Source organism: Luoshenia tenuis, from assembly GCF_014384745.1.
Lineage (GTDB): Bacteria > Bacillota > Clostridia > Christensenellales.
This window is the reverse complement of sequence record NZ_JACRSO010000001.1, coordinates 573,988-631,658: the sequence shown is the minus strand read 5'-3', so window position 1 is coordinate 631,658 and position 57,671 is coordinate 573,988. Positions and strand designations below refer to the sequence as shown.

Below are 57,671 nucleotides of genomic sequence, written 5' to 3'. Positions count from 1 at the left end.
TTGTAATGCCGGTCATGGACGGCTATACGTTTTTATCCATCGTCAAGGCAGATTCGGCCTATGCGTCGATACCGGTGATCGTCACCACTCAAAACGATGGTGAGTCTGATGAGGTTGCCGCGCTATCCCACGGCGCGGCGGATTTTGTGGCAAAGCCTTACCGGCCGCAGATCATTTTGCACCGGGTGGCGGGTATCATTAACCTGCGGGAAACGGCGGCGATGATCAACCTCATCCAGTACGACCGGCTGACCGGCCTTTACAGCAAGGAGTTTTTCTATCAGCGCGTCAAAGAGATTTTGATGCAGCACCCGGAGAAACAATACGATATCGTCTGCTCGGATATCGAGAACTTTAAACTGGTCAACGATATTTTCGGCGTGCCCACGGGCGACCGGCTGCTGCGCGGCGTGGCGGGGATGTACGCGGAGATGGCGGGCGAAAAAGGAATCTGCGGACGGTTTAATGCGGACCAGTTCGGCTGCCTGCTGGAGCATCGCCCAGAGTACCGCAACGAATGGTTTATCCGGGCGGGCAAACAGGTCAATACCCTGTCAAACGCCAAAAACGTGGTGATGAAATGGGGCATTTACGCCGTTGAGAATCGGGAACTGTCCGTTGAGCAGATGTGCGACCGGGCGCTTTTGGCGGCGTGCAGCATCAAGGGCCAGTACGGCAAGTATTTTGCGGCGTATGACGATAAACTGCGCAGCCAGCTGCTGCGCGAGCAGGCCATCACCAACGGCATGGAGGCTGCCCTGGCGCAAGGCGAATTTGAAATCTACCTGCAACCCAAATATAAGATTCCAGAGGGAAGCCTGGCCGGTGCGGAGGCGCTGGTGCGCTGGCGACACCCCGAGTGGGGGCTGCAATCGCCCGCGGAATTCATCCCGCTATTTGAAAAGAACGGCTTTATTACTAAGCTGGATCAATTCGTATGGGACAGGGCCTGCGCCGCGCTGCGGGAATGGGATGATAAGGGTTATCCGCCCATCTCTATCTCAGTAAACGTATCCCGGGCAGACATTTATAACGCGGATATCGCCGATATCCTGACCCGTACGCTAAAGCGCTACCAGCTTCCCCTTTCCCGGCTGCATTTGGAAATCACCGAGAGCGCCTATACAGAGGACCCGCGCCAGATCATAAGCACGGTAGGGCAGCTGCGGGAGATGGGCTTTATCATCGAGATGGATGATTTCGGCAGCGGATATTCCTCGCTGAACATGCTCAACCAGATGCCGCTGGATATCCTCAAACTGGATATGAAATTTATCAGAAGTGAAACGGCAAAGCCGCTGGACCGGGAGATACTGCACTTTATCATGGATCTGGCCCGGTGGATGGACCTGCGCGTGGTGGCCGAGGGCGTAGAGACCCGGGATCAGCTGGTGCGGCTAGAAGAGATCGGCTGCGATTACGTGCAGGGCTACTACTTTGCCAAACCCATGCCTTGTACGGAGTTTGAAACGCTGTTAAAAGCATGAACCATAAGCATACGGAAAAGGCCGCCCACGGGATGGGGCTTGGCGGCTGACGCGCGGCATCGGCCTGCGGCCGCGCGGGCGAGATTTGGAGAGGACGAAGTTTGATGAACGACCAGCATTTGATCGATACGGCCTGGGCATTTTGCCAGGCCTGGTTTGAGCGGCGGGATGCGCAGACCACACTGGACTACCTGACGGAGGATATCCGCTTTATAGGCACCGGCGAGCAGGAGAGGGCGCTGGGCAAAAAGGAGATGGCCCAATACATTGGGCAGGACATCCGGGAGATCCCGGAGCCTTTTTCTTTATCGCTCTCGCCGATCCATCTTCAACCGGTCACAGGGGAAGTTTACAACCTTTCCGTAGAGCTGACGCTTAAAAATTCCCTGTACACCTGGTTTTTGCGGGGCTTCTTTACACTTGTATTTGGGGGCGGCAGGTGGCTGATCTGCAGCCTGCACTTTGCAGAACCCAGCGTCAGCCAGCGCGCCCAGGAGCATTATCCCCTTACCCTGGTGATGGAGAATATCAACCGCCAGCGCCAGGAGATTTTGAACGATTCGCTGGCGGGGGGAATGATGGGCGGCTATATTGAGGAGGGCTTCCCCTTTTACTTTATCAACCGCCAGATGTTAGATTATCTTGGCTATGACGACGAGGCGCAGTTTATTGCGGATATCGGCGGCATGGTCTCAAATTGTATGCACCCGGAGGACCGGGAGATGGTGGACCGGGCCGTGGCCTGCCAGCTGGAGCAAAAGGGCGAATATGTGGTGGAGTACCGCATGCGCAAAAAGGACGGCAGCTATATATGGGTGCACGACCTGGGGCGAAGGGTGCTTTCAGAGGACGGGCGGGATGCCATTGCCTCGGTCTGCATCGATATTACCGCGCAGAAAAAGGCACAGGACGAAGTGCTGCATTTATACAACAATATACCGGGCGCGGTCTTCCGCTGCCGGTTTGACGCCGATTTCTCCGTGATCGACGCCAACGACGGCCTGTTCGAATTTTTGGGCTATACCCGTGAGGAATTCGCCCAGATGGGCAACAGAATGTCGGCCGTGATCTATCCGGAAGACTTGGCTGTGATGGCAGATAAGCTAAACGCGCAGCTGCGCTATGGCCATACGATTAAAAACGAAAACCGCCTGATCTGCAAGGATGGGGCTGTCAAGTGGATTTCTATTAAGGCGCAGCTGATGACTGAGGCGGATGGAGAGCGGTATTTTTACTGCGTGTTTGTGGATATTACCGAGGAAAAGCAGCTGCAAGAGCGAGTCAAGGAGTTGTACGAGCAGGAACTGGCCTACTTTACTGAGGCATCCGCAACGGGCGAGAGCATCCAGGGACGTATGGATATTACAAAGAATGTGATCGAGAGTTATATGTCCACCTCGGATGTAGCGGTATCCCGCGTAGGGGACAGTTATGAGCACACCATAGAAAATTTTGCGGCTTCGGCCGTGGAGCCGGCACAGGGGAAGGCGATCCGCAGCGCGCTGGAGCGGGGCAAGGTGCTGGCCGATTATGCCTCGGGCCGGGTGGACTATCACTTCGAGTTTTTACGCCGGCGCAACGACGGCGGGGCGTTTTGGAGCGACACCAGTTTGCGTACCTGCTTGAACCCGGAAACCGGCGACGTCATGATGTTCTTCTACACCCAGGATGTGACCGAGCAAAAGCTGCAGCAGCAGCTGCTTGGGCAGATCGTGGAGATGGATTACGATATCATTACCCATATCGACATCCTGCGGGGTACCCACTGGCTGATCTCAAGCGATAAGATGCAGGGGGATACGATTTCGCGTCAGGGTATTTTTCAAGATGAGATCCGCATCGTGGCGCAGCGCTTTATGGATGAGGCGAACCGCAACGAGTACCTGTCTAAACTGGATTTTGCTTACATGCAAGAGCAGCTCGCCCGGAAAAACGGCTATTCCTTTATGATCGAGATGAAGACTCCGTCTGGCGAGGTGCGGGTCAAGCGCCTGCAGGTGTTCTATATCAACCGGGAGCTGGACCGGGTGTGCATGGTCCGCAGCGATGTAACCGACGTAGTCCGCCAGGAGCAGCGGCAAAAAGAGGAACTGGCCTCCGCACTGGTGGCTGCAGAGCAGGCCAATGCCGCCAAGTCGGATTTTCTGTCCCGCATGAGCCATGAGATCCGCACGCCCATGAACGCCATCATCGGCATGAGCACCATCGCCGCGCGGGCAATCGGCAACGACGAGCAGGTGTCCGATTGCCTCTCGAAGATCGGCATTTCCTCTCGCTTTTTGCTCTCGCTGATCAACGACATCTTGGACATGAGCCGTATTGAAAGCGGAAAAATGTTGCTTAAAAACGAAAAGATCCCTACGGAAGAGTTTATTTGCGGTATTAACGCCATCTGCTTTGATCAGGCCCAGGCCAAGGATGTGGAGTATGAGTGTATCGTCGACCCGGTGCTGGATGATTTCTACATGGGCGATGCGATGAAACTCCAACAGGTGCTGATTAATATTCTAAGCAATGCCATTAAGTTTACGGCGGAAGGCGGCAAAGTGACCTTTTCGGCCTCTCAGCGCAAGAGAACGAAAAACGATGCCACGCTGCGCTTTATCATCAACGATACCGGCGTAGGGATGAGCGAGGAGTTTTTGCCCCATATCTTTGAACCCTTTTCTCAGGAATATACCGGGACTACCGCGCTGTACGGCGGCACGGGATTGGGATTGGCCATCTCCAAAAACATCGTGGATATGATGGATGGCAAGATCGCCGTGCGCTCGATCAAGGGCATTGGAACGGAATTTACCGTGGATGTTAAGCTGGGGATCACGGAGGAGGAGAAACTGCGCAAACGTAAAAAACAGGAGATGCACTTTTCACACCTTAAGACGCTGGTGGTGGATGACGATGTGGCTGTTTGCGAAAGCGCGGTGGTCACCCTCAAGGAGATGGGCGTAACGGCCGAGTGGGTAGACAGCGGGCGCAAGGCGGTAGAGCAGGTCAAAAACCTGTGGAGCAGCGGCAAGCATTACGATATGATCCTGATCGACTGGAAGATGCCGGATATGGACGGCATCGAAACGGCCAGGCGTATCCGCGAGATCGTAGGGGCGGAGGTCACCATCATTATTATGACGGCGTACGACTGGGTCTCCATCGAGCACGAGGCCAAGCTTGCGGGCGTAAACCTGCTCATGAGTAAGCCGATGTTCAAGTCCTCCCTGGTATCCGCCTTTACCAAAGCCCTTGGGGAAAAAGAGGAGCAGGAGCGGCCGGTAGAGTGTGTGGATTACGATTTTACCGGAAAGCGGATCTTGCTGGCAGAGGATAACGCCATTAACACAGAGGTCGCGGTGATGCTGCTGGAGAGCAAGGGCTTTGCCGTGGATGCCGCGGAAAACGGCCTGCGGGCCATGGAGCTGTACAGCAAATCCGCCGCCGGGTATTACGACGCGATCCTGATGGATATCCGGATGCCGCTGATGGACGGGCTGGCGGCGGCCAATAACATCCGCCACTTGAGCAATGCGGATGCCAAACGCATCCCCATCATCGCAATGACGGCTAACGCCTTTGACGACGATATCGAAAAGAGCAAGGCCGCAGGTATGGACGCGCACCTGGCCAAGCCCATTGAGCCGGAGCGGCTTTACCAGATCTTATTTGACTTGATTTCCGGAAGGGAGGCCTGAAAGATGAGTGGATTTAAGGCGATTTTTGAGGCGTACGGCGCGGATTATCACGCGACCATGGAGCGCTTTATGGGCAACGAGGGGATGTACCTGCGGCTGCTGGATATGCTCTTTAAGGATGATAACCTGGAAAAGCTGGGGGCCGCGCTGCAGACGGGAGACCTTACGGCTGCCTTTGAGGCGGCGCATACCTTGAAAGGCGTTGTGGGCAACATGGGCCTGACCCCGCTGTATGAGGCGGTTTGCGCCATGGTAGAGCCGCTGCGGGCGCGCCAGGCGCGGGAGGACTATCCTGCGATGTACGCGCAGGTGCAGGCACAGTTTGCTGCGGCGGATGAGTTGCGCAGGCAGTTAAAAGGAGGACAATAGACGATGAACTGGGAAAATTCCCTTTCGATTGAACAGATGGCGGCGGTGCTGGACCATGCGCCGATGGCCATCTATGTCAGCGCGGCCGATACCTGGGAATTGCTCTATGCCAATCAAAAGGCCAGGGAGCTGTTTTTAGGGCGGCCGGATGAAAGGGGATTGACCTGCTTTCAGGCGGCGGGATATGATGCGCCCTGTCCCTTTTGCCGTATGCAGACCCTCTCTTGCCAGGAACTGGTGGAGCGGGAGTTTTATCAGAAACAGACCGGGCGAACCTACCGGCTCAGCGGCAAGCTGAGCCAATGGGCGGGGCGCAAGGCGCATATCGAGTATATTACCGAGATCACCGCACAGAAAAGCGCGCAGGCGCGCAGCCAGGCGCTGCAAAAGCAGCTGGAAAAGACCTTTAGCAATGTGCCCTGCGGGCTGTGCGTATACCGTTATGATGGGCAACGAATCTCACCAGTATCGCACAACCCGGCCTTTTACGAGATCATGGGGTACAGCCGCGAACATATCCGCCAGATCGAAACGGAGACGGATTTTCTGGGCGTTCATCCTGAGGATCTGCCCGAGCTGCGGGATAAGATCTACCTGGCCCTGCGCGGGGGCGGGATGATACGCCACAACTATCGCATTTGGAATGACGCGAGGGGCGAATACCGCTGGATCCGTCTGGAGGGCTCCATCAAGACCCAGGAGGATGGGGACAAGCTGCTCTATGGCGTATATAACGACGTAAGCGAGCAGGTGCGCCTGGAAAAAGAATTGGCCGCGGCCAACGATAAGATGGAGGACATCATCAACGCCATCCCGGGCGGTGTGGCGATCTACAAGGTATCGGATATTTTTGAGACCGTCTATTTTTCAGACGGTGTGCCGGGACTGACGGGTTATACGGCAAAAGAGTACCGGGAGCTGACCAAAAGGGACGCGGCGGAGATGACCTTTTGGGAGGATACGCCCATGGTGGTAGCCCACGCAAAAGAGGTGATCCGCACCCATGAGGCGGCGGAGTTTGAATTCCGCAAGCAGCATAGAGACGGGCAGATCGTCTGGGTGCGGGCGCAGGTCACCTACTTAGGGGAGGAGGATGGAAACGCGCTGCTCCAGTGCGTATTTCACAACATCTCCGATTTAAAGGAAGCCCAGCTGGAGATGAGGCATCTGATCAATTCCATTCCGGGCGGCATCGCCAGTTATCGGGTCGAGGGGGGTAAATTTATCCCCACCTTTTATTCCGATGGGGTGATGGCGCTTTCCGGCCATACCCGGGAGGAATTTGGGGCGCTGGTGGGGGACGACGCGCTCAACACCGTATATGAGCAGGACCGGCCCCGGGTGCGGGCGGCTGCAAATGCCGCGCTGGCGAGCGGAAAGGCGCTGGATGTTTCCTACCGCATGTGGCATAAGCAAGGGTATCTGATCTGGATCCACCTAAGCGGCAGGCGCATGGGCCCGTTGACCGAGCATACCTGGTTTTACGCGGTGTTTACCGGGATGTCCGCAGAGGCGAGGCTGTTTCAAAACATCGCCAACGAAACGGCGGACGGCATCTACGTGATTGACCGGAATAACTACGAGCTGCTCTACGCCAACGAATCCCAAAACCTGTTTACCAAGGGGCAGGCCTGCCTGGGGCAAAAGTGCTATGCGGCGCTGCATGGCAGGGACGAACCCTGCGCGTTTTGCACGCTTAAGACCCATCCGGCCGATGGCGCCGAGCATGAGATGGCTATCGGCGCTGAGGATCAGTTCTATACCACGCGCTTTCGCGAGACCGATTGGAACGGCATCCCCGCCTATGTTAAATACGTGCGGGATGTGACGGAGGAGGTACATGCCCGCCGGGAAAAAGAGCGCCTGGAGTTGTATTTCCAGACCATGGTGGAGAACCTGCCCGGCGGCGTATCGGTGATGCGCTATGACCCGGACGGCAGCCTGACGCCGGAATACCTCTCCGAAGGGTTTGCGGCGATGACGCATATGACGGTGGAACAGGCTAAAACGCTGTTTGCCAGGGATATTTACGCCAACCTACACCCGGAGGATGCGCCGGGCATCCGCGCGAGGCTGCGCCAGGCCCTGGAAAACGGCGAAGAACACTTTGAGCTGACCGGCCGGTTCCAGCGCGGGGACGGTGCGTATATCTGGCTGAAAAATACCTTGTCCGTACTGCATACTGGCGATGGCGCGCGGCGCATCTACTCGGCCTATGCGGATGTGAGCAAGGCCGTGGCGGAGCAAGAGGAGATACGCCGCCAGTATAACGATCTGATCATGCAGCACTACCGCACGACGGACCCCAACGCGCTGATCATCGGGCACTGCAATATCTCTAAAAACCGGATATTGGAGATCATCGACCATACGGGTGCCAATATCCTTGAAAAGTTCGGGACGGTGCGGGAGGAATTCTTTACAGGGGTCTCTACCCTGATCGTAGCGGAAGAGGAGCGCAAGCGGTTTTTGCGTACGTATCTTAACGCGCCGACCCTGGCCGCCTTTGCCCGTAACGATACGGAACAGATCCTGTCCTGCTTTATCCGCCTGCCCCACGAGGCGCAGGGCCGATATGTGCAGTTTAAGGTGAACCTGGTGGAGTCGCCCGATGGCGGAGAGGTGACCGGCATCCTAACGGTGACGGATATTACCGAGCAGACCATCGCCGACCGGATCTTGCGGCAGCTGTCGGTATCCAATTATGATTTTGTGATCGACCTGGACTTGAACGCAGACCGCTATACCGTGTTGACCCGCAACGAAAAGGCTGGTTTTATGCCGGCTGGGCAGGGTAGCCATTCCGAGCGAATCCAGACCATGTTGTTGAAAACGATCGTCCCCAAGGATCGTGAACGGTATGCCCGGTATTTAGAGCGCGAGGAGATGCTGCGCCGCCTTAAAGCGCAGGGGACTTACACCTTCTCATTTTCCGTTTCGGATCAAAAAGGGGATATTCGCACCAAAAATCTAACGGTATCGGCCATCGATATGCGCTTGGGCAGGGTCTGTTTGCTGCGCACGGATATTACCGAATCCATCCGCGAGCAGCAGGGTCTGCTCAACATGGTCGCCTATACCTTCGAACTGGCGGGTTTTTTGAACCTGAATACCCAGCAGCTCACCCTTTACTCGCGCCGTACGGTGCTGGAGAATCTGCCGCCCCATCTGCTGGACCGGTATGATGAGCGCATCGGCTCTTTTGCCAAGCGCTATGGGGTGCTGGGTGAGGAGGATGCCGTCGAAAAACAGTTTACGACTAAAACGCTGCTCCGCCAGCTGGAGGCCAAGCCGGAAGGGTATGATTTCGTATTCCCCTACCGCAGCGGGGAAGGCGTGCGCTATAAGCAGGTGATCGTGCTCTGGGGCGATCAAAACCACCGCACCATCTGTATGGTGCGCGCGGATGTAACGGATATGCTGGCTACCGAGCGGCAGGGCAAAAAGGCGCTGGAGGAGGCGCTGGCCCTGGCAGAGGAGGCCAATAGGGCCAAGAGCGATTTCCTCTCGGCGATGAGCCACGATATCCGCACGCCCATGAACGCGATCATGGGGATGACGGCGCTGGCGGTAGCTCATCTGGACGACCGGGGGCGGGTAGAGGATTGTCTGCGCAAGATCTCCATTTCCTCCCAGCATCTGCTCAGCCTGGTCAACGATATTCTGGATATGAGCAAGATCGAGCGGGGTAAGATCACCCTCAACCATATGAAAATCACCCTGTCCGAGCTGGTAGAGCAGGTCTGCGCCATCATGGGCCCGCAGGCGCGGGCCGCAGGGCTGCGGTTTGACGTCGAAATGGGGCGGGTGGATCAGGCCTGCTTCTATGGCGATTCGCTGCGCATCAATCAAATTTTGATCAACCTGCTGAGCAACGCGGTAAAATTTACCCCGGCCGGCGGGCGGGTGCTCTTTCGGGCTGAAGAGGTGGAAGCACCCGAAAGTGCGGCAAAAGCGCGCTACCGCTTTACCATACAGGATACCGGCATGGGGATGACGGCGGACTTTTTGCAGCACGTCTTTGAACCGTTTACCCGCAGCCGGGACGCCGCCTATATCGAAGGGACGGGGCTGGGGTTGAGCGTGACCAAAGGGTTGGTGGACCTGATGGGCGGCGCCGTGACGGTGGAGAGCCAGCCCGGCGGCGGGACCACCTTTTGGGTGGAACTGGAGGGCGAGCGGGCGCATGCGGACGGCAAGCGTCACGCAGAGAAGCAATATGAGATAAATTTGCAGCTGGAGGATCAGAAAGCCTTCCAGGGCAGAAATTTCCTGATCGCCGAAGATAATGCGATCAACGCCGAGATATTGTGCGAGCTGCTGGCGATGCGCGGGGCAAAAGCAGATGTACAGACCGACGGCGTAAAAGTGGTGCGGGCCTTCAGCCAAGCGCAGCCCGGCGTTTATGATGCGATCTTGATGGATATCCAGATGCCGGAGATGAATGGATACGCGGCCACCCGGGCCATCCGCGAGCTAGACCGGCCGGATGCGGCCGCTATCCCGATCATCGCCATGACAGCCAACGCCTTTGCAGAGGATGTACAGGCTTCCCTGGCCGCGGGGATGACCGCGCACGTGGCCAAACCCATCGACATGGGCGTATTGCGGGATACGCTGGTCAGGGTGCTGAATTAACTTTTCTGATTATGCAAAAGCGCATCGTTAGATGCGCTTTTATTTTTGCGTGGGGCCGGCTCTAGATGAGGCACATTACCTGCTTTAGCGATAAGTATTAGCCAGGAATAACTTTTATCCAATTTGCAAATTTTTCATTTTACCGTTGTTTCAAACCTGATCTATAGTAAAATAAGGATAAATAGCGTATGATGGTTAGGGAATGCGACCACAAGAGGAAAGGATAAAAAGATGGATTTTTTAGAAATCTTAAAAGCGGTCTTTTTAGGCATTGTAGAGGGGATCACGGAATGGCTGCCGATCTCCAGCACCGGGCATATGATCCTGGTAGATGAGTTTATCAAGCTCAACGTCAGCCAGGAGTTTATGGATATGTTCCTGGTCGTCATCCAGCTGGGAGCGATTTTGGCTGTGGTCTGTCTGTATTTTCATAAGCTCAACCCCTTTTCGCCCCGCAAATCGGCCAAGCAGAAGCGGGATACCTTCTCCCTTTGGGGCAAGGTGCTGATCGCGACCATTCCGGCGGGAATCATCGGCGTTTTGTTTGACGACCAGCTGCACGAGCTTTTTTATAATTACATTACGGTGGCGATCACGCTGATCATCTACGGCGTGGCGTTTATCCTGGTCGAAAACCGCAACCGCAACCGGCGTCCGCTGATCCGCAACTTCCAGCAAATGACCTGGCAGGCGGCGCTGGTCATCGGCATTTTCCAGATACTGGCGCTGATCCCGGGCACTTCCCGCTCCGGCGCTACTATCGTAGGGGCGATGCTGATCGGCACATCCCGCTATGTGGCGGCGGAATTCACTTTCTTCCTGGCGATTCCGGTGATGTTCGGCGCCAGCTTCATCAAGCTGCTGAAATTCGGCTTCAGCTATACGGGGATGGAGATCGGCATCCTGCTGACCGGTATGGTGGTAGCCTTCCTGGTTTCGGTATTGGCCATCAAGTTCCTGATGGGCTACATCAAAAAGCACGATTTCAAGGCCTTTGGCTGGTACCGCATCGTGCTGGGCGTGATCGTGATCGCCTACTTCCTGTTGGCCAAATAGCGGCTGTGAATATAAGCGCCAGGCGCCCCTTAATGGGGCGCTTTTTTTATTCCGATAAATGCAAGCGGTTATATAAGGCGGCAGAAAGTGTGTTATGATTTTTATGGTGGACTTGACCTATGGCGCAATACGGACTGTGGGAGAGATAAGATGAAAAAGAAAAAGCCGGGCGGGGGGATCTACGCGCAGTTTCAATCTCTGGTTTTAGCAGCCGCGTTATTATTGGCATTTTTATATGCGGGCACGCGGTGGGGGGTGGAAGATGAGATCGGGCCAAAGCTGATGCTTTTGGTAGTGGTTTCATCACTCCTCTTTGGTACGATCCTCTTGGAAAGCATCATTCACGAGACCGGGCATTTTATTTTTGGTAAATTGACAGGGTATCGGTTTTGTTCATTTCGCGTGCAGAATTTTATGTGGGTCAAACAAGGCGGAAAGCTCCGCCTAAAACGGTTATCGTTAATGGGTACGGGCGGCCAGTGCCTGATGGCGCCGCCGGAAATGCTGGATGGGCGGATGCCCTACAAGCTTTACTATCTGGGCGGCGTGATAGCGGACCTGGTTTGGGCACTGGCTTTCTTGGCGCTGTTTTTCGTACTGGAGCTGCCGGCCATTGCCGCTGTTATCCTGTTGGTGCTATCCTTAGCGGGATGGGTCAGCGCGCTGCTCAATGGCATTCCCTATATGTCCGCACAGCTTCCAAACGACGGGTATGAATACCGCGAGCTGAGCCGGGATAAAAGCGCGCTGCAGTATTTATGGGTGCAGTTGAAGGTAAATCAATTGCAGACCGAGGGCGTACGTCTCAAGGATATGCCGCCTGAATGGTTTGTTGTCCAGCTTGCTAAAGGAAAGGCGAACACACTGGCGTCTACAATTGAGGCATTTGCCTGCAACCGATTGATGGATAGTCATGCCTTTGGGGAGGCCAGCGAACGGATCGACCGCCTCCTGCAGGAGAATACGGGTCTGGTGAATCTGCATCGCAACCAATTGCTGTACGACCGGATCTATTGCGAGCTGATCGGCCCTAACCGCGTGGAGACGCTTGAAAAACGAGTGGGACAGCGGGATGAAAAATACGACAAGGCTATGAAACACCATCTTTTCGTCTTGAGAACGGATTATGCCTACGCGCTGCTGGCAAAAGGGGATGAGACGGCAGCCCAGGGGTTTCTGGCGGAGTTTGATAAAAGCGCTCGGTCGCATCCATATGCCGGCGATGTGGAGAGTGAACGCGAGCTGCTCGCTCTCGCGCAGCAAAAGTATAGGCGAGCGCGGACCGCTGACGGGGGTGGAACAGAGGAACCGCGCAAGGCAGATGATTAGCGGTTACTATCGCTTGCCTGCGGTATTTGCCTGCAGCAGCTGAAACTGATTTTTATGGTAAGCGATCAATCCCTCGCTCCGAAGTTTGGAGAGCTCCGCCGACATGGCGCTGCGGTCGACAAAGAGATAATCGGCCAGTTCCTGACGGTTAAAAGGGATGGTAAAACGGGCGCCCCCCTGGCGCAGGGCGCATGCGGAAAGAAAGCTGAGCAGCTTTTCGCGGGTAGAACGCCGGGATAGATGCTCCAGCTTTTGGGTGAGGCCGACGTTCTTTTGGGCGAGTATCTCTACCAGATTGCGGATCAGCCGGGTGTGAAAACCGCAGGCGCTGGGGCAGGGCGACAGCAGGTTTTGCAGGTTAAAAAAGAGGACATCGCTGCTCTCCGTGGCTACCGCGCTGACCTCGAGCAGGGGCGCGGCGGCACAGGCAAAGGCCTCGCCAAATAGTTCGCCCGGTTGTACATCGGCCAATATCGCCCGATTTCCCCAAAAATCCTCCTTCATGATATGCGCGCTGCCCGACAGGATCAGTCCGACCTGAATGGGCGGCTCGCCCGCGCGCAGGATATAACCGCCGCGCGGGAAATGCTTGGTATGCGCCTCCAGGCAGGCGAGCAGCTTTTCGTACGCCTCGGGAGCGATCCCTTTTAAAAGGGGTGAATGGGAAAAAACTTCTACATAAGACTGCATAAAATCCTCTTGAATGTTGTAAAAACAACAGAATGTTTGGTCTGTCCTTAGTATAATCAAATCGAACCAGGAGGTAAAGGGAATTAAAAACTTTTGTGGGGAGGATTTTAAAATGATCCGTAAAATTATCGAGATCGATCAGGATAAATGCAACGGCTGCGGCGCGTGCGCGGCGGCCTGCCACGAGGGCGCCATCGCCATGGTGGATGGAAAGGCGCAGTTGATGCGGGACGATTACTGCGACGGGCTGGGGGATTGCCTGCCCGCCTGTCCGACCGGAGCGATCACCTTTGTAGAACGGGAGGCTGCCGCCTATGATGCGGCGGCGGTACAGGCGGCCCAGGCCGGGCGCCAGGCAGAGCCGCTGCCCTGCGGCTGCCCGGGTACGCAAAGCCGCGCCCTTAAGCCCGATGCCGCGATTCAGACAGAGCCAGCCGCCCGCGCGCACGCGGCCAGCCGCCTTGGCCAGTGGCCGGTGCAGATCAAACTGGCTCCGGTAAATGCGCCCTATTTTAAGGATGCGAAGCTGTTGATCGCGGCCGATTGTACGGCGTATGCTTACGGCAACTTCCACGAGGATTTCATCGCCGGGCGGGTGACGCTGATCGGCTGCCCTAAGCTGGACAGCGTGGACTATGCCGAAAAGCTGACCGAGATTTTGCGGCACAACGATATTAAAAGCGTAACGGTGGTGCGCATGGAGGTGCCCTGCTGCGGCGGGATCGAGCTGGCGGCCAAGCGCGCGCTGCAGGAAAGCGGCAAGCTCATCCCCTGGCAGGTGGTGACCATCAGCTGTGACGGGCGCATTGTAGAGCGCAGCTGATCCATGCGCTTGAAAGCCGGCAAAGAAGGCCTGTAACGGGCTGCCTTTGCCGGCTTTTTGCGCCGTATACTATCCTTGGTGTAAATATGTTTGAAAAATAACCGCAAGCAGCGTATAATAGGGCTATAAATCCGATTAGTGATTGTAGAAGTACGAAGGAGGATTTCCCTATGCCATTAGTTACCACGACCGAGATGTTCAAAAAAGCCTATGAGGGCGGTTATGCCATCGGCGCTTTTAACGTGAACAATATGGAGATTATCCAGGGCATCGTCGAGGCGGCCCAGCAGGAGAAGGCTCCGGTCATCCTGCAGGTATCTGCGGGCGCGCGCAAGTATGCCAAGCACGTGTACCTGACCAAGCTGGTGGAGGCGGCGATCATCGACGCGCCCGAGGTTCCCATCGCGCTGCATCTGGACCACGGCGCCGATTTTGAGATCTGCAAGGCCTGCATCGACGGCGGTTTCTCCTCCGTGATGATCGACGGGTCTCACCACAGCTTTGAGGACAATATCGCCGTGACCAAGAAGGTCGTGGATTATGCCCATGAGCGGGGCGTGACGGTTGAAGGCGAGCTGGGCCGTCTGGCCGGCGTGGAAGACGATGTAAAGGTCGCCGCGGACGATGCGCTGTATACCGACCCGGCCGAGGTGGAAGAGTTCGTCTCCCGCACGGGCGTGGATTCGCTGGCGATCGCCATCGGCACCAGCCACGGCGCGTTCAAATTCAAAGGCGAGCCGCACCTGCGCTTTGATATCCTTGAAGAGGTCTCCAAGCGCCTGCCCGGTTTCCCCATCGTGCTGCACGGGGCTTCCTCGGTCATCCCCGAGTATGTGGAGATGATCAACCAGTACGGCGGCAAGATCGACGGCGCCCAGGGCGTACCCGAGGCGCTGCTGCGCAAGGCTGCCACGATGGCGGTGTGCAAGATCAATATCGACAGCGATATCCGTCTGGGCGTGACGGCGGCGCTGCGCAAGTACATGGTGGAGCATCCGGATCACTTTGATCCCCGCCAGTACCTGACCCCGGCCCGCGATGCGGTGCGCGAGAGCGTGCGCCATAAGATCGTAGAGGTGCTGGGCTGCAACAACAAGATCTAACAGCCTAAAGCCGGCCCTGCAGCAAGGATGGCTGCGGCCCGCGCCTTGGTTGTGCTTGAACGTTTTAAAAGGCGCTGCTCCGCGTTTTCGTGGGGACAGCGCCTTTTTAACCTTTGGGCGGGGTAAGCCCAAAGCGAAAGGATCGAGGGGGAGGTAGAATATGGCACATTTAAGCGATATGGAGATCGCCCGCCAGGCGCAGATGCGCCCTGTGGGGCAGATCGCGGAAAAGCTGGGCCTTAAGGAGGCGGACTGGGAACCCTATGGCCGCTATAAGGCCAAGGTGAACCTGAAGCTGATCGATAAAATGCAAGAACAGCCCGATGGCAAGCTGGTATTGGTGACGGCCATCAACCCCACGCCCGCAGGTGAGGGGAAGACCACCGTCAGCGTGGGGCTGGGCGATGCGCTAAGCCGGTTAGGCAAGCGCACGGCCATCGCCCTGCGGGAGCCCTCGCTGGGGCCGGTATTCGGCGTCAAAGGGGGGGCCGCGGGGGGCGGCTACGCCCAGGTGGTGCCCATGGATGAGCTGAACCTGCACTTTACCGGGGATTTACACGCCATTACGGCGGCCAATAACCTGCTGGCTGCGCTGCTGGATAACCACATCCAACAGGGAAACGCGCTGGGGATCGACCCGCGGCGGGTCACCTGGAAGCGCGCCCTGGATATGAACGACAGGCAGCTGCGCCAGATCGTCTCCGGTCTTGGCGGGCGGATGCAGGGCATGCCCCGGGAGGATGGGTTCCAGATCACGGTAGCCAGCGAGGTAATGGCGATCTTCTGTCTGGCGAAGGATCTTAAAGATCTGAAAAAGCGGCTGGCAGCCATCGTCGTAGGTTATACCTACGCGGGCAAGGCCGTTACCGCGGGGGATTTAAAGGCGGAGGGCGCTATGTGCGCGCTGCTCAAAGACGCGCTTAACCCCAACCTGGTGCAGACGCTGGAGCACACGCCGGTGCTGATTCACGGCGGGCCCTTTGCCAATATTGCCCACGGCTGCAACAGCGTGATCGCCACCCGCATGGCGCTGAAATTGGCGGACTATGTGGTGACCGAGGCCGGCTTTGGCGCCGACCTGGGCGCGGAGAAGTTTTTAGATATCAAGTGCCGCCTGTCCGGGCTGCGGCCGCACTGCGCGGTGATCGTGGCTACGGTGCGGGCGCTTAAATCCCACGGCGGGGTAGCCAAGGACGCTTTGAATGAGGAGAATATCCCGGCGCTCAAGGCGGGCCTGCCCAACCTGCTGCGGCACGTGCGCAATATCACGCAGGTGTATCATCTGCCGGTGGTAGTGGCGCTCAACCGCTTCCCCACCGATACCCAGGCGGAGGTGGATAGCGTGCTGGAGGCGGTCAACGCCCTGGGCGTAAAGGCTGTATTGTGCGATGTATGGGCCAAGGGAGGCGAAGGCGGCAAGGCGCTGGCCCAAGAAGTGCTGGCCCTTTGCGAAAAGCCCCGCCAGGCGCTTCACTTTGCCTATGAGGATACCCTCTCCCTGGAGGAAAAGGTGGAGGCGGTGGTGCAGAAGGTGTATGGCGGCGAGGGCGTGGACTTTACCGCCGCGGCCAAGCGCGAGCTTAAAAAATTGGAGCAGGATGGCTTTGGCGCCTGTCCGGTCTGCGTGGCCAAGACCCAGTATTCCTTTAGCGACGACCCCAAAAAGCTGGGGGCGCCCGAGGGCTTCCGCGTAACGGTGCGCAGCGCGAAGGTCAGCGCAGGGGCGGGGTTTGTGGTGGTGCTCACCGGAGACATCATGACCATGCCGGGCCTGCCGAAAGTACCGGCGGCTGAGCAGATCGATGTGGACGAGCAGGGCGAGATCACCGGCCTGTTTTAAGGCCTTGCGCGCTGTGGAAAGGAAAAGAGATGACCTTTGACCCGGAGATCAAGGTATACGAGCAGGTAAGCTTTGAAGGGGAGGATTTAAGCGACCTCACTTTAGACGGCTACCGCTTTACCGCCTGCAGCTTTAAAGGGGCCATGCTGTCGGCAATGCAGACCCATGCCTGCACCTTTATGGATTGTAACTTTGAATACGCGCATCTGAACGGCTCCCTGCACCGTGCCAGCGCCTTTATCTCCTGCCGCTTTGGCGGGGCCAGCCTGTTCGCCGCAGAAATGATGGACTGTAAGGGCACGGCGTCCAGCTTTATCAAGGCCAACACGGCGGGCTGGGTGATCCGCGGGGGCAATTTCAGCTATGCGCTGTTATCCGGGGCGAAGTTTAAAAAGGACGACTTAAGCGATATGAACTTTTCCCACGCGGATATGCAGGACTGCGACCTGAGCTTTGCCAACCTTTCCGGCTGCGACTTAAGCTATGCGATGCTACAGGGCGCTTCCCTGATCGGGGCGGACCTGCGGGGAGCGGACATCACCGGGACAGACCTTGGACAGTGCCGGATGAAGGGCACCAAGATCGACCTCCAGCAGGCGGTGCTGCTGGCCCAGCGCATGGGCGCCAGCGTAGAATAAAAACAAAAGGGCCGGCAAGCTGCCGGCCCTTTTTATGCCTATATTTGTACCTAAATCCCCATCGCGTGCGCGTAGCCCACCAGCTGATGCTGGATGCAGCGCTGCCCTTCCAGGTTGGGATGGATGCCGTCCTCGCACAACAGGGCGCGGTAATCGCCTGCGTCAAAAAAACCCTTGCGTACATCCACCAGATAGCAGCCGTTTTCAAGTGCGATCTGCTCCACCACTTGGGAGTAGGCGGCCTGATGACGATGGATATGCTCTACATCCCCCAGCCACTTGAGGATGTTTTGCGCGCTTAAGCCATTACGGGTAACAAACTGCAGATAACGCCTGGAATCGATGGGCGGAAGGTTCATGACCGCGGGCGTGATCCCACGCTCTTTAAAGGCGGCGATCATAGCCTGATAGATTTTTTTAAACTGCTCCAGCGGCGTAAAGGGCAGATATTCGCCATCCGGATTGGCAGAGATCTGGCTCCAGTCATAATCGCAATCGTTACCGCCATATTCCAGCAGCGCAAGGTCGTAATTTATGCCCTGGGATAAGGACTTTTGCAACCGCTCCCATCCCTTTGAAATGGTCGCGCCAAAGCGCGAAAAGTTCTGCAGGCCCAGCCCCAGGCACTCCGCCGCGGCCTGGATACCGCCCTTGGGGAGGATGATGTGGCGCTTGCGCTCCGAATCGTACAAAATACCTTTAGAAATAGAATCGCCCCATACGGCTACATTGGTCATGTAATTCACCTACCATGTTTTTGAAATTATTTAATATGGTTTACAAAACCATATTACACGATTCTTGTGTTCCTGTCAAGCCGTTCCGCCCTTGCGCATCGGTACGAAATATGGTATGATATTTCGGAAAAGGGGGAAACGGGACTTGGATTTTGATACCCTTGCGCAATGGGCCCAGCAGCTGAAAGAGCATAAAACCGTAGCCTGGTCTCAGCTGCCGGATATCGACCTGTATATGGACCAGGTCATCACTTATCTGGAACGGCAAACAGCGCTGTTGCGCGCGCAGGATCAGGATAAGATGATGACGCCCTCGATGATCAACAATTATGCCAAAAACGGAATATTGCCGCGCCCCCAGGGCAAAAAGTACAGCCGGGAGCATTTGGCGCTGCTCATGGCGATCTCGATGATCAAGCCCATCATCTCCATGGAGGAGATCGAACGGCTGCTCCGTTTTTACCGCACCAAAGAAAATGTGGACGGCATGTTTTCCCAGTTCTGCAAGACGCAGGACGAGGTGCTGCTGGAACAGACGGACCGGTTTGAACGCTCGCTTCAGGCCTGCACAGAGGCGGAGGACTGCGAAGCGCTCATCCACCTGGCTTTGCAGCTGGTGTTAGAAGCCAATGCCCGGCGCATCATAGCCGAGAAGATACTATCCCTTCTGCCCAAAGAGGGCAAGGAAACCTCCAAAGCGGATAAAAAAGCCGATAAGTGAGAGAGTGAAATAGATGCCAAGTGCCGCAATCAATAGGATTGCGGCACTTGGCTATTTTTATGCCTTTTGCTCTTAAAAATTTTATTTCTAGCTTAAAGCTGGATCGTGACGGCCGTGCCGGCGGCCAGACTCTGATGCACATCGATTATGCGCTGGTTGCGCGAACCGCAAAAGGTCAGCTCCAGGCTGCGCTGCTCCTGGATGAACGGCCCATCCACCAACACGTCCAGCTCCCTTAGCAGCGCGATTTGGTGAGGATCGCCCTTTTCCAGCAGCTCTTCAAAGAGATAGCCGGTATAGCACCAAAGGTTTAGCCCCAAGGCGCGTACCCCTCGGGCCAGATGGCAAAGCGCCTGCGCCTGGCAAAAGGGCTCGCCGCCGGAAAAGGTGACGCCGTCCAGCAGCGGGTTGGCGGCGATTTTTTGCAGCAGGGCCTGCGTATCCATGAGGGTGCCCCCGTCAAAAGCGTGCGTTTGCGGATTATGGCAGCCAGGGCAGCGGTGCGGGCAGCCCTGCAAAAATACGGTGGCCCGCAGCCCTGGACCGTCGACGATGGAATCCTGGGTGAAGCCGCTTAAACGTAATTGCAAGGTCAGACCCCCATCCCGTGCTTGACGCGATCCCGCTCCTCAGCGCGCTTAGCGTTGTTGAACCGGTCCAGCGTACCGACCAGGTAACCGGTAATGCGGCGGATGCGCTCAAAAGGTATATCGCCCTCCTCGCGCCCGCAGCTGGGGCAGGTATCGCCGATGATGCCGTTATACCCGCAAACCGGGTCACGGTCTACCGGATGGTTGATCGAGCCGTAGCCAACGCCCGCATCGTGCATGGCGCGCACCACCTTCTGGAAGGCCGCCAGGTTCTGGGTGGGGTCGCCGTCCAGCTCCACGTAGGTGATGTGGCCGGCGTTGGTCAGCTCGTGGTAGGGCGCTTCCAGACGGATCTTGTCAAAGGCGCTGATAGGGTAGTAGACCGGTATATGGAAGCTGTTGGTATAGTACTCCCGGTCGGTCACCCCTTCGATCACACCATACGCTTCCCGGTCCATCCGCACAAAACGGCCGCTTAGACCCTCGGCAGGGGTGGCTAAAAGGGTGTAATTCATCTTTGTACGCGCGCTTTCCTCATCCAAACGGGCGCGCATGTGCCCGACGATCTCCAGCCCCAGGTTCTGGGCGGTGGCGCTTTGGCCGTGATGCTGGCCGGTCAGGCATTTCAGGGTCTCGGCCAGGCCGATAAAGCCGACAGAGAGGGTGCCGTGCCGGAGCACCTCGCGCACCTCATCCTCCCAATCCAGCTTGTCGCTGTCCAGCCATACGCCCTGCCCCATGAGGAAGGGATAGTTGTAGACTTTTTTGCGGGCCTGGATCTCAAAGCGCTCGTTGAGCTGGGCGATCACTAAATCAATCTTGCGGTCCAGATCCTCAAAGAACAGGGCGATGTTGCCGTTGGCCTTGATGGCCAGCCGGGGCAGGTTGATGGAGGTAAAGCTCAAGTTCCCCCGGCTGTTGGAAATCTCCCGCTCCGGGTCGGCTACGTTGCCGATCACCCGGGTGCGGCAGCCCATGTAGGCGATCTCGGTTTCGGGATGCCCCTCTTTATAGTATTTAAGGTTATAGGGCGCGTCCTGAAAAGAGAAGTTGGGGAACAACCGCTTGGCGCTGACCCGGCAGGCCAGCTCGAACAGGTCGTAATTCGGGTCGCCGGGATTGTAGGAGATCCCCTCTTTAACGCGGAAGATCTGGATGGGGAAGATGGGCGTTTCCCCGTTGCCCAGGCCGGCTTCCGTAGCCAGCAATACGTTGCGCATGACCATGCGGCCCTCGGGCGAGGTATCCATCCCGTAGTTGATGGAGCTAAAGGGGGTCTGCGCACCGGCACGGGAATGCATGGTATTTAAATTGTGGATAAAGGCTTCCATAGCCTGATAGGTGGCCTTATCGGTCTCCTGATAGGCGCGCTTCTGGGCAAAGGCCTGCGCGCGGGCAATCAGCTGAGGTTCGAACCCCTTTTGCCTTAACGCTTCGGCTTCCGCCTGATGGTATTGGGCATCCTCCGCCAGGGTGGGGCGTAAGCCCTGGGCCGCCAGCGCCGCTATCAGCTCGCTTGCCAGCGCGGGCGCATCCTCCTGCCCGGCCAGCAGCTCCAGCGCTTTGGCCAGGTTATCCCGGTAGCGCTTGACGTAGGTCTTGCCCACGCCCTGCCCCAGGGCGTATTCAAAGTTTACCACAGACTGGCCGCCGTGCTGGTCGTTCTGGTTGGACTGGATGGCGATGCAGGCCAGCGCGGAGTAGCTGGCGATATCGTTGGGCTCGCGCAGCACGCCGTGCCCGGTGGAAAAGCCGCCCTTGAACAGCGCGATCAGGTCGATCTGGCAGCAGGTGGTGGTCAGGGTGTAAAAATCCATGTCGTGGATATGGATATCGCCGTTTTGGTGGGCCTGCACGTGCTGGGGATTGAGCACGAACATATTGTTGAACTGCTTGGCGCCCTCAGAGCCGTACTTCAGCATGGTGCCCATGGCGGTGTCCCCGTCGATATTGGCGTTTTCCCGCTTGATATCCGAATCCCGGGCGGGCTTAAAGGTGATATCCTCGTAAATCTGCATCAGGCGGGTATTCATCTCCCGGGCGCGGCTGCGCTCGGCCCGGTAAAGGATGTAGGCCTTGGCGGTGCGCACAAAGCCGCCCGAGATCAGCACCTGCTCGACCACATCCTGAATCTGTTCGACGCTGGGGGAGGCGCCAATGCTCTCATCCTGCTCCAAAAGCGTAGCGACCTGACGGGCCAACTCCGTGGCCGTTTCCATTCCCTTTGCGCTGCCGGATGCCTGAAAGGCTTTGCAGATCGCCTGGGCGATCTTATCCAGGTCAAAGGGAACCTGCCGTCCGTCGCGCTTGATGATGCTGGTGATCATGATGAGCTGCCTCCTCCTGCATAAAAGTTCATAATATACAATATATTGTGCTTTAAAAATTAATATTGCATATATATTGTATATCGCGCTTGGCGCAACGTCAAGGGGAAAAGGGTATCCATTTTAACGGCATGCCGCTATAATAAGAGTATCAGCCGGGCTTTAGGGTTGGATGGATTTAAGAATCAGGAGGGTGGCAAAAGTGGAAAAAGGCGCTTTTACCTGGTTTGGCTATGTGCTGCCCCTGGCGCAGCAGCTGGAAGCCATTGCCAAAGCCGGGTTTGACGCGGTCATGCTCTGGTGGGGAGATTCGCTGGCGGACTACTACGGTACCCCCGAACAGCGGGCGCGGATGGTAGAGCGCAGCGGCCTGGCTGTGGACAGCGTGCACCTGCCCTATGAGCAGGTAAACGCACTTTGGCAAAAGGACAATGGCGCGCTGGTGGCGGCTTATCTGGGTTGGATCGGGGAGTGCGCGCGCTTTGGCTACCCGCGGGTAGTCCTACATGCCACAAGCGGCGATACCCCGCCCCCCCAAAGCCGGGAAGGGCTGGAAGCCTTTGCCTGCATCGCCGCCGAGGGGCGACGCCTGGGCGTGGAGGTAGCGGTGGAAAACACCCGTTTTCCCCAGTTGTTGCTGGACGTGATGCACGCGCCAAGCTGTGAGAGCCTGAAATTTTGCCTGGATACCTCCCACGGCCATTTGCGGGGAGATACCGGGCTGCTGTTGGAGGCGCTGGGGGCCAGGTTGAGCTGTTTGCACCTCTCGGACAACGACGGGCGGGAGGACCGGCACTGGCTGCCGGGCAACGGCCAGATCGACTGGCGCCAGACCGCCCGCCTGCTGGCCGGGGCAGGATATGAAGGATGCCTGTCGCTGGAGGTCGTCCCACGGGAAGATGAAAAGAGCATGGGGCCGGAGGCGTTCATGCAAAAGGCGTACAGGAGATTATCTGCCTTTGAAGAGCGGGTGTTGGCGGCTAGGGCGGATTAACGCATATTTCCCCCTCATGCCCCATATCCTTGAATACCATGGGATAATGGGGAAAGGCGGAGATTTTGGGTATGCTCAAAGTGATCTCGCTCAAAAAACTATTGCTGTGCATGGGCTGCCTGCTGGGCGCAGCGCTGCTATTATGGGGGGCGCTTTATGGGCTGCAAAACATGCACCACGCCTTTTTTGCGCGGGATTTTGCGCCTGAGCAGGCGGAGATGTCCAGCGCGGAAGGGCCCAAGGTGGATTGGCACCTGAAGGTGGACCTGGATGCGCATACCCTGGAGGTATGGCATGGGGGCGAATGCATCAAGACCTACCCGGTATCCGGCGGGGCGCGGGAGAGTCCCTCGCCCATCGGCACCTTTAAGGTGGTGGATAAGGGCAACTGGGGCGAGGGGTTTGGCGGCGCCTGGCTGGGCATCAACGTGCCCTGGGGTAAATACGGCATCCACGGCACGGTAGAGCCCTGGTTCGTGGGCAAGAGCAATGCCTCTCACGGCTGCATCCGCATGAAAAATCAGGATGTGCGCGAGCTTTATAAAATTGTCCCCTACGGCGCGTGGGTGACGATTAAGCACGATAACCCGCCCTTTCGCCTGATGCGCAATGGCGATGTGGGCAGCGACGTACAAAAGGTACAGCTGATGCTGGAGGACCTGGGCTATCAGCCCGGCGGGACGGACGGGCGGTTTGGCAGCTATCTGGAAAGGACCGTGCGCCAGTTCCAGAAGGATCAGCAGATCTATGCCTCCGGCAAGGTAGACGAAGAAACTTATGCGCGGCTGAAAAGCTGCGTGGATGCCATCGGCCGGGAAGCGCCCGAATAAGGGCCAGGAGCGAAACGCGGACGCCAGCCTTCAAGAGGCCGGCGCTTTTCCTGTACACAGGTTGTTGTGCGCTGGTGCCGGTTTAAGCTGCATGGTGCTTGATAGGCGATGCGAACTGCTATCCGGTTTGGGTAGCATTTTGCATCCTGTTTATGCCTTTACAACCCGCGAAAATCTACGAAGCATAAAGATAGATGGTTCCCGCTTGGGTGCAAACGCGGTATAATAAGTAGGAAATGAGCCGGGCGAGCAATTTAAAGCAGATAAGGAGAGGCTTAAGCATGAGAAAAGAGAACCGAGAGGCGGTAAATGACCGCTTTTTACAGGAGCTGGACAAGCATAAGATCATCGCGATCCTGCGCGGCGTGGAATCTAAATACCTGTTACCCACTGTGGAGGCGCTGTGTGAAGGCGGACTGCGGATGGTAGAAGTGGCCCTGCCGGATGCGCAGTACCATCCCGAGCGCTATGAGGATACCTTAAAAGGCATCCGCGCGCTGAAGGAGGGCTTTGGCGAGCAGGTGTATCTGGGCGCGGGCACGGTGGTGACCACCCAGCAGGCCAGGGAGGCTGCGCAAAGCGGCGCTGGGTACCTCATCGCCCCGAATTTTGACCCGGAGGTGGTGGACTGCGCTATCGAACTGGGATGCGTGCCCCTGCCGGGGGTATTTACGCCCAGCGAGATCGTGGCGGCCGTCAAGGCGGGGGCGCCGGCGGTCAAACTCTTCCCCGTGGGCAACATGGGGCCGGATTACCTCAAGGCCATCCGCGCGCCGCTGCCGGATCTGAAGATCATCGCCGTGGGCGGCATCAAGCCCGAGAATATGGACAGCTATATGAAGGCGGGCGCAGCCGGCATCGGAATGGGCGGCGCGCTGTGCGACAGGGGCGCTATCCGCGCGGGGGACTGGGGCAAACTGCGGCGCAGCGCGCAGGAGCTGGTGCGGATCCTGAAAGAAAACAACTGAAAATAAAATATGGGGGGATATAGATGAAGATCCGGAGCATGGAGCTGTTCCAGGTGCCGCCACGCTGGCTGTTTTTAAAGGTCACCACCGACGAGGGGCTGACCGGATGGGGCGAGCCGGTGGTAGAGGGACGGGCCGATACCGTTAAAACCGCGGTGGAGGAGATGAGCGACTATCTCCTGGGAAAGGAGATCCGCATTGAGGATATGTTTCAGACCCTGTACCGGGGCGGCTTTTACCGGGGCGGGCCGATCCTGACCAGCGCCATTTCCGGCATTGAACAGGCGCTGTGGGATATTAAGGGCAAGGCGCTGGGCGTGCCGGTGTACGAGTTGATGGGCGGCCCTGTGCGCGAGCGCATGCCGGTATACGTCTGGATCGGCGGGGATAGGGCCTCCACTGCCGCGCAGGACGCCAGAGAAAAGGTAGAGGCGGGCTATAAAGCGGTCAAGATGAACGGCACCGAGGAGATGGCCTTTATCGACAGCTACCGCAAGGTGGATGAGGCCGTGGCCCGCATGGCTGCCATCCGCGAGGCGGTGGGGTACGAGATCGGCGTGGGGGTGGATTTCCATGGCCGGGTGCATAAGACCATGGCCAACATCCTCATCAAAGAGCTGGAGCCCTTCCGGCCCATGTTTATAGAGGAACCCGTGCTGCCCGAGAATAACGAGGCGTTGGCGGAGATCAAGCGCGTCAGCCGGATCCCCATCGCCACGGGAGAGCGGATGTATACCCGCTGGGGCTTTAAGCAGCTGCTGGCCAGCGGAAATGTGGATATTATCCAGCCGGACCTTTGCCATGCCGGCGGCATTTGGGAGGTGCGCAAGATCGCGGCCATGGCCGAGACCTACGATATCGCCGTGGCGCCCCACTGTCCATTGGGGCCCATCGCACTGGCGGCCTCGTTGCAGTTGGACTTTTGCACGCCCAACGCCTTTATTCAGGAGCAGAGCCTGGGCATCCACTATAACCAGGGGACGGATATGCTGGATTATCTGGCGGACCCGGGTGTTTTCGGCTATTCAGATGGCGCCGTAGCCCTGCCCAGCGCGCCGGGGCTGGGGATCGAGATGAATGAGGAGAAGATCCGCGCCGCCGCAAAACAGGGCCACCGCTGGCGCAACCCCGTGTGGCGCACGAAGGATGGCGTAGTGGCTGAATGGTGAGGATAACCTGGCGTAAGAAGAAAAGCCTTTGCCCATAACGGGCAAAGGCTTTTTTCTATATACAGCTTTGCGCGGCCAAACGTTTGAAAAAGAGGAAGGATATGACCCCTTCCTCTTTTTTATTTGGTCTCCGCTTACCCCTGCGTCCCCTCCGGAAAGCCTGGACAGGACTGGCGGATGATCAGCGGCGCATCCAGCATGATGCTGCGGGGCGTCGGATCCTTACTCTCGATAAGCTCCAGCAGCAGCTCCATGCATTTGCCAGTGATCTCTTCCACCGGCATGCGGGTGGTGGAGAGGGTGGGTTTGGTAAAGCTGTCCACCTCGTTATCTCCATGGCAGAGGATGTCCATCTGCTGGGGGACCCGGATGCCCGCCTCGTCCAGTACCGGCAGAGCGCCAGCGGCCATCAGGTCTGAGATAAAGAATACCGCATCCGGCATCTGCCCGGTGTGCAGCAGCGCCTCCATGGCGCGGTGGCCGCCCGCCATGGTCATCTCATCGTTTACGATATGCTCGGGCGCTACAGACAGATTCAGCCGTTTGGCCTCATCCAGGAAGTATTGCAGGCGGGTAGTACTGCCAAAGGCTTCGGGCTGGGGCAACACCACGGCCGCATGCCTGCGCCCATGGGCGGCAAACAGCTGGGCGGATACCCGGCCTACCGCCTCGTTATCGCTGAGTACCGTACTGAAACGCTTTGACTGGCGCTGGAACAGTACGATGGGCACCTGAGGGTCGCGCTGCTCCATCTGTTCCAGATCCTGCACAGAGGCGTTGGCGATGATGGCCCCGTCAAAGGCGCTGGCCACATCCCAACAGTGCAGTTTAGCCAGCTCTCCGCTCATATAGGGCTGTACCATCAGCTCGATATCCCGGGTTTGCTCCAGCATGGCCTGCTGCAGGCCCATCAGCATCCGTCCCATGGTCATCGCCCGGATATCCATGACGCAAAACAACGCGATCACATAATCCGGACTGCGGGAGGAGGCCGAGCGCAGCCGCCTGGCCGAGATATTGGGCCGGTAGTGCAGCTGCTGGGCCGCTACGTTTACCCGCTGCCGGGTCGCAACCGAGATGCGCGCCTGCTCGCCACGGCCGGAGAGCACCAAAGAGACGGTGCTGGGGGATACGCCGGCTAATTTCGCAACGTCATAAATACTGGCCAAGGAAATTTCTCCTATCTTAAAAGACTATTGATAAACTCTTTATACTTGTTATTAGTTTAATGCGCTTGGGGTGCATTTGTCAATTTGCCTTTATAGGGCGCGTGGGTATCACAGCGTTTATACAGCGCCCATACGGCGCCGGCGAAACGCGGAAAGAGGGCGGCCGAAAACTAAGAGAATCTTAAGAAATTGATAAGCTGGACTTAAAACCTGGGCTCTAGAATGGAACCTGTTTGAAAGCCCGGAGCCTGTAGGCCCCGTTTTGAAGAAAGGAACGAATAAATGGAGAAGACTGAAAAATTAAAGGTTGCGGTTTTGTTTGGCGGCTGTTCTTCGGAATATGCTATTTCACTGCAATCCGCCTATGCGGTATTGCAACATCTGGATGGAGAGCGCTATCTGCCGGTGCCCATCGGCATCACCCGGCAGGGGCAGTGGATGCGCTATGAGGGCGGCATTGAAAAGATCCCCCGGGATACCTGGTTGCAGGATCCGCTCTGCCACCCGGTAGTGGTGCTCCCGGGGCACGAGACCGGCGCGCTGATGGAGTGGGGGCCGGCGGGGCCCAGCCAGGTAGCTGTAGATGTGGCGCTGCCCATGCTGCACGGCAAAAATGGGGAGGACGGCACCGTGCAGGGCTTGCTGGAGCTGGCGGGCATCCCCTACGCCGGGTGCGGCGTGCTCTCCAGCGCCCTGGGGATGGATAAGGACCTGGCTCACCGCGTGGCCGCGCAAAGCGGCGTGGCAGTCCCGCGCAGCGAGGTCATCTTTAAAGAGGACAGGCCGGAACACTGGGCGCGCTCTGGCCGGGCGGTGGGGTACCCGCTGTTTTGCAAACCGGCGCGGGGCGGCTCGTCGCTGGGGATCACGCAGGTAGAAAACCCCGCGGCACTCGCTTGTGCCGTGCGGGAGGCCCTGGAACAGGACGATAAAGTGGTGCTGGAGGCGGCGGTGCCGGGCTTTGAGGTGGGCTGCGCCATCCTGGGCCGGGGCGGCGCGCTGACGATGGGCGTGGTGGATGAGATCGAGCTGGCAGATGGGTTTCTGGACTATGGCGAAAAGTACCACCGCTCTACCGCCAAGGTGCACACGCCTGCCCGGCTGGATGCAGATACGGCCCAGCGCATCCAGAACACGGCCGCACAGGTCTACCGCGCCCTGGATTGCCGTGGATTTGCGCGGGTAGACCTGTTTTTGACCCCCAAGGGGGAGATCGTCTTTAACGAGGTGAACACCCTGCCGGGGATGACGGCGGCCAGCCGCTTCCCCAAAATGCTGGAGGCGGCCGGCATCTCGTTTTCTGAAATGCTGGACCGTATCCTTGCAGAGGCGGTGCGCCCATGAGAGAAGAACAGATTCCGTTGCTGGTCAACGCGGCCCATGCCTATGTGGGCAAGCCCATGGACCTGGTAGCCGTTGACGCAGCGCATCCAGGCATCCTGCTGTGCCGCGCAGCGCAACAGGCGCTAAACGGCCTGCTGGCGGCCATCGGCGGGGTGGGGAAGATCCTGCCGGTGAGCGGATACCGCCCGCGCAGCGAGCAGGAGGCGATCTATGCCGCCTCGCTGCGGGAGAACGGACGGGAATTTACCCGGAAGTATGTGGCGCTGCCCGGTCACAGCGAGCATGAAACGGGGCTGGCCATCGACCTAGGGGAGAATAAGCCCCCTATCGATTTTATCCGTCCCGCCTTCCCCGATGGCGGTATTTGCGGGCAATTCAAAGCCCGGGCGGCGGAATTCGGCTTTATATTGCGTTATCCGGCGGATAAGGAGGCGGTGACCGGCATCGCCCACGAGCCGTGGCACTTCCGCTACGTGGGCCCGGAGCACGCCCAAGCGATGGCGCGAGAAGGCCTGACGCTGGAGGAATATGTTGCCCGGCTGCTCAAAACGGCGCGCTAGAGCGCCAGAAGGAGGAAACGTGATGGACGCAAACCAAAACGCCCCGGCATCGCAAAAGGAACGCCTGGCCTTTTACGGCGGGCCCTGGATGAGCTTTTTGCCCTACATCATCTTTATCGCCCTGATATTGGTGACGACCTTTCACTTTGGTTCGATATCCGATGGGGCGCTGTGGCTGCCCGCCTTTATCGCGCTGCTGCTCCCCTTTTTCCTGGCAAAGGATAAGGGGCGCTACGCCGCCACGCTGATCTCGGGCATGGCCAGCCGGGAGGCGATCACCCCGGTGGTATGCTGGCTGTTTGCCGGGGTGTTTTCCCGCATCCTGCGGGACAGCGGCCTTGCCGCGGGAGTAGCCGGGCTGGCGGCCGGCGCGGGCGTAAGTGGCGCGTGGTTTTCCGCCATCGCCTTTATCGCCTCCGCGGTATTCGCCACCGCCTCGGGCACGGGGTTTGGCACCATTGCCGCCGGGATGGGCGTGCTCTATCCGGCGGGGCTGGCGTTGGGGGCGCACCCGGGCATCCTGGCGGGCGCCATCATCTCCGGCGCTGCCTTTGGGGATAACCTGGCCCCTATATCGGATACCACCATCTGTTCGGCCACCTCACAGGGGGTGGACGTGCCGGGCGTAGTGCGCTCGCGGCTCAAATACGCGCTGGTGGCCGGCGCGCTGACGCTGGCGGCCATTTTCCTGGCTTCGGCTTTTCTGCCCGGGGGGACGGGTGATCCCACGGCCACAAGCTATAACCCGCTGACGCTGCTGATGTTTATCCCGGTGCTGCTCACCATCTATCTGGCGGCTAAGAGCGGGGACATCGTCATCGCCACCACGGTCGGGATCGTTGCTGGCGTGGCAGTGGCCCTGGGCGCGGGGCTGATGGACTTTATCCAGATCGATGTGGCGCAGCCCGCCCTGCCGGCGCTGATCACGGTATCCGGGGAGGGGCTGGACCGCGCCGTAGGCGGGGTGCTGCAATCGGGCCTCAGCGGGATGATCCAGGTCTGCATCCTGGCGCTGCTGCTCTCGGGGGCTACGGCCATCATGCGCGCCGGCGGCGGAGACCGAAGGCTGCTGGCCCTCATCGGCAGAGTCGCCAAGGGCCCCAGGGGTACGGAGCTGACCATCAGCCTGATGGTGATCGCCCTCTCGGCGCTGATGGGGCTAAACGCCCCGGCCATCCTGGCCATTGGCGCATCTTTTGCCCTGCCGCTGGCGAAAAAGCAGGGCATCAGTCCCTACCGCACGGCAAATCTGCTGGATGCCCAGTCCAACACCCTATGTTATTGCCTGCCCTGGACGCCGGCCATGGTCTACACCCTTGGCTTTGCGGCGGATACCGCCACACCTTTGACGGCGGCGCAGGTATCCCCATTCGTGTTTTATTCCTTTGCCATGCTGGCGGTGATGCTGGCCAGCATTTTCCTGGGGATCGGCCGGCAGGACGGCCTGGAGCAAAGTTCGAAAGGAGCGAAAAAACGATGGCCCGCAAAAGGCTGACACAGCTATTCCCCTTTTTACTGCCGCTGCGGCGCTGGCAGAAAAAGCGCTGCTTTTACCTCAAAATGCGGCTGGACCGCAACCGTTACGCCGCCCAACTGGCCAAGACCCGCCTGCCTTACCCGGTATTTGAGGACGCCTTTACCGTGATCAACCCTGAGAGCGGATACGACATCGCCTATCAATACAATAAGGCGCATAACCTGAAGCTGGCTGCCGCCACCATGGACACTCTGGTGATCGCGCCGGGGGAGACCTATTCTTTTTGGATGCTGTGCCGCTACGCGGATAAAAAGACGCCCTATAAGCCGGGGCTAAGCCTGGTGGACGGCAAGATACGCGGGGTTTACGGCGGCGGGCTGTGCCAGCTGAGCGACCTGGTGCTGTGGCTGGTGCTGCACACGCCGTTGACTATCGTGGAACGCCATCCCCATACGGTAAAGGACTTTCCAGCGCCAGGCATGCCCGAGGGGGTGGATGCCACCGTGTCCGAAGGATGGCTCGACCTCAAGGTGCGCAACGATACGGAACATAGCTACCAGCTGTTGCTGGATTTCCCGGATGAGCTGATCCGCGGGCGCATCCTGTGCAGTGAAAAGCCGCAGTATGATTATTGCCTGCGTATCGACGGCCCGCGCTATTTTACCACACAGGGCAAGGTCTACGAGCGGGCGGACGTGTACCGCGCCCGGCTGGACCCGTCTACCGGAGAAGGGCTGGAGGAGAAGCTGCTGTATAAAAGCTGTACCCGCATCGGCTACCCATTGCCAGCGGGCACGGCGGTGGAGCGGCGCAATTAAAGGTGCAGAGGAAAAAGAGGGTAAAAAGTTGCCGTGCAGCATCTGTTGCTGCACGGCAAAAGTATTGAGAGAGTAGTATGAAAACAGAATTATAAAGTAAACGTACTTAGCTTAGCGCAAACGTTAAGCGATTCTTTCTAGTCCGAATTTTAGATTAGGCATTCTTGTTTTTTACGGCGCCGATAATAAACAATGCAGGCAGCACCAGCCCGAGGATAAGTGAAAATACGGGGAAACTGCTGCCGCCCACTGCAGTGAGAATGCAACCCGCTACACTAAGCACGGCAACGATGATGCCCCAGGCAATGCAGGTGTTCGCTTTTTCGGTACGTTTGCAATTTTTTACGCCGATAATACCCGCTACCAACTCGGCTACAGCGCTGACCAGGCTCAGGATACCCGCTGCATACAGCAGTCCAGAAGAGATCATCCCATCGGAAATATAGGCGAGCGCGGCGATGCCAAGAATGGCAATGATCGCCATGATCAACGCAATCGCTCCACCGATGATCATTAAAATTCCCGTCACTTTCAGAAAACCAGAACCTTTTGCTACCGTTTGTTCCATTGTAAACCCCTCCACATTAAATATTAAGATAGACAGCAAGTGCTGTTACCTACACATGAAATTGTTTAGAAAGCTATTTCGTAGGCGAAATACTTGTCAGAATCGCTTGAACATCAGCATCTTCCAAGGTTAGTTTTTGACCACCGTTTTCCAACCAAATATTGACCTGGAATTGCTCATCTCCATCTTCGGCCCAGAGTATCGCTACCGGATAATCGTTGCTTTTGCCGGTAAAGCCCTCCCAGGTGTAAGCCCCCAGGGTAAAAGGAGAAATATCCTCGGTATTCTCATACAGATCTTTCCAAGGCTCCATCATAGTCGTATCTTTGCCGTAATAGGTGATCTGCAGACCAGGCTTGGTCAACTGGTCGAATTCATCTTGCGCTCCCTTGTAGATGGAAAAGCTGTTTGGATTGGTATCCCCTTCGTAATCATCAAAAAGATCGGACACAGTAAAAGCCTTCCAACCGTTAGGAACAAGTGCGTTAACGTTACCAGCATCAAATGTCTCCCCTGAGGTTTGCGCCGTCCCCGAGCCTCCGTTTGAAGCAGGTGCTGCGGTACAGCCAGCAAAAATGACGGTGACCAACATTAAAACTGACAGTATAACGAAACCTTTTTTCATATAATATGGAACCCCTTTTTGCGTATTTTTTCCTTTAAAATATCAAATAAAAAGATGCCAGCAGGCCTGCTTCATGAAAATTTTAGCAAAGGAGCGGCAAGAAAGCATAGTACCCATCGGGTACTTTTTAGAGAACTTTGTCGGATAGTGCATAAAAACGGCAGGTATCCATTGGATACCTTGCCGCTTGAACACGCTAAAAGTAGTATGATTATCTATTGTATGGTATTAAGCTCATCTAAACGATTGCTACGGCGAAGCAGATCGATATAAAGCATTAACTCTTCTTTGGTACCGACACCCAATTTTCTGTAAATATTCTTATTATGTTTACGTACGGTGTTGATGGAGATAAAAGCTAACTCAGGGATTTCGGCTATTTCATGCCCGTCGATATAAAAACGCATGATGTGGCGCTCTGCTGGGGTCAGCGTAGTGGTACCAGCGACAAATTGATCCATCATCTCCAGGAGTTCTTTGGAAAGCGGATCCGATGCGGACATCGGTGTCTGCCGCTGCTGAAGCTCTTTTTGCAACAAGCTGGCGGTGGCGATTTGTGGCGCGGCGTCAATGCCATTATAGGTTAAATCCACCAGCTGCATTAATAGTTCTGCCGTTTGCACATCCTCAGGGATATTAATGATGCAAAGCTGAGCGGGAAGTTGCATGATATGATTGCGATAACTCCAACCGGCTGTAAATCGCTGCGCAATGTTTTGCATCAGCATTTTTGTAGCATCAGGGCTATTGTAATCGGTCAATATTGCAAAATGGCCCCGCTCACAATCGTATACGTTATCATTCGAGAATAATTCTTTTAGCTGTTCAGCAATGCTGGCAAACAATCCGTTAGAGTAGTCAGTGCCCATCAGCATGGCCTGTAAATACTCGGAACGCGAAAGTTTGATCGTAACAACCGCAAAACGGTTTTCACTTTTGATTGCTAGGGCGACATCCTGCAAAAAGATAATACGGTTATAAACATTGGTGATGGGGTTGTAGATTTCGTTTAAATTCTCTACTGTCGTGAGGAAGCCGAAAATACCAATCGATTGAAAAAATAGTTCAAGCAGTTGATGGGGCATGAAAACCTGTTGGATGAAAATAGGAATGATGCTGAAGATCAAAAACAAAATGGCTGCCTGCCGCTGCACTTTGCGTAGCGTCCCACGAAAGCGGACCGCAAGCCCTGTGGCGAATAAGATATAGAAATATCCGGCGCCATAAAGCGCATAGATCATGATGCCGTGGGAATAAATGCGGCTGCTATCGTAGTAGAATACCCAGTTTAAAACAGGATTAAGGGCTAGTGGGAGCACAACGCCTAAAATTTCCGGGAGCAGAAATATAGCCAACAACACTTTTCCGATTCGATGCTGCAGCCCCAATAGCATAATCATATACCAGGCGAACAGACAAGCTGTGCTGGTATGGGCAAAAAGAAATATGTAATTCAAAATATCACGGAAAAGATAGCTGTAATCCATAACGTAGGAATTGGCTACAGAACTCCAAATATCAAAAATAGCCGAAATCAATTCGGCGATGATGATATACATTAACAATCGATTAGAGGATCTACGAATATCCTTTTTTGAGAGTATTAGGTATAATGAGAAAGCACTGATGATTGTTGCACAAATATCGAAAGAAACGTTGTAGATCACAGCTCTGCTCCAACCCCTTTTGAGCGGTAATAATACTCTCAAAGCAGCATTTTCTTTATTAGAGTATAAAAAATGCCGGCGATTGTCAAGAAAAATGGATTCTACACGTTTCTACTTTTTAGCAACGTTAAAAACGATACAGCAAAGGATAAAGGTCTACGAGCGGGCGGACGTGTACCGCGCCCGGCTGGACCCGTCTACCGGAGAAGGGCTGGAGGAGAAGCTGCTGTATAAAAGCTGCACCCGCATTGGCTACCCATTGCCGGCGGGCACGGCGGTGGAGCGGCGGGATGCCTGAACCTGAAAGCGAGCTTATTCCTATCTATACTTGGATGAGCGGGCAAGACCATCATACAAAAAGCCCTTTGCTTTTGGCAAAGGGCTCTGTTTTTATCGTTATGACAGGGTCTCGATAAAATGATTGGCATACATGTCCCAATACTTTTTATATACAAATGTATCGTTGCCATCGAAATTCAGCTGATACATTCTAAACGTCACGAGAAAATTTTTAGGCTGCCACAGCTCCTCGTAGGTATATTGATAGCGCATGCCCAGTGCCTTCATCACGCTGCCGCTGCGGGGATTGTTAACGTCGTGCGTCGCCGTGATATAGGGTAGGCCGTCTTTTTTCACCCGTTGGACCACGGCTTTGCCCGCCTCGCTTACGATGCCCTGATGCCAAAATTCTTTGCGCAAGCCATAACCGAGGTCATGATGATCCTGCGTGCTGACATGGATATAGCCGATCGGGATATTGTCGCTGTTAAGGCAGATGGCATACCGATATCCCGTGGGCTGCGCATAGTCCGGGGCGTATCTCTCCTCAAAAAATGCGGCTGCCTCATCTATTGATTTTAGCGGATACCACGGCAGATAAGTGTTCACCTCTTCATCGCTGTAGATCGCAAATAATGCGGGGAAGTCCTCCCGCGTAAACTTTCGGAGAATCAGGCGCTCTGTTTCCAGCGTAGGCGTGTTCATGCGTTATTCCCCCTATTCTTCGGTGATCGCATTTAATGTATGTTTCGCCTGCTCCGCGACCAACGCGTTTGAGGCGTTAACGGTGATGAGCGCCTTCCATAAGGCCCATCCGCGCGCCCGATCAACAGTCCCCGTATCCAGCCCGCGCAAAAGGTATTTTCTGCTGCGTTCGTCAAAAAAGGTCCAGGCCATGGCATAATCGCAGGCCGGGTCGCCAATGCCCATGATCCCAAAATCAATCACGCCGCAGAGCCTGCCATTTTGTACTAAAAGATTACCCGGGGCCACATCGCCGTGGAACCATACGGGAGGATGCTCCCAGGTTGTGGCGACGGCGCGCGCCCACAGCGCGCTTAACTTTTCAACCGGCCAAATGTCCCGTTGCGCCTGCAGGGCCTCTTCAACCTGGCTGCTATAAACAGATGGGCTTGCGCCGCGGAAGAAATTATGTTCACCCGCAGCGGGCGCGCCGGTCGTATCTATGCTTTGCAGCTCTTGCAAAAATGACGCAAGCTCCATCGCAAAGCCTTTAGCATCGGTAATATTGTGCGCATTGGCGGTTTCGCCTGCAATATAGCGGTTGATGGACCAGGGAAACGGATACTCATCCGTGGGAACGCCCATGGCCACCGGGCTGGAAATAGGCAAAGACAGGTGCCGCGCCAAGAAGGGGAGCCACCGAGCCTCTTTTTCTACCTGCACGACATATGCGGGCCCACTGGGCAGGCGGACAGCCATTTCATCGCCTAGATGAAAGGTCCTGTTATCGTGCCCGCCGTGCGCCACTGGGCAAACTTCCAGCGCACGCCATTTGGGGAATTGCGCATCAATTAACTTTTTGACCAGTTGCGTTGTGATTTCGACCATATAGAAATGCTCCAAAAGATAATTTTCGATAAGAGTATTCTAACATAATGAGGCGAGAGAAGCTATCTCAATATATAACAGCGAAGTTTTTCATAGAGGCATAACTAGGCGAAATCTCTAGCGCAAGAGGGGAAAGCGGCGAGCGGACAAAAACGAGTTCGCGTGGTTAAAAAGCAAAGCAATGCAAAAGCGGCATGGCAATCAGCCATACCGCTTGAATAAATGATGTTCTGCCAGGGGTACGGCCACTTTTGGCAAAGCCCCCCAAAGTCCATATTCAAAGCCTAATTCACGTCGATATACAGCGCGGTCATCGACGGGATGGTGACCGAGCCTCCAAAGATGGTCTCATAGGTCTTGGACCCGGTCAAGTACCCATACATGGTGATAATATCATCCTCCAAAATACGGCCCTCATTCGCCGTGCGCTGGTAGGTAACATAAACGGTATCCTCCCAGATGGAGTACTTACCCTTGGTCACGTTTACGCGCAGCACTACGGTGTTGCCACTCTCCATGACCTGGACGACCTCGCCCTGGAACACGGCCTTTTGCTGTTTATAGCCATCGGGATTCCGCGCGATCTCATCATAGGAAAAACGCTGGCAGGCGCCGGTAAAGGCTGCCTTTTTCTCCTCAGCTGTCAGCGCGATCTTCTCGGTACGGATCACCCCGCCGCAGACCGAGCAGGTCAGCGCGCGCTCGCCATCTGCCTCAAAGGTGGCCTCCTGCGTTACGATCCACTCGCCCTCCGTATGGGGAGCCTGGGGAATTTCTTGAGAAAGGGTCTCTCCACACGCGGTGCATACGCCCTTTTCAACGCCAGCAGCCGTACAGCTAGCTTCGGTCTCGGTTATCCATTCTGTGACCTGATGACCGGCAGGTGAGCCGGTGGTTTTGCCGCAACGGGTGCAGGTTTTAGGTTCGGTGCAGGTGGCCTGTGCCCAATCGTGCCCCAAAGGCTCGCCCTGCGTCTCGCCACATTCTTTACAGACGGCGGCCTCGGTGCAGGTGGCCTGCGTCCAATCGTGCTGGTGCTGGCACCCGGACAGACATAGGGCCGCCATAAGGAGCACGGCTATAAACGGCATTGCTTTTTTCAACATCATACCCCTCCCATTTTCTATATTGAAATACATGCCTTTTTATTTAAGATACAGGAATTTTCGACAAATAACAACGCACACACACGTGAGTGATTGACGCATGCGGGACGTGAAACGACAGGCCTCTCAGGTGCTGTAAACAGCTTAAAATATCTATATAGAAAAACTCGAGGATATCAAGGGAAAAATAAGGACTGGAACATCAAAAGGCCGCCTGTAACGGCGGCCTTTTGATTGCTATAAACGGATTTTTACGATCTCCCCCTGGGCGGTATTGATATCCACCAGCTCTAAGCGCGGATACCGCTTTTTTGCCTGACGGACTACTGCGAGCAGGCGCTTTGCCTGCTCTGGCGAGATTTTGACGCCGGTCTGGTCCGCGCGCCCCAGGGCGCGCTGCAGGATGCCAAGCGTTACGCGGTTGACCACCAGGCGTGTGGGCAGGGCCAGGTACAGCGTGATGGAACCGGGGGATTTGACGTAGACGCGCATTTATTCCACCACGACTTCCACGATATCCCCTTGGGCGCTCTCCACCTCTACCAGGCGGCCGATAGCGCCCTTTTCCACCATTAAGAGGATCTTGTCCAGATCGATATTTTTAAGCACCTCGCTGCCCTTAAAGGAATCGTTTCCGGCAAATTCCGGGAAGCTCATGCCGATCTCCAGCCCCATCTTGACCAGCTGCATGGGCAGGTTGACCCGCACCTTATCGCCCTTGGCGGAATTGACCACGATGCGCAGCATCAGATCGTCCAGATTTTTGCGCTCGCCCTCCGGCACCAGTGCAACGGTTTTGGGGGGCGCGGCCCCCAGCAGCTCATCCACTGTGACGCCAAAGATCTTGGCCAGCCGGGGCAAAAGCATAATGTCCGGACAGGATAGGTCATTCTCCCATTTAGAAACGGCCTGCGGCGATACCCCCAGCCGCTCGGCTAACTCGTCCTGCGTCAGGCCCTTGGCCTTGCGCAGCGCTGCAATATGCTTACCCATCGAAAAATGATCCATATACTCGTCTCCTTTGCTTTGTTGCCCTCATTGTACGGGATCAGCCAAAGCAAATGAAGGGCTTTGTGGTTGAATAAGCCTTAGTCTGCCCAACTAGGGGTTGCAAATACGCTCAACCATCGGTTGAAAACGAAAAAGAAGGGGTTAAACCTCGATATCAAACCATTTGCAGCTGGCAAACCGGGTATATACGCATACCACGCGGATGGACATATCCAGCAGTGAACTAAGCCAGGCGCCCAGCAGCCCCGCGTGGAAGACGTAGACCATCAACACCGATGCAAGCGGCCGGATGCCGGTAACGCACATCAGCATGATGCGGGCCACATACCGCGTATCCCCCGCGCCGCGCAGGCAGCCCGAGATGACGACAGAGGAGGTCTGAAAGGGCTGGAACAGCGCCACCACGATCATGATCTGCGAGCCCAGGGCGAGAATCTCAGGATCGGTATTAAAGATGGCCACCAGCGGCTCGCGCAGGATGATGAGCACGCTTAGCAGCGCCAGAGAAACGATCATGGCGATGCGCTGACTGATTTTGCCAAAGACTACGGACAGATCGGGCCGCTTTTTGCCCAAATATTGGCCTACCAGCGAGGTGCCGGCCACGCCGATGCCATCGGCAAAGGTAAAGGTGATATTGAGAAACTGCATGCAGATCTGGTGCGTGGCAAAGGCGATGGTGCCCAGGTCCGCCACGATGCGGGCGAACACGAAAAAGCCGATGCGCATGGCCACCTGCTCCAACGCGGCGTTGCCCCCCACGTTGACGATGGAGCGCAGGATATCCGGATGCAACCGCCAGCTGGCGCGCAGCTTTAGGTGCAAAAAACTGTCCCGGTGGGCGATGGAGAGGATGCTTAAAACCAACCCAACCGTAAAGCCAATGGCTGTGGCGATAGCCGCGCCGGCCACACCCAGCCGGGGGAAACCCCAGTTGCCCTCGATCAGGAAAAAGTTGAATACCACGTTGACCAGGTTGGCCACGATGTTGACGACCATGGTGATGCGGGTATTGCCGATGCCGCGCTGGGCCGCGCAGATCGCCATAGTCAGGGCGTTGATGGGCAGGACAAGGGCCAAAATCTGAAAGTAGACGGTAGCGTCGGCCAGGGTATCGGCCTGGGCGCCGGCCAGCAGCATCAGAGGCTGGGCCGCCCAGATCGAGGGGATCATCAGGATAGCGGCGATGATCAGGATCAGCACGCTGGCGTTGCGCAGGGTCAACTGCGCCTGCTCCCGGCGTCCCTCGCCCTTGCGGCGGGCTACGATGGCGGTGACCCCGGTGTTGAGGGCCATAAATACAGCCAAAAGCAGCATGCGCGGCTGGGTGGTCAACCCTACCGCGGCGATGGCCTCCGGGCCCAGACGGCCCACCATCATGGTGTCGATTGAGCCTACCAGAGAGACCATCAGCATCTCCGCCACGCTGGGCAGGGCAATATGCAGCAGCTCTCGATAGGCGTCTTTGGTGCCCGGCAGGGGACCTAAGCGCCGGTCGGGCTTGATCAGGGACTCGACCGAGAATAACCGGCTGATAACGGTGGGCATGGCTGAAGATAGCCTCCTTTTGTTTATCTTGCTGGGTGCGAAAAACGGCACAGGAAAAGGGCGCCACAACGCCCCGTAATTTTAAATAGGTGAGATGCGCTGCGCGGAGAAAAGAGCGCTAAAACGTTTTTGATAAAAATATTATAACATACTTGTAGAACTGGGGCAACGGGAGAGGGGGACGGGCGCGGCAGCTAACTGAATATAAATAGGCCAGGATAGTAAATATAAATAGTTGTAACGCATCCTTTGTTGCGAACGCGCGAGCGGACGGTTTCCAAACCCCGGAAATGGTGCTGTGCGGATACGCGCCACCTGCTCTGCTACTATCCCTCCCCGCGATGGAAATAAAAAGCGCCCCGCAAGCGGGGCGCTTAGAACGAGAAAGAGAATGTAAGAAAACGGCTTATTTATACGAATACCCGGAGATGTTGCTGTCCTTAAGCACCACATCGTGGCTGCCGCCCTCGACGATGCTGGTGGCCGATACCAGGGTGATGCGGGCGTTGCGCTGCAACTCGGGGATGCTGAGCACACCGCAGTTGCACATGGTGGAGCGCACCTTGTTCAGCGACAGGGTGACGTTATCCTTCAGGCTGCCGGCATAGGGCACATAGGAATCTACGCCCTCTTCAAAGGAGAGCTTTTTATCCCCGCCCATATCGTAGCGCTGCCAGTTGCGGGCGCGGTTGGAGCCTTCGCCCCAATACTCCTTCATATACGTGCCATTGACCATCACGCGGTTGGTGGGGCTCTCGTCAAACCGGGAGAAGTAGCGGCCCAGCATGATAAAGTCCGCACCCATGGCCAGCGCCAGGGTCATGTGATAGTCGTAAACGATGCCGCCGTCCGAGCAGACGGGGACGTACACGCCGGTTTCCTCAAAATACTCGTCCCGGGCCTTGACCACCTCGATCAGCGCCGTGGCCTGGCCGCGGCCAATGCCCTTTTGCTCGCGGGTGATGCAGATGGAACCGCCGCCGATGCCCACTTTGACGAAATCCGCCCCGGCCTTGGCCAGGAAGAGGAAGCCCTCTTTATCCACCACGTTGCCCGCGCCTACCTTGACGGTATCGCCGTACTTTTGGCGGATAAAATCGATGGTGATCTTCTGCCACTCAGTAAACCCTTCGGAAGAATCGATGCACAGCACATCCGCACCGGCCTCGACCAGGGCGGGCACGCGCTCGGCAAAGTCACGGGTATTGATGCCTGCGCCCACCATGTAGCGCTTATGGCTGTCCAGCAGCTCGTTCTCATTTTCTTTATGGGAGGCATAGTCCTTGCGGAAGACCATGTACTTCAGGTGCCCCTGCTTATCCACCAACGGGAGAGAGTTGAGCTTGTGCTCCCAGATGATGTCGTTGGCGGTCTTGAGCGAGGTGGTTTCGTCCGCGCAGATCAGGTCCTCAAACTTGGTCATAAACTCGGAGACCTTTAAATCCAGCGGCATGCGGCTGACCCGGTAATCCCGAGAGGTGACGATGCCCAGCAGCTTGCCATTGGCGCTGCCGTCCTCGGTGACGGCGATGGTGGAGTGCCCGGTACGCTGGGTAAGGGCCAACACGTCCTCCAGGGTCTGGTCGGGCTTGATATTGGAATCGCTGGTCACAAAGCCGGCTTTATAGCTTTTGACCCGGGCGACCATGGCCGCCTCGTCCGCAATGGACTGGGAACCGTAGATAAAAGAAAGGCCGCCTTCCCGCGCCAGGGCGATAGCCATTTTATCGTCCGATACGGCCTGCATGATGGCAGATACCAGCGGGATGTTCAGGCGGATGGGGGATTGCTCACCTTTTTTAAATTTGACAAGCGGCGTTTGGAGATTGACGTTCGTGGGTACACAATCGGTGGAAGAATAGCCGGGAACCAGCAGATATTCGCCGAAAGTGTGGGAGGGTTCATCGAAATAATAAGCCATCTTTCTCTCTCCTTTTACAAAGCGTTGGGCGTTAAACCAGTACACAGCCTAAAAGATAGGCTGTGTACACACAATCAAAATCCTGTTAAAATGGGCTGCCGCAAAATACTACATGTAGCTTTTTGGGCAACTTATTAATTTGTTATATTATCAGGGAAAGGGGCGTCTGTCAACCGATTTGAAAGAAATTTTTGCATACTTTATCACCGTATGCAAAAAGAGATTCTATCTTGACGAAAGGAGAGCTTTCTGTTAGGATTATTGTAAACTTATAAATCAATTATAGTTTACAATAGGAGGCCGAGATGAAGAAATTATCCACCCGTACCCTGATCCTATGCGCTATTTTTGCGGCGCTGACCGCGGTATTCTCGCAGATCGCTATTCCGCTGCCCATGGTGCCCATCAACCTGGCCATGCTGGCCGTATTCATCGCCGGGGGCGTATTGGGGCCTTGGGTAGGGGCGCTTAGCCAGGTGGTCTACGTATTGCTGGGCGCGATAGGGCTACCGGTATTCTCTCAATTCACCGGAGGCTTGGGCATTATCGTAGGGCCTACGGGGGGCTACATCGCAGGCTATGTGGTGGCCGCTTTGATCACGGGGTTGACGGTGCAAAAGTGGTGCAGCCCGCTGCCACTGGCGCTGGGCATGGTGGCGGGGCTGGCCGCTTGCTATGCGCTGGGCACGGCCTGGTTCATGGTCGTTACCGGCAGCGCCTTGGGCGCGGCGCTGATGACCTGCGTGGTGCCCTTCCTGATCGGAGACGCGGTCAAGATCGCCGTGGCGGCTATGCTTTCGCCCCGGCTGCGGCGGGAGTTGGTGCTGCGCCATGGCTGAGCCCTGGCCGCTGCGCCCCCACCACGGGTTGTGCCTGCATTTTTTCGCGGGCAAGGGATATGACGCGGCCTTTACCCGCAATATGGTGCACGTCCATGCCAGTCTGAAGGGCGATCCATCCCAGCTTGTGCGGCTGCACTGCGGGGCGGATTTGCTGTGCGCTGCCTGCCCGGAGCGGGCGGGGACGGGTTGCAGCTCGCCTAAGCCCGGCCTGTATGACCGGCGCGTGCTCGCGGTCTGCGGGCTGCGGGAGGGAGAGGTCATCCCTTTTTTGGAGCTGTCAGAGGCGGTAAAGCGGCATATTCTGACGGCGGGTAAACTAGAGACGGTTTGCGCGGGCTGCCAGTGGCTGCCCATCTGCGCGGGGCAGAACGGCTGAGAACCTCAATTGCGGCTGCCAGGAGATGCCTCGTTAACGCTTTGGAATGGCAGGTAACGATGTAGGTGTGTATAAAAATATACTTTCCCGCCCAGGTTATCGTTTCCAATTCTGTCATTCCGAGCGCAAGCGAGGAATCTCCTTACGCCCTGTTGGCCTCGCCTGTACCACGTGGCGTAGGCCAAGCACCGCTTTCCCGTCCATGCACGAGATTCTTCGCTCGGCCTTACGGCCTCTCTCTGAATGACAATGAAACGAACGTTAAAGTATAGGTTTGTTCAGATATATCTCTCCCTCCGGCGCACCTAAAGGCGCGCCACCTCCCTCATCAGAGGGAGGCGAGTGTGGATTACATCGAAGTGCAAAGCATAAGCGAAACAGCTGGAAACTTGATTGGTTTATCAGCATCGGAGAGCTTGAACAACCTCCGTCCCCTCCACGGAGTGGCCGTTTGGGGGGATTAGGGATTGTTAAGGGGGTAAAGGGGGAAATCGGAATCCCCCTTCCCCCTTAACATATAAAATTCGTTCCCTAACTTTTCTCCCTGCCTCGCGTTAAGTTCTGGTTCTTCCCTGAACGAAACCCCATACTTTTTTACGCGCGAAGGCATTGCTTTAGCGTGGGAAACCGGTTTGAAATAGGCGCGCCAAAGCAATATAAAAAAGCCCCTTTGACAACTGCCAAAGGGGCTTTTATGTGCAAACCTATTCTGCCTGTTCGCCGGTCTGGCCGATGCCGGCGGCGATCCGCCGCAGGCTCTCCTCCTTGCCCAGCAGAACGCACAGCTCGTAGGCGCCGCAGGGCGTGGCCATCTTGCCGGAAAGGGCGATGCGCAGCGGCCAGAGCACCTGGCCGTTTTTGCGGCCGGTCCGCTCCACCAGCTCCTTGCAGGCCTGCTGCACGGTATCCTCGTTCCAAGGTTCTACCGCCATCAGCAGGGGCATCAACTCTTTGAGCACCGTATGGGCGCTCTCCACCGTGGTCTTCATCTTCTTATGGACGTATAGCGCGTTGTCGTAATCCGGCAGTTCGTTTAAAAAGTCCACCATGCCGGGGATATCCCTCAGCACTTCGGTGCGGCCCTGCAGCAGGGGATAGAGGTAATCAAAGTCAAACTTTTCCGGATCCAGCGCTTTTTGCAGCCAGGGCCGGGCCAGGGCCGCGTATTCCTCGGGCGGCAGGCGGCGCATGTACTCGGCATTGAACCAGGTCAGCTTGGCCATATCGAAGATGGCGGGAGATTTGCTTAAACCCGTCCAGTCAAAAGCCTGCTCCAGCTCCGCAAGCGAGAACATCTCCTGGTTGGTACCGGGGTTCCAGCCCAGCAGCGCGATGTAGTTGACGATGGCGTCCTTTAAAAAGCCCTCGGCAAGCAGATCCTCAAAGGAGGGGTCGCCATGGCGCTTGGAGAGCTTGCGCTTCTCATCCTTCATCACCGGGGGCAGGTGCACATAGGCCGGCTTTTCCCAGCCAAAGGCATCGTAGATCAGATTATACTTGGGGGTGGAGGAGAGGTACTCGTTGCCCCGCAATACGTGGGTGATGCCCATGAGGTGATCGTCCACCACGTTGGCAAAGTTATAGGTGGGCAGCCCGTCGCTCTTGAGCAGCACGATGTCGTCCAGCGTGGCATTCTCCACGGTGATCTCGCCATACACCGCATCGGTAAAACTGGTTTCCCCTTGGGTAGGGGCGTTAAAGCGGATCACGTAAGGCGCGCCGCTTTTCAGTTTTTTATCCACCTCTTCAGGGCTCAGGTGCAGACAGTGCTTATCGTACTTATAGGTTTCACCCTTGGCCTGGGCAGCCTTGTGGGCGGCCTCCAGCTCCTCGGCCGTGCAAAAGCAGTAGTAGGCCGCGCCTTTTTTCACCAGTTCCTCGGCATAGCCTTTATAGATCCCCCGGCGCTGGCTCTGGATGTAAGGGCCGTAATCCCCGCCCACATCCGGGCCTTCGTCGTAGTTCAACCCCACCTTTTTGAGGGTGGAGTAGATCAGCTCCACCGCGCCTTCTACCTCGCGCTCCTGGTCGGTATCTTCAATGCGCAGGATAAACTTGCCGCCGTTCTTTTTGGCGAACAAATAGGTATATAGCGCCGAGCGCAGATTGCCAATATGCATATAGCCCGTGGGGCTGGGTGCGAATCGCGTGCGTACCTGCATGTTTTTCTTTCCTTTCGATTCGATGGTTTTATCTTTCTCAACTAAAGCTGGCCCAGCTTGGCCGCAGCCATCATCAGCCCCAACGCCGTCTTGGAGTCGGGCAGCTGGCCGCGCATGACCATGCTGGCAGCTTCCCTTAGGGGCATGCGCTGCGGGGCGATCATCTCGCCCTCGTCCGGGTCGTCCTCCCCCTGGCTTAAATCCGTGGCCAGGTAGATATACAGCCGTTCATCGCTGTAACCGGGAGAGGTGTACATTTGGGTGAGCAGCTCAAAGTTCGCCGCGCGCAGCCCGGTTTCCTCGCGCAGCTCGCGCCTAGCGCAGGCTAGCGGGTCCCCCTCGCCCTCGTCCAGCTTGCCCGCGGGGATCTCCAACGTCACCTCATCCATGGGGGTGCGCCACTGACGAACCAGCGTAACGCACATATCCTCATCTACGGCCACCACGCAGGCGCCGCCGGGGTGGCGCACCACCTCGCGCTTGGCGATGCGGCCGCTTGCCTGGCGCACGCTGTAGCGCTCTAACCGCAGGATGCGCCCGGTAAAAAGCACCTCCAACGTTTCAGGCAGGCGCTGCTCGCGCAGCTGGCTTACGTCGTTTGTCATGGCGCGCCTCCTATTTTTTTACAGCCTTTTTATAGCTGTCCTTTAAGCCTACGGTGGCGTTGAACACCGGAGCCTCGGGGGTATAGAGCTTGCTGTCGGCGGTAAAATACCCCTGGCGCATGAACTGGAAGGTCTCGCCCGCGCTGGCCTGGGCCAAACGGGGCTCTACCTTGCAGCCGGTCAGCACCTGAATGGAATCCGGATTCATCCGCTGCTCGGGGGTCAGCTCGTTGCCGTTCTCATCCTGGGTCTGCTCGCCCAGCAGGTAATCATATAACCGCACAGTGGCTTCGCGGCAGGTGGCGGCATCCACCCAGTGCAGCGTGCCTTTGACCTTGCGGGCGCTGCCAGGCAGGCCGCTGCGGGATTCCGGGTCGTAAGTGCAGCGCAGCTCGATCACGTTGCCGGCCGCGTCGGTCACCGCTTCCTCGCATTTGATGATGTAAGCGTCCTTCAGGCGCACCTCGCGCCCCGGCGCCAGGCGGAAGAACTTCTTGGGCGGGTCCATCATGAAGTCCTCCTGCTCGATATACAGCTCCCGGGAGAAGGGGATCGCCCGCGTGCCCATCTCGGGGTGCGCAGGGTGATTTTCTACCTGCACCGTTTCTCTTTCTCCCTCGGGATAGTTGGTCAGCACGACTTTCAGCGGCCGCAGCACAGCCATGGCCCGGGGAGCGGTATCGTTCAAACTGTCGCGCACGCAGCTTTCCAGCATGGCGGCGTCCACCAGCGAGTTGGCCTTGGCCACGCCCACCCGGGCGCAGAACTCCCTTATCGCCTGGGGCGGATAGCCCCGGCGCCGCAGGCCGCTCAAGGTCGGCATGCGCGGGTCGTCCCAGCCCTCAACGGTGCCGGATTCCACCAGCGCGCGCAGGTAGCGCTTGCTCATCAGCGTGCGGGTCAGGTTCAGCCGGGCAAACTCGATCTGCCGCGGGGGATGGGGGAAGCCTACCTCCCGCACCACCCAATCGTACAGCGGGCGGTGATCCTCAAACTCCAGCGAGCACAGCGAGTGGGTGACCCCTTCGATGGCGTCCTCCAGCGGATGGGCAAAGTCGTACATCGGATAGATGCACCACTTGTCCCCTGTGCGGTGGTGATGGGCGCGCACGATGCGGTAGAGCACCGGGTCGCGCATATTGATGTTGGGGGAGGCCATATCGATCTTGGCGCGCAGCACCCGGGAGCCATCGGGGTATTGGCCCGCCCGCATGCCGCGGAACAGCTCCAGGTTCTCTTCTACGCTCCGGTCCCGGTAGGGGCTGGGGCGGCCGGGCGCCGTTAAGGTGCCGCGGTACTCGCGCATCTGCTCTGGGGTCAAGTCGCAGACATAGGCCTTTCCTTCGGTTATCAGTTTTTCGGCAGCCTCATACATGCGCTCAAAATAGTCCGAGGCATAGCGCAGCTCGTCCCATTCAAAGCCCAGCCAGCGGATATCCTCCATGATGGAATCCACATACTCGGTATCCTCTTTGGAAGGGTTGGTATCGTCAAAGCGCAAAAAGGTGCGGCCGCCAAACTTATCCTTCATCCCAAAGTTGATGCAGACCGCCTTGGCATGGCCGATATGCAGATAGCCGTTGGGCTCGGGCGGAAAGCGGGTGAGGATGTGCTCATGCTTGCCCGTCTCCAAGTCCTGGGCGATGATTTCCTCAATAAAATTCAAACTCTCTTTTGGGGTGCCGTTTTCTTCACACATAAGGGCTCCTCTTTCCTATAATATCTTGATGAGCATGGTCATCGCTTCGTTAAACTCCACCTCGACCACGCCCTCTTTTTCCAGGCGCTTGATCACATCGCTGAACCGGCGAAAGCCGATCTGCTTTTCGTCAAAATCGGGATACGCGCTTTGTATGGCCGCCTTGACGATGGAGGGGTTCACCCGCTCAAAGCCCTCGTCTTTATACCGGCGGAAGATCTCGGAAAAGACCTGCACAAAATTCTCTTTGTTGATGGTCTCCACCTGTCCGGCCTCGTCGGCCTCGCTGGTCGCGGCGCGCACCAGCAGCGAATACTCGTCAGACACCGTTTTGATATGGCCAAAGCGCTTTTCCAGGTGGTGCAGCAGCTTGCCAAAGGAGGTCTGCCCGTAGTTTTTCTCGCTAAAATCCGGCCGCAGGCGCAGCAGCGTATCCTTTAGCGTGCTGGCATACAGCAGCCCGTTCTCATCGGCCTGCTCGCTTAAGATGCGGTCGATGATCCGCTGCAGCTCGTCGATGCCGCCCAGATGCTCGATGGCCTGCTCGGCCTTGGCCTTAGGGGTAGAGCGCGCGCGTTTGCCCTCCGGCTCGGCGCTGACCGCCGCCTCCAGAAAAACAAACTCGTTGCAAGCGTTGATGAAGATCTGCGAGGCCACCTCCGAACGGGAGATGCCCATGACGAACTTGCCCATGGATTTGAGCTTACCTACCAGGGGGGTAAAATCGCTGTCCCCGCTGACGATGCAAAAGCTGTCGATCAGGGGGTTGGAAAAGGCCACCTCCAGGGCGTCGATCACCAGCTGGATATCCAGGCTGTTCTTCTGGCTGACGCCGTGCTTTAAAGAGGGCACGGCCTGGAAGGTGTTGCTCAGCAATACCTCCTTGAGGTTTTCGTACCGCTCGGAGTAGCCGTAGCACTTGCCAAGCAATATATCTCCCCGGATCTTGACCTTTTCGATGATGCTGTTTAACATGGCGACTTTGCCGCCCGCATTTTCCATGTCGATAAAGACGGCGAAGTTGCGTTTATCTTGTTTACTCATATTTCCTTCTTTTCTTTAGCGTACCCGCGGTATCCGCGGGCCTACTTACATTATATCCAGATTATAGCGGGATTCACCCATAAATTCAACCAAAACGGCGTATTCATGCGGATAGCCTGCCTGATTTCCTGCTTTACAGCGCCTGCGCGGCGGGGGTAAAATGAGGGAGGAAGACGGAAACGGAGGCGTATAGGCAAATGAGTGACGTAAATTTTGAACGGGTATGCTCGCCCGAGCAGACCGCGCTGCTGGGAGACCTGGCCAAACGCATCTGGAACGAGCATTTTGTGCCCATCATCGGCCAGGCACAGGTAGATTATATGGTGGAAAAATTTCAATCGCCCCCGGCAATGCGCCGGCAGATGGCGCAGGAGGGCTACCAGTATTACTTTATCCGCGAGGGGGAGCAGGTTCGGGGCTACACCGCTCTGCGCATGGATGATGACCGGCTCTTTATCTCCAAACTCTACGTGGAAAAGCCTTACCGCGGCCGCGGGCTTTCCCGCAAGGCCTTGAATTTTGCCGAAGGGCTTTGCCGGGAAAAGGGCTTTCGTAAACTTTGGCTTACGGTCAACCGCCATAATGAGCGCACCATCGCCATCTACGAAAGGATGGGTTTTTATAAGGCCCGCGAACAGGCGGCCGACATTGGGGGCGGCTTTGTAATGGACGATTACATCATGGAAAAGGACCTGGATTGAGCCGCAGTCTAAATGCAATGGTGATCTGTGCGGGGGTGCGGAGCCTATATGATTTAAAAAGATTTGCGCCTTCAATCAAGTGAGCGCAATTCAAAAAACAGGGGGGGCCAAAAAAGATGAATACCAAACCTATCGACGCGCTGTTAAAACAATTTACCACCATGGAGCGCGGGCCAGTGGGATGCGCGCTTTCCGTGACCAAGGCGGGCAAGACCATATACACGGGCTACAGCGGCTATGCCGATGCGCAGGCGCAGCGGCCCATCGGGGAGGAAACGCTGTACCGGATGTACTCCTGCTCCAAAGTGGTAACGGCGGTGGCAATGATGATCCTGCTGGAGCGGGGATTATACCAGCTGGACGACCCGATCGCCCAATATCTGCCGGAATTTGCGGACGCCAGGTATGCCATCTGCACGGGAAACAATATGGAGACCCTGCTGCCGGTGCGCGCGCTGACCATCAAGCATTTTCTCACGATGACCTCCGGGCTGACCTATGGCGGCGAGCTTAGCGCCACGCATGCCCGCATTGGCCGCGCGCTTTCCGGGATCGATGAAAAGGGCGGGTGCACCACACGCGAGTTCAGCCGCATCGTCGCAAAGCTGCCCCTAAAGTTTGAGCCGGGCACCAGCTGGAATTACGGCATCAATCTGGACGTGCTGGGCGCGTTTATCGAAGAGGTGAGCGGCAGCAGCTTTTACCAATTTTTGCGGGAGGAGATTTTTTCGCCGCTGGGCATGGAGGACACCGGGTTTTTCCTGGACGGGCAGGGACAAAAGCGCTTGGCCACCATGTACTATTATGACGAGGACGGCTGCCTAAAGATAAACGACAGCGAGGATTTTAAGTACGAAGCGGCCTATCGCTTTGAGTGTGGCGGCGGCGGGCTGGTCTCATCCCTCCATGATATGACCCGATTTACCAAGATGCTGGCCCTGGGCGGCAGGCTGGATGGCCAGCGCATTTTGGGGAGAAAGACCATCGAGCTGATGCGCCAGAACCACCTGGAGCCCCAGGCGCTTGAGGCCTTCCGCCAGACGCACCAATACGGCTGGCCCTTTATGGCGGGCTACGGTTATGGGCTGGGTGTAAAGACCCTGATGGATCTGGCCGGGTCCAACTGTGCAGGTTCGCTGGGCGAGTTCAGCTGGGCGGGCGCGGCCGGTACGCTTTTGCTGGTGGATCCATCCGAGCAGCTTTCCATCGTCTACATGCACCAGCTGATGCCCAATAACAGGGAGGGGTACTGCCATCCCCGGCTGCGAAACGTTATTTATGGCGCTTTGGATTAAAATAGCTTAAAAAAGGGCTGCGGCATAGGTATTGATGCCGCAGCCCTTTTAGCGTTGTCCATTGATGCGTCCAGCCCTGCGAAAAACGACGGGAGAGACGGCCTACCCTTTGGAGGGGATGACCATCACCGTGGCCGTAGGCAGCTCCTGCTGCAGATGGGTGATGATGCCCAAGTCCCGCTTGGCGTTTTTGGGCGCTTCGCCCACCACGATGGTGGAGACCTCGTTCTTTTTCGCGTATTCTATCAGGGTCTCGATCACCTTTTCGCTGCGCAGCACCGTCATATCCGCCCCCACCTGCTTGCTGATCTGGAAGAGGAACTCCAGCGCGTCGCCCTGCATCATATTGCCTAGAATATTATCATCCCGGTGCAAAACGTGTACCACCAGAAGTTCTGCATCCCCGGCCTCTTTGGCCAGCCGCGCGCCGGTTTTGATCAACCGCTCGCAGGTTTTTTGCTTGGTCACGCACACCAAAACCCGATTTGACATTTTGACACTCCTTGCCTTAGGTATAAAACAGATCGGCTGTGCCCCTCAAAGGCCGGGCACAGGCGCGCAATTACTGATAGGCGATCACGTGGTCTCCCGAGATCTCCAGCTGCAGTACGTCTCCATCCGCCCAAGCGGGGATATCCTTTTGCGCGTCAAAATAATAAGTCCACATACCAGAGTCCCGCTGCACGGTGAGCTTATGCATCAGCAGCCGCTCGTATAGCACCACGCCCTCGTTGGAGACGAAGCGGGCCTCCACGGTAGAGTGCAGCCCCTTGATCATATCCCGGATAAAACGGCGGTACACCTTGAGCGGGCCTACTTTGGCCCCATCTAAGAACACGGCGATGAACGCGCCGATCAACCCCAGCACGATGGACCACAGTTCGCTTTGCAGAATGATCGCCACGACCATGCCGATAAAAAAGGGCAGACAGCATAAAACGGTGATCAGCCGCATGCGCTTGATCTGCTGTCCTACGGTATCCAAGTCCCCCTGGCTATACATGGATTGCTCCCCCTTATTGCTTTATGGGCTTTTTACACCCAATATGCCATTGTTTCATTGCGCTTAACTGTTGCTATTATACCATGCGCCCGCGAGGTTTTCGGCTAATTCATAAAAAATTAACAAACGCAGCCTGCAAATCCTGCCATCCAGCGGCGGCTGCGGGCATAAAAAGGCCCGCTTAAGCCTTGCGCTGTAAGCGGGCGGCCATACCGGTATGCTGCTTTTAAGCTACTTGCGGTGTTCGGCGGGGATAATCTCGATCCAGTATCCATCCGCATCCTCGATAAAGTAGATGCCCATGCCGGGGTTCTCATAACAGATGCAGCCCATCTCTTTATGTTTTTTATGGGCGGCACTGTAATCGTCCACAACCATGGCCAGGTGGCTCTCGTTGTCCCCCAGCTCGTACCCATCGGTCTTGTCCCGCAGCCATGTCAGCTCCAGCCGGAAGGGGGTGCCCGCCTTATCGGCCAGGTAGACGATGATAAAGCTGCCGTCCAGCGCGGTTTTGCGGCGCGCCTCTTTCAGGCCCAGCGCCTCATCGTAAAAACTCAGCGCCGCGTCCAAGTCTTTAACGTTAATATTAAAGTGATCAAATACAAATTCCATACTTCAAGCCTCCTATTTTCAATAAACCTTCGCTTACAAATTGACCTGTAATTCATCGCCCCGCGCGCCGATGCGGAAGATCCGGGTATGCGCGGCGGGCGCTGCGGCAACAAAACGCTGCACGGCATCCACCTGCTCGCCAAAGTGCATGGGCACCAGCACCTTGGGCTGCATGACCCGCATAAAGTGGCGGGCGCCGGCCTCAAAGCCGCGGCCCTGCCGGGGGTCTACCGGGAAAAAGGCGATATCCAGCGCGCTGATGCTGGATTTGATCTTTTCCATCTCCTGCAAAAAGGCGCGCTTGGCTGCGTTGACCTCGGCCACGGTGGATTCCTCCTGCCAGTGCCACAGGTTAAAATCCCCCGCGTGGAAGATGCGCACGCCCTCTACCTCCACAAAGAAGCTGACCCCTTCGTCCGTACTGCCGAAGGTGGAGACCATGGCGCCCGCCACCTGCTGGGCCTGATAGGGCTCCAGCCGCAGGGCCTTTTCACGCACCGGCACATCGCTGGAGAGGATGTAGTGCACCCGGTCTCCCAAAAACCTGCGCCATTTAAAGATCACCGAATTATAATGGTCCGCATGGCGATGGCTGACAAAGACCAGCACCTGCTTGTCCGCGGGGAAGTCCCGCGCGGTCAGCACGCCGCCGGCCATGCCGCGCCGGCCGGTATCCACGTGATCCATGTAATAGTCAAAGACCAGAAAATGCTCGCTGAGCTCCACGGCAAAGCCGCTATTATATAAATAAGTAATTTTAACGGTTTGCACCGGTATCCCTCCAAAACTGGGCCTGGCCCATCATCTGCGCCAAAAGGCAACACAAAAAGGCAGATGACAAAATCTGCACCTTCCTTATATTCTATATGAAAATGCTGTCGAAAGCAAAGGTTATTCTTACAGTTGGGCCGCGGATCGGGGCAAAACCGGCATAAAATGCGCTGAGGGGTGTAAATTTTTTGTGAAGGCCGCGCAAAGAAAATGATTTATTCATTCCCCGGGTCCCCAAAGGCTGTTTTATGCTATGATGATAAAAAAGCGTAGGGGGGAGGAACATGGAAAAGCTGACCAAGGTCCAAGCGCGGCGCTTTTTATTATGCCACCAGGGCCTTTTGGGGCCATATATTTTTAAGGGGAGCGAGGGAATCTTGCGCTATGCGCGCCAGGCGGGCTGCATCCAGTACGACCCGCTGGATGTGTGCGGCAAAAACGCCGAGCTGGTCTTGCAGGCGCGGGTCAAAGGCTTTGAAAAGCCGCAGCTGGACGCGGCGCTGTACAAAGACCGGCAGTTGATGGACGAGTACGATAAGAACATGTCCATTATTCCGCTGGAGGATTGGCCACGCTTTGCCCGTCTGCGCGCGGAACGGGGCGCGCGGATGCACAGCGCCCAGGCGGTGGAGGCGGTGGAAAAACGGGTGCTGGCCCATTTGGAAAAGGCGGCGTATGCCTGCTCCAAAGACCTGCCCTTTACGGAGAAGGTGGACTGGTCCTGGCAGGCGACTGCGCTCTCCCGGGCTGCGCTGGAGACCCTGTACACGCGGGGAAAGCTGGTGATCCACCACAAAAAGAACGCCGTAAAGTACTACGCGCTGGCCGAAAAAATGCTGCCCGAGGAAATCTTAGGCCAGGCCGATCCCTTCCCGGATGATTTTGCCTTTGAATGCTGGCGGGTGGAGCGGCGCATTGGCGCGGTGGGGCTGCTGTGGGCCCGGCCGAGCGACGCGTTTTTGGGCATCCATGGCCTGCGGGGGGAGCGGCGGCGCCTGATCTTTGATGCGCTGACGGCGCAGGGGCGTATCTGTCCGGTTCAGGTGGAGGGCATCGAGGAGCCCCTTTACCTGCCTGCTGCACAGCTGCCCGCGCTGCACGCAGCCCGGGAGGAGGGGCGTTTGCGTCCCCGCACAGAACTGCTGGCGCCGCTGGACAACCTGCTGTGGGACAGGGAACTGATACGCCGGATTTTTGACTTTGATTACAAGTGGGAGGTGTACACCCCGGTGCGGGAGCGGCGCTATGGCTATTACGTGCTGCCCCTGCTGCACGGCGAGCGGCTGATCGGCCGGGCGGAATTGCGGCGGGACGCGAAAAACGGGATACTGCATGTGCTGGGGCTGTGGTATGAAAAGGACCTGCCCGCCGCGCGCATCCCGCACCGGGCGGTAGAAGCCTGCCTGGAGCGCCTGGCCCGCTTTAACGGCTGCGGGGCGGTGGCCTTGGCGCAGGATGGAGGATTTGCTGAGAAGCAAATATGAAATCCGCCCCGCCGGGCAGGAAAAGCCCGCCGCCGTGCAGAATATCAACAAAACCTATGTATACAATACCCGTGGGCTTTTGTAAGCCGCGGGCAAGCCAAAAGGCAGAAAGGGAGTTCAATTATTATGCGAGCGATCATCACCGTTATCGGCAACGATACTGTAGGCATCATCTCCGCCGTCAGCGCGGAGCTGGCCGCCTGCGGGGCCAACATTCTGGATATCAGCCAGACCACCTTGCAGGAGTACTTTGCCATGATGATGCTGGTGGACCTGTCCGGCGCCAGCGAGCCCTTTGCCAAGATCGAGCAGCGGCTGCAGGCCTGCGGCGCGGATAAAAACGTGGTGGTGCACATGCAGCACGAGGACATCTTCAACGCCATGCACCGCATATAGGGAGGCTTTAAGGACATGCCATTATACAGCCATCAGGAAATATTACAGACCATCCGCATGGTGGATCAGCAGAATCTGGATATCCGCACCATCACCATGGGCCTTTCGCTCAAAGACTGCGCGCACCCCGACATCAAAGAGGCCTGCCGCAGGATCTACGATAAGATCTCCTACCGGGCCGAGCATCTGGTGGAGGTAGGCGAGGCGCTGGCGCTGGAATACGGGGTGCCGGTGGTCAACACCCGCGTGGCGGTCACGCCCATCTCGGGCATTGCCGCCTGCACGGGGGAAAAGGATTATCTGCCCTTTGCCAAGGCGCTGGACGCGGCGGCGGCCAACGTGGGCATCAACTTTATCGGCGGCTTTACGGCCCTGGTGCATAAGGGCTGCACCCCCAGCGACGAGGTGCTGATCGCCTCGCTGCCCCAGGCGCTGGCCCAGACCGAGCGGGTATGCGCCTCGGTCAACCTGGCCTCCACCCGCGCGGGCATCAACATGGATGCGGTGGCGCAGATGGGGCGGGTCATCAAACAGGCGGCCGAGCTGACAAAAGAGGCGGGCGGCATGGCCTGCGCCAAGCTGGTGGTTTTTGCCAACGCCGTGGAGGACAATCCCTTTATGGCCGGCGCCTTCCATGGCGAGGGCGAGGCGGACTGCGTGATCAACGTGGGCGTCTCCGGCCCGGGCGTGGTCAAATGCGCGCTGGAGGGCGTGCGCGGCCAGCCTTTTGACGAGGTGGCCGAGACCATTAAGCGCACGGCCTTTAAGATCACGCGGGTGGGTCAGCTCATCGCCCGGGAGGCGGCGGGGCGCCTGGACGCCCAGTTCGGCGTGGTGGATCTGTCGCTTGCGCCTACCCCGGCGGTGGGGGATTCGGTAGCCCGCATTTTAGAGGAGATGGGCCTGGAGGTGACCGGCGCGCCCGGCACCACGGCGGCGCTGGCCCTGCTCAACGATGCGGTGAAAAAAGGCGGCGTGATGGCCTCCTCTCATGTGGGCGGGCTCTCGGGCGCGTTTATCCCGGTCAGCGAGGACGAGGGGATGATCGCCGCGGCCCAGAAGGGCGCGCTGAGCATTGAAAAGCTGGAGGCGATGACCTGCGTATGCTCGGTAGGGCTGGACATGATCGCCGTGCCGGGCGATACGCCGGCCCAGACGCTAAGCGGCATTATCGCCGACGAGATGGCCATCGGCATGGTCAACCAAAAGACCACGGCGGTGCGCATCATCCCGGCGGTGGGCAAAAAGGTGGGGGATATGGTAGAGTTTGGCGGCCTGCTGGGCAGCGCGCCGGTGATGCCGGTAAACCCCTACGGCGCGGTGGATTTTATCGCCCGGGGCGGACGAATTCCCGCACCGCTGCATAGTTTGCGCAACTAATGGGATAGGATATGGAGGAGAACCGGTACTTTACCCGGGCGCGCAGGTGGATGACCCGCCTTGCCGCCTGGCGATGGAGGACGAAGATGAGCAAGAATAAAGAGGGCGCGCTGCCCTTCCGGGCGGATATGCCCAAAAACACCCAGTGGCAGCTGGAGGATATCTATGCCGACAATGCGGCCTGGGAGGCGGATTTTGAAAAGCTCAAGGCCCTGCTGCCGGAGGTGGCCGGGTTTGCGGGCAAGCTGGGCGAGAACGCGGAGTTTTTGCGGATGGGCCTGGATAAGCTGATGGAGGCCAACCTGCTGACCGAGCGGCTGTATGTTTACGCCCGCATGCGCCGGGATGAGGACAATACCCAGGAGCTTTACCAGGCCATGGCCGACCGGGCGGCGCAGCTGGCGGTGCAGCTGGATGCGGACAGCGCCTATTTTACCCCGGAGGTGTTGAATATCCCCTGGGTCGAGCAGGCCGTGGAAAAGGACGAGGCCGGCCTTGGCCTCTACCGGCAGTATCTGCGCAATATCCTGCGGGTCAAGGCGCATACCCTGCCGGCGGGGGAGGAAAGGCTGCTGGCCATGGCGGGGGATATGGCAGGCGCCTGCGATAACATCTTTACCATGATCAACAACGCGGACATCCGCTTTCCAAATGTGCCCGATGGCAGCGGCGGCGAGGTAGAGCTGACCCATGGCCGCTACGGGCAGTTGATGGAATCGCCTGACCGGGAGGTGCGAAAAGCCGCTTATGAAGCGCTGTACGATACCTATGGCAAGCAGATCAACACCCTGGCGGCCACCTATGCGGGCAGCGTTAAAAAGGACAACTTTTTTGCTGGGGCAAGGGGCTATGCCTCCGCGCTGGAAGCGGCGCTGGATGCAAACGCGGTGCCGGTCAGGGTGTATGACGCGCTGGTGGACGCCATCCACAATCATCTGGACGGGCTGCACCGGTATATGGACCTGCGCGCCCGGGTGTTGGGCGTCCGGGACCTGAAAATGTACGATGTTTACGTGCCTATCGTGCCGGAGGCCGATATGCGCTTTACCTGGGAGGAGGCCAAGCAGATCGTTATCGAGGCGCTGAGCGTGCTGGGCGCGGATTACGCCGCCATGGTGCAAAAGGCGCTGGATGGGCGCTGGGTGGATGTGTACGAGAACCGGGGCAAGACCAGCGGCGCTTATTCCTGGGGGGTATACGGCAGCCATCCCTTTGTGCTGATGAATTTCCAGGGCACGGTGGACCACGTGTTCACCCTGGCGCACGAGCTGGGGCACGCCATGCACAGCCATTATTCCAACGAGGCGCTGCCCTATGTGGACGCGGGCTACTCCATCATGGTGGCCGAGGTGGCCTCCACCGTCAACGAACAGCTGTTGCTGCACGAATTTTTGCGGCGTACGCGGGACAAGGCCAAGCGGGCTTACCTGCTCAACTATGCCTTAGAGCAGGTGCGCGGCACGGTCTACCGGCAGGTGATGTTCGCCGAGTTTGAGCGGGAGACCCACCGCATGGCGCAGGCGGGCCAGCCGCTGACCGCCGAGAGCCTGGGCCAGCAGTACGGCGGGCTGAACCGGCAGTATTACGGCCCGCGGATGGAGACCGATGAGCGCATATCCACCGAGTGGGCGCGCATCCCCC

51 protein-coding genes (2 of these 51 only partly in view) are annotated in these 57,671 nt (G+C 57.2%); 28 read left to right on the top strand and 23 right to left on the bottom strand.

The window, feature by feature from the left end:
• The 6 genes from H8699_RS03015 to H8699_RS02990 all read left to right on the top strand — a co-directional run.
• Positions 1–1,487: the 3' portion of a two-component system response regulator gene (locus H8699_RS03015; RefSeq protein WP_249284430.1), read on the top strand. 169 nt of this gene lie to the left of the window's left edge; the window shows 1,487 of its 1,656 coding nt (coding positions 170–1,656); the start codon falls outside the window, past its left edge; it ends in the stop codon at positions 1,485–1,487.
• Positions 1,488–1,591: 104 nt separating this feature from the next.
• Positions 1,592–5,173, top strand: coding sequence for a response regulator (locus H8699_RS03010; protein ID WP_249284429.1), 3,582 nt, complete (start codon positions 1,592–1,594; stop codon positions 5,171–5,173).
• A 3-nt stretch (positions 5,174–5,176) separates the two neighbouring features.
• Positions 5,177–5,542, top strand: coding sequence for an Hpt domain-containing protein (locus H8699_RS03005; RefSeq protein ID WP_249284428.1), 366 nt, complete (start codon positions 5,177–5,179; stop codon positions 5,540–5,542).
• Positions 5,543–5,545: 3 nt separating this feature from the next.
• Positions 5,546–10,180 (top strand): hybrid sensor histidine kinase/response regulator, encoded by a 4,635-nt coding sequence (locus H8699_RS03000; RefSeq protein ID WP_249284427.1) that lies wholly within the window; start codon positions 5,546–5,548, stop codon positions 10,178–10,180.
• Positions 10,181–10,411: 231 nt separating this feature from the next.
• Entirely contained in the window at positions 10,412–11,236 is an 825-nt protein-coding gene (locus H8699_RS02995; protein WP_249284426.1) for an undecaprenyl-diphosphate phosphatase, read from the top strand.
• Positions 11,237–11,386: 150 nt separating this feature from the next.
• A complete protein-coding gene (locus tag H8699_RS02990; protein ID WP_249284425.1) occupies positions 11,387–12,565 on the top strand; it encodes a M50 family metallopeptidase in 1,179 nt (392 codons plus the stop codon).
• A gap of 6 nt (positions 12,566–12,571) precedes the next feature.
• Here the strand turns inward: H8699_RS02990 and H8699_RS02985 are convergent, their stop codons facing one another.
• Entirely contained in the window at positions 12,572–13,255 is a 684-nt protein-coding gene (locus tag H8699_RS02985) for a Crp/Fnr family transcriptional regulator (protein WP_249284424.1), read from the bottom strand.
• Between the two features lie 112 nt (positions 13,256–13,367).
• Between H8699_RS02985 and H8699_RS02980 the strand changes: the two genes are divergently transcribed.
• The 4 genes from H8699_RS02980 (at position 13,368) to H8699_RS02965 (ending at position 17,659) form a co-directional block, all read left to right on the top strand.
• Positions 13,368–14,078 carry a 4Fe-4S binding protein gene (locus tag H8699_RS02980; protein ID WP_249284423.1) on the top strand — a complete coding sequence of 237 codons (711 nt, stop codon included), beginning with the start codon at positions 13,368–13,370 and terminating at the stop codon, positions 14,076–14,078.
• 170 nt (positions 14,079–14,248) lie between these two features.
• The gene (fba, locus tag H8699_RS02975; RefSeq protein ID WP_249284422.1) at positions 14,249–15,181 is read left to right on the top strand and encodes a class II fructose-1,6-bisphosphate aldolase; all 933 of its coding nucleotides are present in this window, start codon (positions 14,249–14,251) and stop codon (positions 15,179–15,181) included.
• 160 nt (positions 15,182–15,341) lie between these two features.
• Positions 15,342–17,021: a formate--tetrahydrofolate ligase gene (locus tag H8699_RS02970; RefSeq protein ID WP_249284421.1), complete on the top strand. Its 1,680-nt coding sequence runs from the start codon at positions 15,342–15,344 to the stop codon at positions 17,019–17,021.
• A gap of 29 nt (positions 17,022–17,050) precedes the next feature.
• A complete protein-coding gene (locus H8699_RS02965; RefSeq protein WP_249284420.1) occupies positions 17,051–17,659 on the top strand; it encodes a pentapeptide repeat-containing protein in 609 nt (202 codons plus the stop codon).
• 50 nt (positions 17,660–17,709) lie between these two features.
• Here the strand turns inward: H8699_RS02965 and H8699_RS02960 are convergent, their stop codons facing one another.
• A complete protein-coding gene (locus H8699_RS02960) occupies positions 17,710–18,396 on the bottom strand; it encodes an SGNH/GDSL hydrolase family protein (protein ID WP_249284419.1) in 687 nt (228 codons plus the stop codon).
• Positions 18,397–18,541: 145 nt separating this feature from the next.
• Between H8699_RS02960 and H8699_RS02955 the strand changes: the two genes are divergently transcribed.
• Positions 18,542–19,117 (top strand): DUF1836 domain-containing protein, encoded by a 576-nt coding sequence (locus H8699_RS02955; protein WP_249284418.1) that lies wholly within the window; start codon positions 18,542–18,544, stop codon positions 19,115–19,117.
• Positions 19,118–19,209: 92 nt separating this feature from the next.
• Here the strand turns inward: H8699_RS02955 and nrdG are convergent, their stop codons facing one another.
• Both nrdG and H8699_RS02945 read right to left on the bottom strand, forming a co-directional pair.
• Positions 19,210–19,707 (bottom strand): anaerobic ribonucleoside-triphosphate reductase activating protein, encoded by a 498-nt coding sequence (nrdG, locus tag H8699_RS02950; RefSeq protein ID WP_249284417.1) that lies wholly within the window; start codon positions 19,705–19,707, stop codon positions 19,210–19,212.
• A 2-nt stretch (positions 19,708–19,709) separates the two neighbouring features.
• Positions 19,710–22,034: an anaerobic ribonucleoside triphosphate reductase gene (locus H8699_RS02945; RefSeq protein WP_249284416.1), complete on the bottom strand. Its 2,325-nt coding sequence runs from the start codon at positions 22,032–22,034 to the stop codon at positions 19,710–19,712.
• A gap of 202 nt (positions 22,035–22,236) precedes the next feature.
• Here H8699_RS02945 and H8699_RS02940 point away from each other — a divergent pair, with 202 nt between their 5' ends.
• The 4 genes from H8699_RS02940 (at position 22,237) to dgoD (ending at position 25,995) form a co-directional block, all read left to right on the top strand.
• Entirely contained in the window at positions 22,237–23,028 is a 792-nt protein-coding gene (locus H8699_RS02940) for a sugar phosphate isomerase/epimerase family protein (protein ID WP_249284415.1), read from the top strand.
• Between the two features lie 71 nt (positions 23,029–23,099).
• Positions 23,100–23,858, top strand: coding sequence for a L,D-transpeptidase family protein (locus H8699_RS02935; protein ID WP_249284414.1), 759 nt, complete (start codon positions 23,100–23,102; stop codon positions 23,856–23,858).
• A 281-nt stretch (positions 23,859–24,139) separates the two neighbouring features.
• On the top strand, positions 24,140–24,826 hold the full coding sequence (locus H8699_RS02930) for a bifunctional 4-hydroxy-2-oxoglutarate aldolase/2-dehydro-3-deoxy-phosphogluconate aldolase (RefSeq protein WP_249284413.1): 687 nt from the start codon (positions 24,140–24,142) through the stop codon (positions 24,824–24,826).
• Between the two features lie 23 nt (positions 24,827–24,849).
• A complete protein-coding gene (gene dgoD, locus H8699_RS02925; protein ID WP_249284412.1) occupies positions 24,850–25,995 on the top strand; it encodes a galactonate dehydratase in 1,146 nt (381 codons plus the stop codon).
• 134 nt (positions 25,996–26,129) lie between these two features.
• Here the strand turns inward: dgoD and H8699_RS02920 are convergent, their stop codons facing one another.
• Positions 26,130–27,164: a LacI family DNA-binding transcriptional regulator gene (locus tag H8699_RS02920; protein WP_249284411.1), complete on the bottom strand. Its 1,035-nt coding sequence runs from the start codon at positions 27,162–27,164 to the stop codon at positions 26,130–26,132.
• Between the two features lie 282 nt (positions 27,165–27,446).
• Here H8699_RS02920 and vanG point away from each other — a divergent pair, with 282 nt between their 5' ends.
• From vanG to vanW, 4 genes are read left to right on the top strand one after another with little or no spacing between them, the layout of a single operon-like run.
• On the top strand, positions 27,447–28,508 hold the full coding sequence (gene vanG, locus H8699_RS02915; protein WP_249284410.1) for a D-alanine--D-serine ligase VanG: 1,062 nt from the start codon (positions 27,447–27,449) through the stop codon (positions 28,506–28,508).
• Complete coding sequence (locus H8699_RS02910) at positions 28,505–29,068, top strand: M15 family metallopeptidase (RefSeq protein WP_249284409.1); 564 nt, start codon at positions 28,505–28,507, stop codon at positions 29,066–29,068. The genes vanG and H8699_RS02910 overlap by 4 nt, the downstream gene beginning before the upstream one ends.
• Before the next feature lie 22 nt (positions 29,069–29,090).
• Positions 29,091–30,563: a Na+/H+ antiporter NhaC family protein gene (locus H8699_RS02905; protein WP_249284408.1), complete on the top strand. Its 1,473-nt coding sequence runs from the start codon at positions 29,091–29,093 to the stop codon at positions 30,561–30,563.
• On the top strand, positions 30,545–31,363 hold the full coding sequence (gene vanW, locus H8699_RS02900) for a glycopeptide resistance accessory protein VanW (protein ID WP_249284407.1): 819 nt from the start codon (positions 30,545–30,547) through the stop codon (positions 31,361–31,363). The genes H8699_RS02905 and vanW overlap by 19 nt, the downstream gene beginning before the upstream one ends.
• A gap of 154 nt (positions 31,364–31,517) precedes the next feature.
• Here the strand turns inward: vanW and H8699_RS02895 are convergent, their stop codons facing one another.
• The 3 genes from H8699_RS02895 to H8699_RS12515 all read right to left on the bottom strand — a co-directional run bounded on the left by H8699_RS02895 (position 31,518) and on the right by H8699_RS12515 (position 34,223).
• The gene (locus H8699_RS02895; RefSeq protein ID WP_249284406.1) at positions 31,518–31,931 is read right to left on the bottom strand and encodes a hypothetical protein; all 414 of its coding nucleotides are present in this window, start codon (positions 31,929–31,931) and stop codon (positions 31,518–31,520) included.
• A 73-nt stretch (positions 31,932–32,004) separates the two neighbouring features.
• On the bottom strand, positions 32,005–32,556 hold the full coding sequence (locus H8699_RS02890) for a hypothetical protein (RefSeq protein WP_249284405.1): 552 nt from the start codon (positions 32,554–32,556) through the stop codon (positions 32,005–32,007).
• A gap of 215 nt (positions 32,557–32,771) precedes the next feature.
• Complete coding sequence (locus H8699_RS12515; protein WP_249284404.1) at positions 32,772–34,223, bottom strand: LuxR C-terminal-related transcriptional regulator; 1,452 nt, start codon at positions 34,221–34,223, stop codon at positions 32,772–32,774.
• Between the two features lie 94 nt (positions 34,224–34,317).
• On the opposite strand from H8699_RS12515, the gene H8699_RS02880 reads away from it, so the two are divergent.
• Positions 34,318–34,521, top strand: coding sequence for a hypothetical protein (locus H8699_RS02880; RefSeq protein ID WP_249284403.1), 204 nt, complete (start codon positions 34,318–34,320; stop codon positions 34,519–34,521).
• A 98-nt stretch (positions 34,522–34,619) separates the two neighbouring features.
• On the opposite strand, the gene H8699_RS02875 is transcribed toward H8699_RS02880, so the two are convergent.
• The 7 genes from H8699_RS02875 to H8699_RS02845 all read right to left on the bottom strand — a co-directional run bounded on the left by H8699_RS02875 (position 34,620) and on the right by H8699_RS02845 (position 41,660).
• Complete coding sequence (locus tag H8699_RS02875) at positions 34,620–35,207, bottom strand: GNAT family N-acetyltransferase (protein ID WP_249284402.1); 588 nt, start codon at positions 35,205–35,207, stop codon at positions 34,620–34,622.
• Between the two features lie 12 nt (positions 35,208–35,219).
• Positions 35,220–36,074 carry an aminoglycoside phosphotransferase family protein gene (locus H8699_RS02870; protein WP_249284401.1) on the bottom strand — a complete coding sequence of 285 codons (855 nt, stop codon included), beginning with the start codon at positions 36,072–36,074 and terminating at the stop codon, positions 35,220–35,222.
• Positions 36,075–36,358: 284 nt separating this feature from the next.
• Positions 36,359–37,180 (bottom strand): hypothetical protein, encoded by an 822-nt coding sequence (locus tag H8699_RS02865; protein WP_249284400.1) that lies wholly within the window; start codon positions 37,178–37,180, stop codon positions 36,359–36,361.
• Positions 37,181–37,417: 237 nt separating this feature from the next.
• A complete protein-coding gene (locus H8699_RS02860) occupies positions 37,418–37,672 on the bottom strand; it encodes a hypothetical protein (RefSeq protein WP_249284399.1) in 255 nt (84 codons plus the stop codon).
• On the bottom strand, positions 37,673–38,188 hold the full coding sequence (locus tag H8699_RS02855; RefSeq protein ID WP_249284398.1) for a helix-turn-helix domain-containing protein: 516 nt from the start codon (positions 38,186–38,188) through the stop codon (positions 37,673–37,675).
• 144 nt (positions 38,189–38,332) lie between these two features.
• Entirely contained in the window at positions 38,333–39,739 is a 1,407-nt protein-coding gene (locus H8699_RS02850; RefSeq protein ID WP_147518925.1) for an MATE family efflux transporter, read from the bottom strand.
• Positions 39,740–40,145: 406 nt separating this feature from the next.
• On the bottom strand, positions 40,146–41,660 hold the full coding sequence (locus H8699_RS02845; RefSeq protein WP_249284397.1) for an IMP dehydrogenase: 1,515 nt from the start codon (positions 41,658–41,660) through the stop codon (positions 40,146–40,148).
• A 305-nt stretch (positions 41,661–41,965) separates the two neighbouring features.
• Here H8699_RS02845 and H8699_RS02840 point away from each other — a divergent pair, with 305 nt between their 5' ends.
• Positions 41,966–42,499: a biotin transporter BioY gene (locus H8699_RS02840; protein WP_249284396.1), complete on the top strand. Its 534-nt coding sequence runs from the start codon at positions 41,966–41,968 to the stop codon at positions 42,497–42,499.
• Complete coding sequence (locus H8699_RS02835) at positions 42,492–42,878, top strand: DUF1284 domain-containing protein (protein ID WP_249284395.1); 387 nt, start codon at positions 42,492–42,494, stop codon at positions 42,876–42,878. Before H8699_RS02840 ends, H8699_RS02835 begins: the two co-directional genes overlap by 8 nt.
• 704 nt (positions 42,879–43,582) lie before the next feature.
• Here the strand turns inward: H8699_RS02835 and gltX are convergent.
• The 4 genes from gltX to H8699_RS02815 are packed head-to-tail and all read right to left on the bottom strand — an operon-like array spanning position 43,583 to position 48,388.
• Entirely contained in the window at positions 43,583–45,040 is a 1,458-nt protein-coding gene (gene gltX / locus H8699_RS02830; protein WP_249284394.1) for a glutamate--tRNA ligase, read from the bottom strand.
• Between the two features lie 41 nt (positions 45,041–45,081).
• On the bottom strand, positions 45,082–45,645 hold the full coding sequence (locus tag H8699_RS02825; RefSeq protein WP_249284393.1) for an NUDIX hydrolase: 564 nt from the start codon (positions 45,643–45,645) through the stop codon (positions 45,082–45,084).
• A gap of 10 nt (positions 45,646–45,655) precedes the next feature.
• Entirely contained in the window at positions 45,656–47,344 is a 1,689-nt protein-coding gene (locus tag H8699_RS02820; protein ID WP_249284392.1) for a glutamine--tRNA ligase/YqeY domain fusion protein, read from the bottom strand.
• 15 nt (positions 47,345–47,359) lie between these two features.
• Positions 47,360–48,388, bottom strand: a complete 1,029-nt coding sequence (locus tag H8699_RS02815; RefSeq protein WP_249284391.1) for an NYN domain-containing protein — start codon at positions 48,386–48,388, stop codon at positions 47,360–47,362.
• 197 nt (positions 48,389–48,585) lie between these two features.
• On the opposite strand from H8699_RS02815, the gene H8699_RS02810 reads away from it, so the two are divergent.
• Positions 48,586–49,089 carry a GNAT family N-acetyltransferase gene (locus H8699_RS02810; protein WP_249284390.1) on the top strand — a complete coding sequence of 168 codons (504 nt, stop codon included), beginning with the start codon at positions 48,586–48,588 and terminating at the stop codon, positions 49,087–49,089.
• Between the two features lie 116 nt (positions 49,090–49,205).
• Positions 49,206–50,384, top strand: coding sequence for a serine hydrolase domain-containing protein (locus tag H8699_RS02805; protein WP_249284389.1), 1,179 nt, complete (start codon positions 49,206–49,208; stop codon positions 50,382–50,384).
• Between the two features lie 102 nt (positions 50,385–50,486).
• On the opposite strand, the gene H8699_RS02800 is transcribed toward H8699_RS02805, so the two are convergent.
• From H8699_RS02800 to H8699_RS02785, 4 genes are all read right to left on the bottom strand, one after another.
• On the bottom strand, positions 50,487–50,876 hold the full coding sequence (locus H8699_RS02800; protein ID WP_249284388.1) for a universal stress protein: 390 nt from the start codon (positions 50,874–50,876) through the stop codon (positions 50,487–50,489).
• 70 nt (positions 50,877–50,946) lie between these two features.
• Positions 50,947–51,387, bottom strand: a complete 441-nt coding sequence (locus tag H8699_RS02795) for a hypothetical protein (protein ID WP_249284387.1) — start codon at positions 51,385–51,387, stop codon at positions 50,947–50,949.
• 231 nt (positions 51,388–51,618) lie between these two features.
• A complete protein-coding gene (locus H8699_RS02790) occupies positions 51,619–51,999 on the bottom strand; it encodes a VOC family protein (RefSeq protein ID WP_138294951.1) in 381 nt (126 codons plus the stop codon).
• Between the two features lie 33 nt (positions 52,000–52,032).
• Entirely contained in the window at positions 52,033–52,770 is a 738-nt protein-coding gene (locus H8699_RS02785) for an MBL fold metallo-hydrolase (protein WP_249284386.1), read from the bottom strand.
• A gap of 284 nt (positions 52,771–53,054) precedes the next feature.
• Here H8699_RS02785 and H8699_RS02780 point away from each other — a divergent pair, with 284 nt between their 5' ends.
• From H8699_RS02780 to pepF, 4 genes are all read left to right on the top strand, one after another.
• On the top strand, positions 53,055–54,254 hold the full coding sequence (locus H8699_RS02780) for a winged helix-turn-helix domain-containing protein (protein WP_249284385.1): 1,200 nt from the start codon (positions 53,055–53,057) through the stop codon (positions 54,252–54,254).
• Between the two features lie 126 nt (positions 54,255–54,380).
• Complete coding sequence (locus H8699_RS02775) at positions 54,381–54,650, top strand: ACT domain-containing protein (protein ID WP_138294948.1); 270 nt, start codon at positions 54,381–54,383, stop codon at positions 54,648–54,650.
• A 15-nt stretch (positions 54,651–54,665) separates the two neighbouring features.
• On the top strand, positions 54,666–56,030 hold the full coding sequence (locus H8699_RS02770; RefSeq protein ID WP_249284384.1) for a PFL family protein: 1,365 nt from the start codon (positions 54,666–54,668) through the stop codon (positions 56,028–56,030).
• A gap of 86 nt (positions 56,031–56,116) precedes the next feature.
• Positions 56,117–57,671: the 5' portion of an oligoendopeptidase F gene (gene pepF / locus H8699_RS02765; protein WP_249284383.1), read on the top strand. It continues 251 nt past the right edge of the window; 1,555 of the gene's 1,806 nt are visible here — the first part of the coding sequence; the start codon lies at positions 56,117–56,119; the stop codon falls past the right edge of the window.

Bases quoted from the DNA above. Each gene is read 5' to 3' on its own strand.
- H8699_RS03010 (WP_249284429.1), top strand. From the start codon at position 1,592: ATGAACGACCAGCATTTGATCGATACGGCCTGGGCATTTTGCCAGGCC.
- H8699_RS03005 (WP_249284428.1), top strand. From the start codon at position 5,177: ATGAGTGGATTTAAGGCGATTTTTGAGGCGTACGGCGCGGATTATCAC.
- H8699_RS03000 (WP_249284427.1), top strand. From the start codon at position 5,546: ATGAACTGGGAAAATTCCCTTTCGATTGAACAGATGGCGGCGGTGCTG.
- H8699_RS02995 (WP_249284426.1), top strand. From the start codon at position 10,412: ATGGATTTTTTAGAAATCTTAAAAGCGGTCTTTTTAGGCATTGTAGAG.
- H8699_RS02990 (WP_249284425.1), top strand. From the start codon at position 11,387: ATGAAAAAGAAAAAGCCGGGCGGGGGGATCTACGCGCAGTTTCAATCT.
- H8699_RS02985 (WP_249284424.1), bottom strand. From the start codon at position 13,255: ATGCAGTCTTATGTAGAAGTTTTTTCCCATTCACCCCTTTTAAAAGGG.
- H8699_RS02980 (WP_249284423.1), top strand. From the start codon at position 13,368: ATGATCCGTAAAATTATCGAGATCGATCAGGATAAATGCAACGGCTGC.
- fba (WP_249284422.1), top strand. From the start codon at position 14,249: ATGCCATTAGTTACCACGACCGAGATGTTCAAAAAAGCCTATGAGGGC.
- H8699_RS02970 (WP_249284421.1), top strand. From the start codon at position 15,342: ATGGCACATTTAAGCGATATGGAGATCGCCCGCCAGGCGCAGATGCGC.
- H8699_RS02965 (WP_249284420.1), top strand. From the start codon at position 17,051: ATGACCTTTGACCCGGAGATCAAGGTATACGAGCAGGTAAGCTTTGAA.
- H8699_RS02960 (WP_249284419.1), bottom strand. From the start codon at position 18,396: ATGACCAATGTAGCCGTATGGGGCGATTCTATTTCTAAAGGTATTTTG.
- H8699_RS02945 (WP_249284416.1), bottom strand. From the start codon at position 22,034: ATGATCACCAGCATCATCAAGCGCGACGGACGGCAGGTTCCCTTTGAC.
- H8699_RS02935 (WP_249284414.1), top strand. From the start codon at position 23,100: ATGCTCAAAGTGATCTCGCTCAAAAAACTATTGCTGTGCATGGGCTGC.
- H8699_RS02930 (WP_249284413.1), top strand. From the start codon at position 24,140: ATGAGAAAAGAGAACCGAGAGGCGGTAAATGACCGCTTTTTACAGGAG.
- dgoD (WP_249284412.1), top strand. From the start codon at position 24,850: ATGAAGATCCGGAGCATGGAGCTGTTCCAGGTGCCGCCACGCTGGCTG.
- vanG (WP_249284410.1), top strand. From the start codon at position 27,447: ATGGAGAAGACTGAAAAATTAAAGGTTGCGGTTTTGTTTGGCGGCTGT.
- H8699_RS02910 (WP_249284409.1), top strand. From the start codon at position 28,505: ATGAGAGAAGAACAGATTCCGTTGCTGGTCAACGCGGCCCATGCCTAT.
- H8699_RS02905 (WP_249284408.1), top strand. From the start codon at position 29,091: ATGGACGCAAACCAAAACGCCCCGGCATCGCAAAAGGAACGCCTGGCC.
- vanW (WP_249284407.1), top strand. From the start codon at position 30,545: ATGGCCCGCAAAAGGCTGACACAGCTATTCCCCTTTTTACTGCCGCTG.
- H8699_RS02895 (WP_249284406.1), bottom strand. From the start codon at position 31,931: ATGGAACAAACGGTAGCAAAAGGTTCTGGTTTTCTGAAAGTGACGGGA.
- H8699_RS02890 (WP_249284405.1), bottom strand. From the start codon at position 32,556: ATGAAAAAAGGTTTCGTTATACTGTCAGTTTTAATGTTGGTCACCGTC.
- H8699_RS02880 (WP_249284403.1), top strand. From the start codon at position 34,318: ATGGATTCTACACGTTTCTACTTTTTAGCAACGTTAAAAACGATACAG.
- H8699_RS02875 (WP_249284402.1), bottom strand. From the start codon at position 35,207: ATGAACACGCCTACGCTGGAAACAGAGCGCCTGATTCTCCGAAAGTTT.
- H8699_RS02870 (WP_249284401.1), bottom strand. From the start codon at position 36,074: ATGGTCGAAATCACAACGCAACTGGTCAAAAAGTTAATTGATGCGCAA.
- H8699_RS02865 (WP_249284400.1), bottom strand. From the start codon at position 37,180: ATGTTGAAAAAAGCAATGCCGTTTATAGCCGTGCTCCTTATGGCGGCC.
- H8699_RS02860 (WP_249284399.1), bottom strand. From the start codon at position 37,672: ATGCGCGTCTACGTCAAATCCCCCGGTTCCATCACGCTGTACCTGGCC.
- H8699_RS02855 (WP_249284398.1), bottom strand. From the start codon at position 38,188: ATGGATCATTTTTCGATGGGTAAGCATATTGCAGCGCTGCGCAAGGCC.
- H8699_RS02850 (WP_147518925.1), bottom strand. From the start codon at position 39,739: ATGCCCACCGTTATCAGCCGGTTATTCTCGGTCGAGTCCCTGATCAAG.
- H8699_RS02845 (WP_249284397.1), bottom strand. From the start codon at position 41,660: ATGGCTTATTATTTCGATGAACCCTCCCACACTTTCGGCGAATATCTG.
- H8699_RS02840 (WP_249284396.1), top strand. From the start codon at position 41,966: ATGAAGAAATTATCCACCCGTACCCTGATCCTATGCGCTATTTTTGCG.
- H8699_RS02835 (WP_249284395.1), top strand. From the start codon at position 42,492: ATGGCTGAGCCCTGGCCGCTGCGCCCCCACCACGGGTTGTGCCTGCAT.
- gltX (WP_249284394.1), bottom strand. From the start codon at position 45,040: ATGCAGGTACGCACGCGATTCGCACCCAGCCCCACGGGCTATATGCAT.
- H8699_RS02825 (WP_249284393.1), bottom strand. From the start codon at position 45,645: ATGACAAACGACGTAAGCCAGCTGCGCGAGCAGCGCCTGCCTGAAACG.
- H8699_RS02820 (WP_249284392.1), bottom strand. From the start codon at position 47,344: ATGTGTGAAGAAAACGGCACCCCAAAAGAGAGTTTGAATTTTATTGAG.
- H8699_RS02815 (WP_249284391.1), bottom strand. From the start codon at position 48,388: ATGAGTAAACAAGATAAACGCAACTTCGCCGTCTTTATCGACATGGAA.
- H8699_RS02810 (WP_249284390.1), top strand. From the start codon at position 48,586: ATGAGTGACGTAAATTTTGAACGGGTATGCTCGCCCGAGCAGACCGCG.
- H8699_RS02805 (WP_249284389.1), top strand. From the start codon at position 49,206: ATGAATACCAAACCTATCGACGCGCTGTTAAAACAATTTACCACCATG.
- H8699_RS02800 (WP_249284388.1), bottom strand. From the start codon at position 50,876: ATGTCAAATCGGGTTTTGGTGTGCGTGACCAAGCAAAAAACCTGCGAG.
- H8699_RS02795 (WP_249284387.1), bottom strand. From the start codon at position 51,387: ATGTATAGCCAGGGGGACTTGGATACCGTAGGACAGCAGATCAAGCGC.
- H8699_RS02790 (WP_138294951.1), bottom strand. From the start codon at position 51,999: ATGGAATTTGTATTTGATCACTTTAATATTAACGTTAAAGACTTGGAC.
- H8699_RS02780 (WP_249284385.1), top strand. From the start codon at position 53,055: ATGGAAAAGCTGACCAAGGTCCAAGCGCGGCGCTTTTTATTATGCCAC.
- H8699_RS02775 (WP_138294948.1), top strand. From the start codon at position 54,381: ATGCGAGCGATCATCACCGTTATCGGCAACGATACTGTAGGCATCATC.
- H8699_RS02770 (WP_249284384.1), top strand. From the start codon at position 54,666: ATGCCATTATACAGCCATCAGGAAATATTACAGACCATCCGCATGGTG.